General features: G+C 33.4%; 53 protein-coding genes (2 of these 53 running past the window's edge). 17 read left to right on the top strand and 36 right to left on the bottom strand.

Annotated features, from left to right (window positions below; all coding sequences use genetic code 11):
• A protein-coding gene (typA, locus tag GQ47_RS09780) for a translational GTPase TypA (RefSeq protein ID WP_035647745.1) crosses the window boundary here: on the top strand, positions 1-1,702 show its 3' portion. The gene continues 95 nt to the left of window position 1, outside the view; 1,702 of the gene's 1,797 nt are visible here — the last part of the coding sequence; its start codon lies off the left edge, out of view; its stop codon occupies positions 1,700-1,702.
• Positions 1,703-1,808: 106 nt separating this feature from the next.
• Here the strand turns inward: typA and GQ47_RS09775 are convergent, their stop codons facing one another.
• The 4 genes from GQ47_RS09775 to GQ47_RS09760 all read right to left on the bottom strand — a co-directional run bounded on the left by GQ47_RS09775 (position 1,809) and on the right by GQ47_RS09760 (position 10,592).
• The gene (locus GQ47_RS09775; RefSeq protein ID WP_035647743.1) at positions 1,809-6,305 is read right to left on the bottom strand and encodes a T9SS type B sorting domain-containing protein; all 4,497 of its coding nucleotides are present in this window, start codon (positions 6,303-6,305) and stop codon (positions 1,809-1,811) included.
• Positions 6,306-6,488: 183 nt separating this feature from the next.
• The gene (locus GQ47_RS09770) at positions 6,489-8,768 is read right to left on the bottom strand and encodes a T9SS type B sorting domain-containing protein (RefSeq protein WP_238567964.1); all 2,280 of its coding nucleotides are present in this window, start codon (positions 8,766-8,768) and stop codon (positions 6,489-6,491) included.
• Positions 8,769-8,840: 72 nt separating this feature from the next.
• A complete protein-coding gene (locus tag GQ47_RS09765; protein ID WP_035647739.1) occupies positions 8,841-9,677 on the bottom strand; it encodes an ABC transporter permease in 837 nt (278 codons plus the stop codon).
• Between the two features lie 3 nt (positions 9,678-9,680).
• Positions 9,681-10,592 (bottom strand): ABC transporter ATP-binding protein, encoded by a 912-nt coding sequence (locus tag GQ47_RS09760; protein ID WP_035647736.1) that lies wholly within the window; start codon positions 10,590-10,592, stop codon positions 9,681-9,683.
• Positions 10,593-10,686: 94 nt separating this feature from the next.
• Between GQ47_RS09760 and GQ47_RS09755 the strand changes: the two genes are divergently transcribed.
• Positions 10,687-11,739, top strand: a complete 1,053-nt coding sequence (locus tag GQ47_RS09755; protein WP_035647734.1) for a hypothetical protein — start codon at positions 10,687-10,689, stop codon at positions 11,737-11,739.
• A 100-nt stretch (positions 11,740-11,839) separates the two neighbouring features.
• On the top strand, positions 11,840-12,697 hold the full coding sequence (locus tag GQ47_RS09750) for an SdiA-regulated/phytase-like domain-containing protein (RefSeq protein ID WP_035647731.1): 858 nt from the start codon (positions 11,840-11,842) through the stop codon (positions 12,695-12,697).
• A gap of 135 nt (positions 12,698-12,832) precedes the next feature.
• On the opposite strand, the gene GQ47_RS09745 is transcribed toward GQ47_RS09750, so the two are convergent.
• A complete protein-coding gene (locus GQ47_RS09745) occupies positions 12,833-16,579 on the bottom strand; it encodes a metallophosphoesterase (protein WP_035647728.1) in 3,747 nt (1,248 codons plus the stop codon).
• Between the two features lie 27 nt (positions 16,580-16,606).
• On the opposite strand from GQ47_RS09745, the gene GQ47_RS09740 reads away from it, so the two are divergent.
• Positions 16,607-17,800 (top strand): Pycsar system effector family protein, encoded by a 1,194-nt coding sequence (locus GQ47_RS09740; protein ID WP_035648158.1) that lies wholly within the window; start codon positions 16,607-16,609, stop codon positions 17,798-17,800.
• Between the two features lie 17 nt (positions 17,801-17,817).
• On the opposite strand, the gene GQ47_RS09735 is transcribed toward GQ47_RS09740, so the two are convergent.
• Positions 17,818-20,187: a GAF domain-containing protein gene (locus tag GQ47_RS09735; RefSeq protein WP_035647725.1), complete on the bottom strand. Its 2,370-nt coding sequence runs from the start codon at positions 20,185-20,187 to the stop codon at positions 17,818-17,820.
• 230 nt (positions 20,188-20,417) lie between these two features.
• Between GQ47_RS09735 and GQ47_RS09730 the strand changes: the two genes are divergently transcribed.
• Both GQ47_RS09730 and GQ47_RS09725 read left to right on the top strand, forming a co-directional pair.
• Positions 20,418-21,170: a glucose 1-dehydrogenase gene (locus GQ47_RS09730; protein ID WP_035647722.1), complete on the top strand. Its 753-nt coding sequence runs from the start codon at positions 20,418-20,420 to the stop codon at positions 21,168-21,170.
• 72 nt (positions 21,171-21,242) lie between these two features.
• Positions 21,243-21,824 (top strand): TetR/AcrR family transcriptional regulator, encoded by a 582-nt coding sequence (locus tag GQ47_RS09725; protein WP_035648156.1) that lies wholly within the window; start codon positions 21,243-21,245, stop codon positions 21,822-21,824.
• A 76-nt stretch (positions 21,825-21,900) separates the two neighbouring features.
• Here GQ47_RS09725 and GQ47_RS09720 read toward each other — a convergent pair whose 3' ends face one another.
• The 11 genes from GQ47_RS09720 to GQ47_RS09670 form a co-directional block, all read right to left on the bottom strand.
• On the bottom strand, positions 21,901-22,299 hold the full coding sequence (locus tag GQ47_RS09720) for a hypothetical protein (protein ID WP_035647719.1): 399 nt from the start codon (positions 22,297-22,299) through the stop codon (positions 21,901-21,903).
• 18 nt (positions 22,300-22,317) lie between these two features.
• Positions 22,318-23,772: a hypothetical protein gene (locus GQ47_RS09715; RefSeq protein ID WP_152561017.1), complete on the bottom strand. Its 1,455-nt coding sequence runs from the start codon at positions 23,770-23,772 to the stop codon at positions 22,318-22,320.
• Positions 23,773-24,239: 467 nt separating this feature from the next.
• On the bottom strand, positions 24,240-25,298 hold the full coding sequence (locus GQ47_RS09710; RefSeq protein ID WP_035647713.1) for a nucleoid-associated protein: 1,059 nt from the start codon (positions 25,296-25,298) through the stop codon (positions 24,240-24,242).
• 44 nt (positions 25,299-25,342) lie between these two features.
• On the bottom strand, positions 25,343-25,702 hold the full coding sequence (locus GQ47_RS09705; RefSeq protein ID WP_035647712.1) for a four helix bundle protein: 360 nt from the start codon (positions 25,700-25,702) through the stop codon (positions 25,343-25,345).
• A 95-nt stretch (positions 25,703-25,797) separates the two neighbouring features.
• Positions 25,798-26,340 (bottom strand): IS1096 element passenger TnpR family protein, encoded by a 543-nt coding sequence (locus tag GQ47_RS09700; protein WP_035647709.1) that lies wholly within the window; start codon positions 26,338-26,340, stop codon positions 25,798-25,800.
• Positions 26,341-26,567: 227 nt separating this feature from the next.
• Positions 26,568-27,167 carry an HPP family protein gene (locus tag GQ47_RS09695; RefSeq protein WP_035647707.1) on the bottom strand — a complete coding sequence of 200 codons (600 nt, stop codon included), beginning with the start codon at positions 27,165-27,167 and terminating at the stop codon, positions 26,568-26,570.
• 77 nt (positions 27,168-27,244) lie between these two features.
• On the bottom strand, positions 27,245-28,525 hold the full coding sequence (locus GQ47_RS09690) for a chloride channel protein (RefSeq protein ID WP_035647705.1): 1,281 nt from the start codon (positions 28,523-28,525) through the stop codon (positions 27,245-27,247).
• A gap of 284 nt (positions 28,526-28,809) precedes the next feature.
• Positions 28,810-29,199 carry an SMU1112c/YaeR family gloxylase I-like metalloprotein gene (locus GQ47_RS09685; protein ID WP_035647704.1) on the bottom strand — a complete coding sequence of 130 codons (390 nt, stop codon included), beginning with the start codon at positions 29,197-29,199 and terminating at the stop codon, positions 28,810-28,812.
• On the bottom strand, positions 29,199-29,774 hold the full coding sequence (locus GQ47_RS09680; protein ID WP_035647702.1) for a sugar O-acetyltransferase: 576 nt from the start codon (positions 29,772-29,774) through the stop codon (positions 29,199-29,201). The genes GQ47_RS09685 and GQ47_RS09680 overlap by 1 nt, the downstream gene beginning before the upstream one ends.
• Positions 29,775-29,776: 2 nt before the next feature.
• On the bottom strand, positions 29,777-30,235 hold the full coding sequence (locus GQ47_RS09675) for a YciI family protein (RefSeq protein ID WP_035647699.1): 459 nt from the start codon (positions 30,233-30,235) through the stop codon (positions 29,777-29,779).
• Positions 30,236-30,401: 166 nt separating this feature from the next.
• Positions 30,402-30,860 (bottom strand): DinB family protein, encoded by a 459-nt coding sequence (locus GQ47_RS09670; protein WP_035647698.1) that lies wholly within the window; start codon positions 30,858-30,860, stop codon positions 30,402-30,404.
• A gap of 139 nt (positions 30,861-30,999) precedes the next feature.
• On the opposite strand from GQ47_RS09670, the gene GQ47_RS09665 reads away from it, so the two are divergent.
• From GQ47_RS09665 to GQ47_RS09620, 10 genes are all read left to right on the top strand, one after another.
• Positions 31,000-33,159, top strand: a complete 2,160-nt coding sequence (locus tag GQ47_RS09665) for a TonB-dependent receptor (protein ID WP_035647697.1) — start codon at positions 31,000-31,002, stop codon at positions 33,157-33,159.
• A gap of 326 nt (positions 33,160-33,485) precedes the next feature.
• Entirely contained in the window at positions 33,486-34,109 is a 624-nt protein-coding gene (locus tag GQ47_RS09660) for a hypothetical protein (RefSeq protein WP_035647696.1), read from the top strand.
• A 23-nt stretch (positions 34,110-34,132) separates the two neighbouring features.
• The gene (locus tag GQ47_RS09655) at positions 34,133-35,491 is read left to right on the top strand and encodes a 2TM domain-containing protein (protein ID WP_035647695.1); all 1,359 of its coding nucleotides are present in this window, start codon (positions 34,133-34,135) and stop codon (positions 35,489-35,491) included.
• Complete coding sequence (locus GQ47_RS09650; RefSeq protein ID WP_035647693.1) at positions 35,491-35,820, top strand: 2TM domain-containing protein; 330 nt, start codon at positions 35,491-35,493, stop codon at positions 35,818-35,820. Before GQ47_RS09655 ends, GQ47_RS09650 begins: the two co-directional genes overlap by 1 nt.
• Positions 35,821-35,822: 2 nt before the next feature.
• Positions 35,823-36,125 carry a 2TM domain-containing protein gene (locus GQ47_RS09645; protein ID WP_035648153.1) on the top strand — a complete coding sequence of 101 codons (303 nt, stop codon included), beginning with the start codon at positions 35,823-35,825 and terminating at the stop codon, positions 36,123-36,125.
• Positions 36,126-36,127: 2 nt separating this feature from the next.
• Positions 36,128-36,460, top strand: a complete 333-nt coding sequence (locus tag GQ47_RS09640; protein ID WP_035647690.1) for a 2TM domain-containing protein — start codon at positions 36,128-36,130, stop codon at positions 36,458-36,460.
• Positions 36,461-36,462: 2 nt separating this feature from the next.
• Complete coding sequence (locus tag GQ47_RS09635; protein ID WP_238567963.1) at positions 36,463-36,768, top strand: 2TM domain-containing protein; 306 nt, start codon at positions 36,463-36,465, stop codon at positions 36,766-36,768.
• Positions 36,769-36,787: 19 nt separating this feature from the next.
• Complete coding sequence (locus GQ47_RS09630; RefSeq protein ID WP_035647686.1) at positions 36,788-37,156, top strand: 2TM domain-containing protein; 369 nt, start codon at positions 36,788-36,790, stop codon at positions 37,154-37,156.
• Between the two features lie 17 nt (positions 37,157-37,173).
• Positions 37,174-37,545, top strand: a complete 372-nt coding sequence (locus tag GQ47_RS09625) for a 2TM domain-containing protein (RefSeq protein WP_035647684.1) — start codon at positions 37,174-37,176, stop codon at positions 37,543-37,545.
• 52 nt (positions 37,546-37,597) lie between these two features.
• A complete protein-coding gene (locus GQ47_RS09620; RefSeq protein ID WP_035647681.1) occupies positions 37,598-38,365 on the top strand; it encodes a LytR/AlgR family response regulator transcription factor in 768 nt (255 codons plus the stop codon).
• A 186-nt stretch (positions 38,366-38,551) separates the two neighbouring features.
• On the opposite strand, the gene GQ47_RS09615 is transcribed toward GQ47_RS09620, so the two are convergent.
• The 3 genes from GQ47_RS09615 to GQ47_RS09605 are packed head-to-tail and all read right to left on the bottom strand — an operon-like array spanning position 38,552 to position 41,413.
• On the bottom strand, positions 38,552-39,577 hold the full coding sequence (locus tag GQ47_RS09615) for a COX15/CtaA family protein (protein ID WP_035647678.1): 1,026 nt from the start codon (positions 39,575-39,577) through the stop codon (positions 38,552-38,554).
• 13 nt (positions 39,578-39,590) lie between these two features.
• Entirely contained in the window at positions 39,591-41,024 is a 1,434-nt protein-coding gene (locus tag GQ47_RS09610; RefSeq protein WP_035647675.1) for a CCA tRNA nucleotidyltransferase, read from the bottom strand.
• Positions 41,025-41,038: 14 nt separating this feature from the next.
• Positions 41,039-41,413, bottom strand: coding sequence for a GxxExxY protein (locus GQ47_RS09605; protein ID WP_035647672.1), 375 nt, complete (start codon positions 41,411-41,413; stop codon positions 41,039-41,041).
• A gap of 493 nt (positions 41,414-41,906) precedes the next feature.
• On the opposite strand from GQ47_RS09605, the gene yaaA reads away from it, so the two are divergent.
• Positions 41,907-42,665, top strand: a complete 759-nt coding sequence (gene yaaA / locus GQ47_RS09600; RefSeq protein ID WP_035647669.1) for a peroxide stress protein YaaA — start codon at positions 41,907-41,909, stop codon at positions 42,663-42,665.
• 239 nt (positions 42,666-42,904) lie between these two features.
• Here the strand turns inward: yaaA and GQ47_RS09595 are convergent, their stop codons facing one another.
• The 16 genes from GQ47_RS09595 to GQ47_RS09520 form a co-directional block, all read right to left on the bottom strand.
• On the bottom strand, positions 42,905-44,494 hold the full coding sequence (locus GQ47_RS09595; protein ID WP_035647667.1) for a DHA2 family efflux MFS transporter permease subunit: 1,590 nt from the start codon (positions 44,492-44,494) through the stop codon (positions 42,905-42,907).
• A gap of 5 nt (positions 44,495-44,499) precedes the next feature.
• Positions 44,500-45,579, bottom strand: coding sequence for an HlyD family secretion protein (locus tag GQ47_RS09590; RefSeq protein WP_035647664.1), 1,080 nt, complete (start codon positions 45,577-45,579; stop codon positions 44,500-44,502).
• A gap of 12 nt (positions 45,580-45,591) precedes the next feature.
• Positions 45,592-46,911 (bottom strand): TolC family protein, encoded by a 1,320-nt coding sequence (locus GQ47_RS09585; protein WP_035647663.1) that lies wholly within the window; start codon positions 46,909-46,911, stop codon positions 45,592-45,594.
• Positions 46,901-47,530, bottom strand: a complete 630-nt coding sequence (locus tag GQ47_RS09580; protein WP_035647661.1) for a TetR/AcrR family transcriptional regulator — start codon at positions 47,528-47,530, stop codon at positions 46,901-46,903. Before GQ47_RS09580 ends, GQ47_RS09585 begins: the two co-directional genes overlap by 11 nt.
• A 293-nt stretch (positions 47,531-47,823) precedes the next feature.
• Positions 47,824-48,585, bottom strand: coding sequence for a tryptophan synthase subunit alpha (gene trpA / locus GQ47_RS09575; RefSeq protein ID WP_035647659.1), 762 nt, complete (start codon positions 48,583-48,585; stop codon positions 47,824-47,826).
• A gap of 57 nt (positions 48,586-48,642) precedes the next feature.
• Positions 48,643-49,380, bottom strand: coding sequence for a carbon-nitrogen hydrolase family protein (locus tag GQ47_RS09570; RefSeq protein ID WP_035647655.1), 738 nt, complete (start codon positions 49,378-49,380; stop codon positions 48,643-48,645).
• A gap of 10 nt (positions 49,381-49,390) precedes the next feature.
• Positions 49,391-49,708 (bottom strand): gamma-glutamylcyclotransferase family protein, encoded by a 318-nt coding sequence (locus GQ47_RS09565; protein ID WP_035647653.1) that lies wholly within the window; start codon positions 49,706-49,708, stop codon positions 49,391-49,393.
• 149 nt (positions 49,709-49,857) lie between these two features.
• Positions 49,858-51,039 carry a tryptophan synthase subunit beta gene (trpB, locus tag GQ47_RS09560; protein WP_035647651.1) on the bottom strand — a complete coding sequence of 394 codons (1,182 nt, stop codon included), beginning with the start codon at positions 51,037-51,039 and terminating at the stop codon, positions 49,858-49,860.
• 12 nt (positions 51,040-51,051) lie between these two features.
• Positions 51,052-51,663: a phosphoribosylanthranilate isomerase gene (locus GQ47_RS09555; RefSeq protein WP_238567961.1), complete on the bottom strand. Its 612-nt coding sequence runs from the start codon at positions 51,661-51,663 to the stop codon at positions 51,052-51,054.
• 104 nt (positions 51,664-51,767) lie between these two features.
• Positions 51,768-52,547, bottom strand: a complete 780-nt coding sequence (trpC, locus tag GQ47_RS09550) for an indole-3-glycerol phosphate synthase TrpC (RefSeq protein WP_035647646.1) — start codon at positions 52,545-52,547, stop codon at positions 51,768-51,770.
• A 91-nt stretch (positions 52,548-52,638) separates the two neighbouring features.
• The gene (gene trpD, locus GQ47_RS09545; protein WP_035647645.1) at positions 52,639-53,631 is read right to left on the bottom strand and encodes an anthranilate phosphoribosyltransferase; all 993 of its coding nucleotides are present in this window, start codon (positions 53,629-53,631) and stop codon (positions 52,639-52,641) included.
• 132 nt (positions 53,632-53,763) lie between these two features.
• Entirely contained in the window at positions 53,764-54,171 is a 408-nt protein-coding gene (locus GQ47_RS09540; RefSeq protein ID WP_035647644.1) for a GNAT family N-acetyltransferase, read from the bottom strand.
• A 98-nt stretch (positions 54,172-54,269) separates the two neighbouring features.
• Complete coding sequence (locus tag GQ47_RS09535; RefSeq protein ID WP_035648151.1) at positions 54,270-54,836, bottom strand: anthranilate synthase component II; 567 nt, start codon at positions 54,834-54,836, stop codon at positions 54,270-54,272.
• A gap of 89 nt (positions 54,837-54,925) precedes the next feature.
• On the bottom strand, positions 54,926-55,369 hold the full coding sequence (locus GQ47_RS09530) for a hypothetical protein (protein WP_035647643.1): 444 nt from the start codon (positions 55,367-55,369) through the stop codon (positions 54,926-54,928).
• A 111-nt stretch (positions 55,370-55,480) separates the two neighbouring features.
• Positions 55,481-56,881, bottom strand: a complete 1,401-nt coding sequence (locus GQ47_RS09525) for an anthranilate synthase component I family protein (protein ID WP_035647642.1) — start codon at positions 56,879-56,881, stop codon at positions 55,481-55,483.
• Between the two features lie 300 nt (positions 56,882-57,181).
• Positions 57,182-57,671: the end of a hypothetical protein gene (locus GQ47_RS09520; protein WP_035648149.1), read on the bottom strand. The gene runs 794 nt beyond the window's last position; only the last 490 of its 1,284 coding nucleotides appear in the window; its start codon lies beyond the right edge, outside the window; the stop codon is at positions 57,182-57,184.

Genomic DNA, 57,671 nt, shown 5'->3' with positions numbered 1-57,671 from the left:
TGAAAACGAAAACACAGGTGATTTAATTCTAGATAATAATGATTTAGAGCGTGAGAGAGGTATTACTATTACTTCTAAAAACGTATCAGTTCAATATAAAGGAACAAAAATCAATATTATTGACACTCCAGGCCACGCGGATTTTGGAGGTGAAGTTGAACGTGTACTAAACATGGCCGATGGTGTATGTTTGCTAGTGGATGCTTTTGAAGGTCCAATGCCACAAACGCGTTTCGTATTACAAAAAGCGATTGACTTAGGTCTTAAACCTTGCGTAGTTATTAACAAAGTTGATAAAGAAAACTGTACTCCTGAAGAAGTTCACGAAAAAGTTTTTGACCTAATGTTTGAATTAGGTGCTGAAGAATGGCAGTTGGATTTTCCAACAGTTTATGGTTCTGCTAAAAACAACTGGATGTCTGATCATTGGGAAAACGTAACTGATAATGTTGAAGCATTATTGGATATGGTTGTGGAAAATGTACCAGCTCCTAAAGTTTCTGAAGGAAATCCACAAATGTTGATTACTTCTTTAGATTTTTCTGCATTTACAGGTCGTATCGCTATCGGACGTCTTGAAAGAGGTGTTTTAAAAGAAGGTATGCCAATATCTTTGGTAAAAAGAGACGGTACTGTAACAAAATCAAGAATTAAAGAATTACATACTTTTGAAGGTCTAGGACGTAAAAAAGTTACAGAAGTAATTGCTGGAGATATTTGTGCTGTTGTAGGTGTTGAAGGGTTTGAAATTGGAGATACTATCTCTGATCACGAAAATCCTGAAGGATTAGCGTCTATTGCTATCGATGAGCCTACAATGAGTATGTTATTCACAATTAATGACTCTCCTTTCTTTGGTAAAGAGGGTAAATTTGTAACTTCTCGTCATATTAGAGAGCGTTTGACAAAAGAATTAGAGAAAAACTTAGCGATGAAGTTAGGTGAAACTGATTCTGCAGATAAATTCATGGTTTTTGGCCGTGGTGTACTTCACTTATCTGTTCTTATTGAAACAATGAGAAGAGAAGGTTATGAGCTTCAAATTGGTCAGCCACAAGTTATCATTAAAGAAATTGATGGTAAAAAATGTGAGCCAATTGAAGAATTAACAATCGACTTACCAGAAAATCTTTCAGGTAGAGCAGTTGAATTCGTTACACTTCGTAAAGGTGAAATGTTGAGCATGGAGACTAAAGGTGAGCGTATGATTATTAAATTTAATATTCCATCTCGTGGAATTATTGGTTTAAGAAATCAATTACTTACAGCTACTGCTGGTGAAGCTATCATGTCACACCGTTTTATTGGATATGAGCCTTACAAAGGAGAAATCGCTGGACGTAACAAAGGTTCTTTAATTTCTATGGAAAAAGGAAAAGCAATTCCTTATTCTATCGATAAATTACAAGATCGTGGTAAGTTTTTTGTTGAACCAAATGCTGAAATCTACGAAGGTCAGGTAATTGGAGAAAACTCTCGTGGAGATGATATGTGTGTAAACGTAACGAAAGAGAAAAAACAATCTAACGTACGTTCTTCTGGAGCTGATGAAAAAGCGAGAATTATCCCTCCGATTATTTTCTCTTTAGAAGAAGCTTTAGAGTACATTCAAAAAGATGAATATGTAGAGGTTACTCCAAAATCTATTCGTTTGAGAAAAATCTATTTGACAGAAACTGATAGAAAAAGATTTAAAATCTAATTAGATTTAAATTCAATATAATAAAAATCCCAAATTCCAATTATGGAGTTTGGGATTCTTTTTTGCCTTGTTTTTCGGAATTTTAAATTTTTATAATTTGGTTAGGCTATCTTTTTAAACTAAAATGACCTTTTGCTTCTCGTCCATCTTCTAGTTTTAACGTGTACCAATAATCATCTGCAGGCATCGGATTGCCTGTGAAAGTGCCATCCCAACCATCGCCAGAAGTGGTTAGTTGTTTGATTAGTTTACCATATCGATCAAAAATAAGGATTTTGGCACCCGAATTAAAAGTGTCATCTGCTCCCTGAAGGTTCCAGTAATCATTATATCCATCATTATTTGGCGTGAAAAATTTTGGAATTCCAAGTACTGCTACAGTTTTTGAAACTTTCCCGCATCCATTTTTATCGTTTATATAAAGGTCATGTATGCCGGGACGGACATTTTCAAATAAGCTGGATTCCTGATAAGAACCGTCAGGATCGTCTAAACTGTATTCATAATTTCCAGTTCCAGAAACATTTGCTTCAACAGTATTGTAATCTGATAAATCGGAAATGGAAACAGAATCAAGATGTGCAATATCTGAAGCTGTTACGTTAATAGTTCGGGTTCTGCTGCAGCTGATTGCGTCTTTAGTGAAAACTTCTACGGTATAGTTTCCTTCTTCGTTGACATCTAAGGTTTCATTAGTTTCTCCGGGTATTATACTTCCATCTTTTGACCAAATATATGTATATGTATTGGCTGGTATATTTCCAATAATTCCTGCATCAAGTTTGACAAAAAACGTTGGCAAATTAGAACATACTAATTGATCAGCATTTCTGTTGCTATTGATGTCAATATTCGGTTTCGGATTTACTTTTAATGTAATGTAGGCACCTAATCCAAAACAGGCATTGTCCAGATTACTGTCAACACGAACCCAAATTTCTTGTTGTTTTGGTGTTGTATTTCGGTAATATGAAGGATTTGCAATCGCATTAGTTTCTGCTAAAGCATCTGCCTCATTTGCGAAATATTTTATAGAATAATTTGTGCTAGCTGAAGGAAGCATTTTCTGAATATCAGCAGTTACACTACTAAAATCAAAGCTAGAAATTCCGTCTTTGTCATCATTAACAGCGTCGAGAAAATCATCACAAATGGTAAAAGATCTTTTAAAGTTAGGATCTATTTGTGTGGTTGAAACTATTAAATTTAATTGAGAAACTGAAAAACATCCGTTTGAATTCTCAACTCTTGCCCAAATATTTTTATTGCTACTTGTAAACGCAAGTGGATTAGAAATCAATGCAGCAGAATCTTTTGTATTTGCTCCAGCCAAAGTAGTATAATAAGAGAATGTTTCATTGACAGAATTGGCTGAAATAAAACTGTTTTTCTCGGTTATATTAAAATTTGAAATTCCATCAGTATCATCATCACACTGAATTAATGTAATTGGGGAATTTAAAACTGGTAAAGTATACAGTGTAAGTTTTACAGAATTAGCAGAAGTTAATCCACAGGCATTGTTGTTTCTGTTTAAAAGTACGCGATATTGATAACCATTCATTGTTTTATTTGTTTTTTGAATGGTTAAAGAAGCAGTTTTAGTTCCTGTGTAAGTTGCGTTTTCAGTTAAAGCATTCCAAGTATTTCCGCCATCGCTAGAAAATTGCCATTGAAAAGTATCAGCATTTGATTCGATGTTGAAAATAGCTTTTTCTAATTCACAAACAGTTTGATTTTCTGGCTGTTTAGTAATTATAATTGGAGTTGCAATAATATAATTACCATTTGGAGTTGTGTAACCATCTGTTCTGCTGGTTACAACTCCGAAAGAATTTACAATTACCGGAGCATTTCCTAATTGGCCATCAAAATTTGGATCAGTAAATCCAGCTTCTATAACATCATTACAGCCATCATTGTCACTGTCAATTTCGGTGTAGTTTTTTATTCCATCATTATCCGAATCTAAAACGGTATATTTTAAAATCCCACTGTCTGGATTGGTTTCTAAAGCATTAGATAATCCATTAATCCCAAAATCCATTGTATCAATAATTCCATCTTTGTTAGTATCCGGAGCATTGCTTCCTGATTCGGTTAAATCATAAATACCATCATTATCGCTGTCTAAATCAAGATAATTCGGAATTCCGTCATTATCGGTGTCTATTGCTGCTGCAGAAGAATCGAAAATGTCATCCAATCCGTCTAAATTAGCATCTTTATTAGATAAAGCAATTGGTTTTATTTGCGATTCAATTACATCAGGAATACCGTCATTGTCTGAATCTAAATCTAATTGGTCTGGAATTCCGTCACCATCAGTGTCTTTTGAAACGCAAGTAGCGGTAAGTTTAAATGTTGCTTTATTTCCGGCAGTGTCTAATAGATTTTTATGTGTGATTTTAAATGATTGCGTTTGATAAGACTGAAATTTGAACGTTCCTGTTCCTGCTGGCAATGGAACGCTTCCATTTAAACGGAATCGAATTTCGAAAGAAGAAAATTGAGTAACGCCGCTTTCATAAATTCCATCATAATTGGTATCAATTAATAATTGATTTGTTGGATTTAAAACAGTTACTGTTTTATCAATGTCTGAATTAATGATGTATTCAGAATCTGAGTTTAATAAATCAGTTACATTGGCATTGTTGCTATATTCTAAACGAATATTTATTGGTTTTGAGAAATTCAGTTTATAGTCTACAGAAAAACCTTTTCCAGGCATGACCTCGGTAACAAAACTTCCATCTGCATTTCCTGTAAAAGGAACAAGAGCGGCCGTTGAGCTGTTTGTAACCGTGCCCGTAAAAGAATTAGAATAAGTTCCAGTTTTTACCAAACCAGAACTTGGATTTGAAATATTAATCGGTAAATCTCCGTATGATTCCGTACAATTTGTTATTCCGTCATTATCATAATCAACATCAATATTGTCATTGGCTAAGTCATTATCGATATTTATTGGACATTCGCTTACTGGAATTTTATCTGAGAAAACATCGCTTACACAGCCAGAGATACTTCCTCGTACCTGATAAAAACCAGGTTCTGACGGAGTGAAATTATTTTTAGTTTCGCCAGGAATTAAAACGTCGTTTTTGTACCATTGAAAAGTATCATAAGAAGAAAGTGTATTTATCTTTAAAGATACGTTTGGAATGCAAGAGGAATTGTTTAGTGTTATTTTACCGCTGACAATTTCGGGTTTTAAATCAAAACCTGAATAATAACCTCCATAAGTTGCGGCTCCATTGGTTCCAAAATAAGAAACATATACTTGTTTTGTTGATTTTACGGCTATATTTCCAGATAAATCAGATACACTGTAACGAACAAAATCTGCTGTTCCCTGAATTGGTATAGGAGCAGATGTGATTGGATTATTATTTAATGACACGGTAGCTCCCGTTTCGGTTACAATATTTAGAAATCCGTTAAATGTGTTATTGCCGATAGATTGGATTTGGGGGATGTTGTCTACCGTATTTGGCGTGGCACAATTTATTGGCGGAACAAAAAATAAATTTTGATTGGCAGGATTTATTGTTCCACCAATACTTTGATAAGCAAAAACGTTTGCAGAAGTTTTTACGTATAAACTTCCATTGATAAACTGACTTCCATCAATTGCAATATATTCTCCGCTATTAAGTGTTTTATAAGAAACAGAAGAGCCATTCAAAAATATTTCGGTATTGTTGGAATGTGCTACTATTAAAACACGCTCCAATTCATCAGTACCAAGGCCTTTTATGAAGATGTATTCTTTTCCTGTCTTTTCTAAAGAAACAATTTGATCAAAACCAACATCTCTTCCTACTGGAGCTAATCCTCCGTTTTGTGTTGCTCCTAGAAGTGTACTGTTACTTCCACCAAATGATCCAGAATTGACTACGACAGGCTTGTCAGAATTAACTAAAGCGCCAATTATTTTAGAACTATTTGATGTAAGTTGGCCGTCGTTATAATTTTTTAAAGCCAAAACATAGCTTTCGTTTTTATTTAAAGTAACAGTTATTGGCCCGGAAATAGTAGACCCGTCTATAAGTTGAGTTCCGTTTTGAATGTTTGAAATAGTGATCTTGGTTCCGTTTTCTGTAGCCATTATAGAGGCAAAATTCAATAATGTTTCATCAAAAAGTGGATTTAACATTGCTCCTAATCTAAAAGTGGTACCCAAAGCACTATTTCCTTTAGAAACTAACCCGCCTGCATGATTATAACCTCCATTTTGAGTGATTCCGGAATTGACTCTGGCACTTACATAAACGAGATCCTCAGCCTCAATTACATACCCTCGGTTGGAAACAATTCCTGTTTTGGATAGAGGAGTAAATAATTGTGTGTCTAGCCCGTTTCCAATGTAATATCGGTACGGATTATTACTATTAACGGTTCCGCTGACTACACTTCCTCCATTGGCAATAATTTTAAAATTTACATTAACAAGGCTTGGAGTTGAGATGTATAAATATTGATCATTGACAAATCCAGCAACAGAAATCAATGGAGGTATATAATGTGTTTTGCTAAATTGTGAGAAACAATTTACAGTACAAAAAAGAAACAATAGGAAATGTAAAGTTTTTTTCATTGGCTCGGTTAATGGCTGTATACAGAATTGAATCGCCCAAATCAAAAATAAGTTTTATTTTAATTTCTTCGAGAAATCGAGTGTTTTTTCTCCCTAATTATTTGAAATTTAGGTTTTGTTGAAGATTGTTTGTTTTCGAATTCTATTTTTTGAAGAAAAAAAGACGGAAGTAATAAAGCGTTTTTATCTTTTTAAGCTAAAATGTCCTTTAACGCTTTTTCCATCCACAAAAAGAAGTGTAAACCAATAATCATCAGCAGGTAATTGCTCGCCATTAAATAATCCGTTCCAGCCAGTGCTGTTTTGGTTCATTTCCTTTATAAATTTTCCGTAACGATCAAAAATCCGAATTGTATAACCGGGCATCTGATTAATGTCTTTAATTGCCCATAAGTCGTTATAGCCGTCATTATTTGGAGTGAAGAATCTTGGGTAATCCAAAACATAAACTAAAAAACGGTTAGAAAGGCCACAACCATTTTTATCTCGGGCGACAGCATAATAAATGCCAGGTTCTATTCCATTAAATTGTGGATCATCCTGAAAAACATTTCCATCTAATGAAAATTCATAATCCCCGGAGCCAGTATATTTTATCAAAACCGAATTGTCAACACCAGAAAAATCTTTTACTACTGCTTCTGTAATAATAGCAGGTTCTGATAAAATCACTTTGAATTTTTTTGTTTTCTGACAGCCGTTTGCATCCGTCACTGTAACACTATAATCGCCAGGTGCCGTTATTGTTTTTGAATTTGAAGTTTCACTTCCGGGACTCCATAAATAACTATTGAAACCTGGAGCAACAGTCAATACAATATCACTGCCTTTACAGATGTATTTTGATTCCTCTTCGAAGTTTGGAGGATCAAAGGTGTTGACAACTAGCGTAACTGGTGAAATATTGTAACAATCAGCTCCATTTATAATTCGTGCATAAATGGTTTGCGTGAAAGCAATCGTATTTTTAAAAATATTAGGTAAAACATTTGTTTCAGACAAAGCATCGTTTGAACTTGAAAAATAATGCACTTCTAAACCTGCTGGAAGACCAGTCGTTAATTGAGGCGTTACTTGTGCTTGAAGATCAAATTGGTAAAGACCATCTTGTTTGTCGTCACCGTCACAAGTTTTGACTGGATTTTGAGCTGAAATTGCATTATTTGAAGTTTGAAGTTTTACTTCGACAGTTTTGAAACAACCAAATTTGTTTTCAATTCTTCCAAAAACAATTTGATTTGTACTCTTATTTGTGTACTTTTCTGGAATAGCAATCGGATTTGATTTAGACTCTGCATTAGCCAAAGTTTCATAATAGCCGCTGTTTACAATATCTGATGCATTATTTTTAATCAGATTATCAACTTTCTTTAAATCAAATACACTTATACCGTCATTATTGTCATCGCATTGAACCAATGTTGTATTTGTTGAAAGAATTTCAGGAGCAACTTCAATTTTAACTTCTCCCGTCAATGTACATGTGGAAGGTGTTAATGTAACATCTGCTTTATAAATTCCTGATGTTGTTGCGTGTAAAACTGGACTTTTTTCAGCTGCTAAAAGTACTCCGTCTTTATACCATTTAAAATCGTATGAAGCGGATAATTTTGTATCTAATATTGCTTCTTCTCCAAAACATAAAGGATTACCAGATAATGCTGTTTGATCAGCGCCAAAATCAATTTTTGATGAAAAACTGCCAGCCTGTAAAAAAACTGCCGAATCATAATATTGGTTTTTATCATCGGCAATAACAAGTTTTATATGGTATTTTTTTCCGGCAACTACATTAGTTCGGGCATTCATTACAATAGTTTGTCCTGCATAATTTATAGGACTTGTCGTATTGTTGTTTAAACCGTTAAAATAATTTTGATTAACAGCAGGACATCCGGGATAAGGGTCTCCGTTTGATGCAAATCCGGGTTCAATTTTAGGGCGGACATTTGTTGAAGAAACCGGAATTGTGCTATTCGGCAATACAGCTAAATTTTTATATGGATCAGAAGTTCCGGCTTCCCTAATTAAAAATGCAAACCCATCGGAATATTCACATGGAAAAAAAGACTGATATTCATTGGATGCAAAAATGTAATTAAAACTTAGAACATCAGTTAAAGGAACGAAATCAAACTCTAAAACAGTTGCATTTATTGAATTGATTCCTAGAATGTTGTTCAAATCAGCATCGCCTGTCCAGTTAACATTTCCTCCGCCATTATTGCTAACGTAAGGTCCTACCGCTTGTCTACTTGGTGAAGTTGTTAAAATAATACCTTCAGCAAAAGGAAAACTGCTTGATCCAGCATTGAAATAAGCAAAACTCTGCTGTCCCGCTGTGAAAGTGTCTCCTTTTCCTGAAGAATTTGATGTTGTAGCACAAGAGCTGTTGACTAATACATTTTCAATAAGTTGTTGAGGCGTTCTCTGATCATCTATGCTAATATATTGAGCGTTCATCTTAAGAGATAAACAACACAAAATAAAAACAGATAAAAAAACTTTTAGATGAGTCATAGCTCAACAAATATACTATAAATCTCGCTTTTTTAATAATTTGTATGAGAAGTAAATGAACAAAAATGTCCAGACTAAAACGATCAGAATTGCGGAATAACTTACGCTATAATCAATATCTGTTTCAATTCCCATTTGTGTGCCAATAGTTTTAACTACAGATAATCTTGGGGCAGGATTAACAATTAAATTAGACATGGATTCTAAAGGTAGAAATTGTGTAATTTTCTCATCGGTATCGCTGTCTGGGAAAATTTTAAATGCCAATGTACCTCGTATTATTCCTTCGATTATATTCCAAACTAAAAGAAATCCTAAAGCAAAAGCCGAGCGTTTTACTAAAATTCCCAAGAACAAACAGAATGAAAAGAATCCTGTAAGTTTTACAAAAAATGCTAAAAGATAATCTAAATCAGAAAAAATGATTCCAAATTCATTGTAAGAGGAAAAACTTAATCCGAGAATCAAGCTCATTACAAAAACAAAAACGGTAGAAACAAAAGCAAAAAGAACAACGGTCAGGAATTTCGACAATATAAATTCCTTTTTACTTAAACCATCAATTAGATTTTGTTTTAAAGTTCCATAACTATATTCGTTCGCCATCATTGACACGATTACAATGGCAAGGAAAAACTTTAGCCAAGCGGCAACATAGGTATTAAAATGCCAGATGAAAGGAAAATTGAAAATTCCCATTTCGGCTAAATGAAATTTAAACGGACCGATATCAAATTTTATTGATGCAATCAAGGCTATAAAAGAGAGTAAAATAAAATAAGCCAAAGTCAGGATTTTGCTGGCTTTGTTTTTCCAGATTTTTTGAAGTTCTATAGAGATAAGTCTGTTCATGGTTTAGTTTTTTTGGATGATGGCGTTTTTGGTTAATTCTAAAAATTGTGCTTCCAGGCTGTTTTTGCGTTTTACCAAATGATTTAAAACGATATTTTTTGAGAATAAAAACTGATTTAAATCGGAAGCGGATAAATCTGATTTTAGGTAAACCAAAACTTTTCCGTCTTCGTCCTTAATTTGTCCAACAGCCGGATGATCATTCAAAATTGATTTTAGAACCAGATTGTCATTCGAAGAAATTTCAAAAAAGCCTTCATTTGCCGACATTGCATCAACAGAACCTGAATATAAAATTTCGCCTTTTCTTAAAACAACAACATGTGAGCATACTTTTTCGACCTCGTCTAATAAATGCGAAGCCAATAAAATGGTTGTTCCCTGCGATGCAATTTCTTTGATAATATCACGAATCTGATGAATTCCCTGCGGATCTAAACCATTTGTTGGTTCATCTAAAATTAGGATTTCAGGATCATTCAACAATGCCGAAGCAATTGCTAAACGCTGTTTCATTCCTAATGAAAATGTGCTGAATTTGCTGTCTTTTCTTTCGGTCAAACCCACAAGATTCAGTTTTTCTTCAATTTTAGCGTAATTGATGCTTTTAATTTTGCAGACTAATTTCAGGTTTTCCTCAGCTGTCATATAAGGGTAAAAGTTCGGGCGCTCTATAATGGCTCCTACTTTTTTTAAGGCTTCATGCGTTTGCATTTTTCCGTCAAACCATTTATAACTGCCTGCTGTTTCGTTTACAACATTGAGTACAATTCCTAAAGTGGTTGATTTTCCGCTTCCGTTAGGGCCAAGAATTCCGTAAACGTGACCTTTTTGAATGCTGAAAGAAACATTTTTGAGTGCCTGAATGCGCCCATATTGTTTGCTGAGATTTTCGATGGTAAGGATGGTTTCCAAATTTTTTCGGTTTTAGTTTTTAGTATGACGAATCAACTTTAATATTGTTACGCTAAATTTTATTTAATGTAAATTTGTATTAAAGATATTCAAAATGAGCGAGCCTTTGATGGTTTTAAAAAAACCGACATACCCTTTAACACAAACGCTTTTAAGTTATTTGGACAGATACGAACGTATTTCGAAAGTTTCTGTTTTTTATGATGACTTGTTGCGATTTTCTGGCTCAATCAATGTTTATGATAAGAATGAAACGGATACATTGTGGATTCGCGTGTATTACAACGAATTTGAAAGAAATGAAATTGATCTGAATCTGAAGAAAATTTATTCGCTTTTACATTCGGATGGAAATATTGAAATTATTCAGTTTTTAAATATTGACGCTATTGATTACTGTACTTTCGGAAACTCAAAGCCTTTCAGAATTAAGGTTCGAAATATTCTGAATGACAATTACGTTCATTTTTATATCAAAAAAGCCGATGCTTCCAGAATTTATGGTTTGGAACTGGAAGATATTCTTTCGCCTGATAAAATCAATTTTTTGGTTTATAATGATACTTTGATTGAAGAGCATATTATCGGAATTCCTGGTGATGTTTTTATGGATACTTTGCTGGATAAATGTACCGAAATGGAAAAAGCGCAAATAGCAAAGGAGTTTGTAAAGTTTAATGAGCGTTGTATGATTCGTTTGTTAGGCGATATGCGGGCTTATAATTATGTCATTGTGCCAATTCACGATTTTGATCAGGTGGTTTACAAAATTCGCCCGATTGATTTTGATCAGCAATGTTACGAAGGCAATTTCAAAGTGTATCGTCCGCAGTTTTTCAAGGAAAATTATCCAATGATTCAGCTGATTAAAGAAAAATTAGAAGAACGTTCAATAATTCAATACAAAGATGAAGAACGCGCAATTTTGGCAAAACGTATCCATTCTGCCGAAACCAGAATTAAAAAATTATTGAATATAATGTGTCACGATACGATTTCAACGCAAGAACATTTGAATCAGCTTAAAATGGAATTGTACCGATACACTAATGATATGAAATTCAAAAACGCCAAATCAATGGGACATATCATGCAAGCTGCGTTTGAGTTTATTACGCGCAATTTTAAAAATACTAATTTAGTTTAAAAGTTTTTGCCACAGATTACACGAATTTCACCAGTTAAAGAATTGAAAAAAAAAACATTTAATCTGCGAAATCTGTGGCAAAAAATAAAAATGCAATCTTATGAAAAAATCCTTTTTAGTAGCCGTTTCCATTATTTTATTAGCTTGTCAGCAACAGACAAACAGTGATTTGAAAACGCTTTATTCGCTTCCAAAGAAATTAAAAGAAGTTTCAGGAATAACCTATTTTCCAGAAACAAATATGATTTACACTTTAGAAGATAGTGGAAATAAAAATGCTATTTATGCAATCGATTCTAAAGGGAAATTAGCCAAAACCATTACGATTTCAAATGCCACAAATGTTGATTGGGAAGATATTACAAAAGATAAATCTGGAAATATCTACATTGGAGATTTTGGAAATAATGATAACAAACGAAAAGATTTGTGTATTTATAAAATCGCAAAAAATCAGCTGAATAAAGATCTGGCTTCCGCCGAATATAAAATTTCTTTTTCGTATCCGGAACAAACGGAATTTCCGCCAAAGAAAAAAGAAATGTTTTATGATGTTGAAGGCTTTTTTGAAAAAGGAGGCTATTTTTATCTTTTTACAAAAAACCGAAGCAAAGGTTTTGACGGAACTGCTTTTATTTACAAAATAAAAAATGCAAAAGGAACTCAAAAAGCAGTTAAAATTGGCGAATTCAAAACCTGCAGCAATTACAATCATTGTGTACTCACCAGTGCAACAATTAGCCCCGACGGAAAAAAAGTAGCCTTATTAAGCCATGATAAAATTGTTTTATTTAAAGATTTCAAAGGCGATTTATTCCACAAAGGAAAACAGACAGAAGTGAGCCTAAATCACTTTTCACAAAAAGAAGCTGCAGTTTTTAGAGACAACAATACGCTTCTAATCGCCGATGAAAAAGCCGATAAAATAGGAGGAAACATGTATGAATTTAAGCTCTAAGGTTCTGAGGTTCTAAGATACTAAGCTACTAAAGCTTTAAGCTTTTATTTGAAAAAAAACAGCCAGGAATTCATGAATTCCTGGCTGTTTTTTAATGCGCTCTAAAGAAAAAACCTAGAACCTTAGCAACTTTTTTTAAAAGCTGTACGCCGCTCCAAAAATAATTCTTCCCGGTTCATCAGGAGATTGAAAATATGATATTCTAGCAGTTACAAGATTAATAGCATTCAACCATAATCCTCCGCCGTAATCCTGATGCCATTTTCTTGAATTTTCACCGTCAAGCCAGATTCTTCCGTAGTCAAAACCGCCTAGAATTCCGTATGTTAATGGAGCAACAGTTTTGTGGATTTTTCCAAGAGTGAAACGCAAGTCACTACTTTGAGAGAAGTAAGAACTTCCTAAAAAGCGTTCGTTTCTGTATCCACGTAAATCAGTGTCGCCTCCTAAAGCTGCACCATGATAAAAGTCGAAATTGTTGTTTAAAATTGCTTTTCCTTTAAGGAATGTTGCTAAAACTAATTTTCCGTTATGATCAATTCTATGGGTAAAGCCTAAGATACTTTCAAGAGTTGGAAAATTCTGCTTGGTGTCGCTTAAGTTTGTAGTCCACATTCCTGAAAGCATAAAATACATTCCCAAAGTAGGTTTTGCCACAAAATCAGAATTTTTGAAAACATATTTTACTCTCAAGGCACCATAAGTTTGACTGTCAAATACATTCGGATTTACAATTCCCGGAATATCAATAAATCGGTCTTCAGTTTCCTCGACAGTCATTTTTTGAAGAATTGGCTGTATGCTGAATTCACTTCCAAAACGCCCCACGTGCCTTGCAGCACCTGCAACATTAAATTTTCGAATTCGCACTCTATTATAATCCATTCCAAATTCCTCGTCATTATTTACAGTTTCGTTTCCGTAACCAAAATAATTCATCGCAAAGTTTGGCGTTGTATATTGTGCATCAACATCAATAACCCATTTCCCTAGCAATCCTGGAAAATGCGCTGCATAGTTAAATTCTAAACCTCCGGTAGCGAAGTAATAAAAGGCGTTAACAGTATGTTTTTGCGTATAAGGATTCTGTTTAAAATTATTTACAGTATAATTTAAGTTAATACCCACTTTTACGCCATCATCTGGATTATATCCAATATTTGGCAAACCGGAAATGACATTATATTTTGGTTTTTCATAATTGTATAAGTTCACATCATAATCGTCTGTAAGCTGTGTTTGAGCTTTAGTCCCGAGGCCTCGGGAAAAGTTGTATGTGTTTTCTTTTGATTTAAAATCATAAACAATAACCTTTCTGCCGTTTTCGATATTGTAAGTGTCATTGTTTTGTCCACCAATCAAACGAATTTTAATATTCGATTTATGATTTCCTTTTACTTCAAAAATATCATTGTCGTCCAAACCATAAACCCATAAGTTTACTGTTTTATCATCAGTTACTGTTTTGGTGTAAACCAAATCGTCACCTTCTTTCTTAATTCTGAAGACCTGAATTTCGATGCTTTTTTTAGCATTGTGATTGATTACAAATTTGTCTTTTTTATCAGTTCCTGCAATCATTACCGTACGGCTCAAAACATCAAAATATTCCGAAGCATATTTTTGAAGATCTTTCTTTCTACTTTTTAATTTCTGCTTAATTTCATCAACGGTCTCGTCCTGAACTTCCTTTGGCATGTTATTAAATGCAGCATCAATATCAGCATCTGATAAATTTTCCTGAATATATTTTGCTTGTTCGATCCAGTCTTTTTCTTCAGCCGTTCTTAAAAAAGCCAAATCCATTGGATAAGGTTCTCTTCCAAGCCATTTTACATTGATTCTGTCGCCTTTAAAAGTTCGCATATGACGAAGTGGTGGCATATTCATAATAAGCGAAAGTAAAGCGCCGTCGTATTTCACAAAAGCCTGGTCGCGGTCACGCGGAATTGGCTTGTAAATAACTTTGTCACCTACTTTATATTCGCCCCAGCGCCATTGATCACTATGTCGGTCCCAGTCACCAATCAATATATCAAACAAACGGGCTTTTATATATTCTTTTTGATCGACGGAGTATTTTTCATCTTTGTGAAGATTCATCATCATATCATCTGTACTGATAATATTGGATGGATTTCCAAAATTCTTCGCATCCAAATGATTATCTGCCGGACGTTCTTCAACCATATACAGCTGATCTCCAAAACTGGCATTAAACTCTTTCAGTCCTTTTTGTTTCGGAATATAATATAAAATCGGATTCGTGTGAGCAAGTCCAATTTGATCCGACATACTTCCTGTTACATAGGGAGCATAAGGATGTGACGTCGTATAGAAATCATATAAAAAGTTTTCGGTATAGGTTTTTTCAAAATCGTTTACAATATATTGATCTTTAAAGGCAACGGATTGTAAAAATACTGTTGCGCTTTTTTTCATGGCTCGCATTACATATTCACGTCCTTTAGGATCTGACATTCTTAACGAAATAGATTGATGTCCGCCCCCTTCGCGAATCGGTTTCAAACCGCCCATCAATGTATCTACAGTAGCAACTCTGGCTTCTATAGGTGTGCTGTAATATTTTCTATAATGTTGTCCGAATAAAAATCTGTGAAACATACTTTTATCCGTCATATCTTTTGAGTAGATGGAAGTCGTAATTTTTGGAGGGAAAGTATTCGGAATATCGGCTGCCCAGTTAATCTCTTTCGCTTTTATGATTTCGTGTTCAAAAAGCAGTTTTTCTTTGTTGTTTTCATTTCCAAAATAAGAAACTTTAGCGTCGCCACTTTTAAATAAAGTCAACGTTGCGTACCCATTTCCGCCATATGAAAAATCATTTTCACTAATAGCACGTGCAGCTTCCGATTTTGATCCAGCACCACTGATAATCTGTTGAATATTTTCTTTACTGATGTATTGCAGATTATGATCGTGTCCAGAAACAACAATAACATTTTTCTGTTTTTGCAAAAGTGTTTTTATTCTTTTTGCGTAAATTGTATATTGCTTATTTTGAAGATCCTGCGGACTTGCGCCAGATGTTTTTCGCAATAAATTAATGAAAGAACCAATAATAGGAAGTGGAATTTTTTTCTCTAGCGGAAATAATTGTTTTTCCATTGAAAACTGTCCGCCGTGCGTTCCGTTGCTCAATAACGGATGATGGATCGCCAGAATTACAGTTTTCTCTTGATTTTTATTTAAAATGTTTTCGAGTTCATCAAAAAAAGCTTCTCTGGTTTTAATGTCGCAATTGTCGTTTATCGTTGGATGATTGTTCCAATCTTCTAAAAACCATTCGCTGTCAATTGTAACTAACGTTGCAGTACTGTCAATTTTCACATCTTCAATAGGACAGGTTTTTCTTGGCAGAAATGCTTTTTTGTCATTTAGATATTTAGTTACAAAATCAGCTTGACGTTCCAGGCCTTTGATACCGCTGTACCAGTCGTGGTTTCCGGGAATAAAAATGGTTTTTCCTTTAAAACCTTCAGTTAATTTTAGTTGATTGGTCAATTTTGTTTCGGCTAAAGCTTTGTCGTCAGCATTTTTATCTGCAGGAAAACCTTTCGGATAAATATTGTCTCCCAAAAATAATAGTGTCGATTTTTTACCCGATTTTTTTAGCTTTTGATGCAAAAGCTCTAGTGTTTGCTGGGCTTGTTCTTCATCAGCATTTCCGGCATCTCCAACTAAATAAAAGGTATGAGCAATTTTTATAGTATCAGTTGCGTTTTCTGTTTCGTTGGCGCTTACATTTTTTCCGTATTGTGCCTTGCGCGTTGCACAAGAATATAGGAGGGCTATAGCGATTATTGCCAAAGAAAAGTTTTTAATCTTGGCAATAAAATGATTATCCAAAAACAATTTCATAATTTAGTGGTATTAAAAATATTCTTTATGAATCTAATAGAACAATGCGAAGACTTCGTCAGTAATTTACTCAAAGATAAACTTTCTAATTTATATTCTTACCATAATTTTAACCATACTTTAACTGTAGTTACTGCGGTAAAAGAGTTGTGCAAAAAAGAAGATGTTAATGATGATGATAAAAAAGCACTTTTAGCGGCTGCATGGTTTCATGATACGGGATATATTGAAGGTTATGAGCATCACGAAAAAGAAAGCGTAAAAATTGCCGAAGCTTTTTTAAAAGAAAAAGGACAATCTGAGGAATTTATAGCGAAAGTTTCCAGTTTAATTTTGGCAACGACCAAAGAATATGTGCCTGCAACGCATTTGGAAAAAATTATTAAAGATGCTGATTATGCCCATTTAATGGGAACAGAATATGTGACAACTTGCGAATTGCTTCGTTTGGAACTAAAAAATACGGGTATTGCAAGTTTTTCAAATTCGGAATGGACAAAAGAGAATTTGAATTTCCTATTGAATAAACACCGTTTCTATACAGATTATGCATTAAGAAAATGGCAACCTTTAAAAGAAAAAAACCTGATTTTAATTCAGAAAAAAATTAACAAACAGGAATTGAAAGCGGCATCGGCAATTGATGAAGAAAATAAAAAGAGAGAAAAAGCTGAAAAAACCGAAAAACCAGAACGTGGAATTGATACTTTGTTTCGCGTTACACTTGGAAATCATACACGTTTAAGTGGTATAGCCGACAGTAAAGCAAATATTTTGTTATCTGTAAATGCTATTATTATTTCGATTGCACTTTCGTCCATTATTCCAAAATTAGATAGCCCGAAAAACGCGCATTTGGTAATTCCGACATTTATAATGTTGATGTCGAGCGTAATCACAATTATTTTCGCCATTCTTTCTACAAGACCAAAAGTAACTTCAGGTTTTTTTACGCGAGACGATGTCGAAGCTAAAAAAGTGAATTTGATGTTTTTTGGAAATTTCTACAAAATGCCTTTTGAAGAATACAATTGGGCAATGAATGAAATGATGAAAGATCGCGACTATTTATATTCAACAATGATCAAGGATTTGTATTATCTGGGATTGGTTTTGCAGAGAAAATATAATTTACTGCGAATTGCCTACAACCTTTTCATGATTGGAATAATTATTACTGTAATCGCTTTTGTAATTGCTTTTAAAGAAGTTAGCGTATAAAAAAAAGCTCAACTAATTTAGTTGAGCTCATCTAATAAATCTTGATAAGTGATTTTTTTTGCTGTTGGATTTACAGTATTATTGATCACTTTTACACGAATGGCTCTCAAGCCTGAAACACCTTGCAAATCTTCTACTTCAAACTGCTCGATCGCAGGTTCAAGTATTTTTTTGTGTTGTAAATACTTGATATATTTCAAATATTCAGTTTCTTCATTGTTTTGAGAATAGACAATCGTAATTTTTTCTTTCTCGGTAATTCGTTCTTTAGTTCCTTTAATGTTTGATTTGTCAATTCGTTTTTTAACGACTTCATATCTTGCATTATAAGTTCCATCAACATCAAAGCGTTTTTCATCCATTCTGAAACGAATAGAAAGTGGCGCACTGAAAACTAAAATTAAAGATGTAACATCTAATTCATACGGAAGCGATTCTTTAAGCTGATGATGCTCCAATTCCATTTCGCATAATGTTTGTAATTGCCATAATCTCAGATTGTGCAAATACATGATATCGAAAGGTTTTGTTGGCGAAATTGAAGCTCCGATGTATAAATTATGCTCAACACCATCCGTTTTAAAACGTTCGTAGTAATGCGGATAAATTTGTTGTGCGTCTAATTGTTTTTTATCTAAAACCGAAGCTAATTTTTTGTTGATGATCGACATTGCGTTATCAAACTTTTTTCTTTCCTGATAAAACAAACCTGTTTTTTCGTCAAGACTTTCAAAATACAAAGCTTCTAATTTTTCGTTTTTGGCACTACCTTTTGTATTTTTTAATATCGGATGAATTTCTTCTTCAATATAACGTTGAATATGTTGTTCAGTATCTGCTTTTAAAGGGAATTCCAATTCGCTTCGAAGCGATTCCAATTCAAATTTTCTTTGTTCCAAAAGTACCAGATTTGTATTTGGCTTTTGGTTGTCAAAAATTTCCAAAAGAGCCGTAAGTTGATTTTTTAAGTCAATTTTTACGGTTTCATTTCGATGCTCAGATGAACCTTTAATATCGATTTGTCCGTATAACGGATATACATTTTTAAAAACAATTTCTTTAAAAATATAATCTTTTGTGTGATTGATATTTTGAAAATAATTCTGTGATTCTTTTCGGAATTTCCAATAAACGCTCGGGTGAATCGTAGTGTATTCACGCTGGATAATCGCCTCAATCTGATGCTGCATATCGGTATTGTAGCGATCAATTGTATCGGTTAAATACGGAAGAATCAATTCCAGTTTTGTCGCATTGACACTATTTAAATCTCTTGGATGCTCAGAAACTAATTCTACAACACCCAATAATTGTTCGTCTTTCATGACTGGCGCAAAAACACAGCTTTTGATGCCTTGTTTTAGTAAATGCTCGCCAAGTCTTTTATTTGGAGATTCTTCAATGAATTTTTCAACATTCGAAATCACAAAAGGTTCTTTATTGTGCAAAAGATTTTCAAATGAACAGCCAAAAAAAGCATTTTTGCAATCGACTTCTTCATCTGTGTTCAAAAGAAAACTTTGCATCTGATTATCAAACTTTACAGGCTTAATGAATTTTTCTTCTTCAGGATTATAAATAATGAAACCTACTTTTAGACTTGGAATTTTAAAAATAGATTTAAAAATAGCAAGTATGATTTCATTTGAAGAAGCCGCTTCAGAATCAGGTTTTAATAAATTACTTTTCAGATTTGAAATAGCACTTTCGGTTGTTGCATCAAATAAAGAAACCATTCCAAAACCTTTTAAAATCCAGCTCCGTTTTGGGAATTTAGATTTCCATAATTCAATATCATTGTAATTATCAATTAATTGGTCAATATCGTCCTGCGTTAATTCTACGGCTCTTTCTGTTGGAGTGATTTCCATAAAATCGGCATTGTAGAGAATTCTATAATGTTTTTCAATCCCTTGTTCATCCGGAATATCATAAAAGAAAGGCTTATTGAAATCAATGTTCTGATTGTAATAATAGGCCAATATTAAGCAACAGTTATTGATATAGAATTGATGATCATCAAAATCACGAATTTCCATATCGAATTCGTCTCCTGCATTGCGCAGAATTTTCTTGAAACGCTCTGTATAATTAAATGATAAATTTTGGAAAGGAATTGTAATCGCTTTTATTTCGTTATGCGTCAATGCAGTCGGAAATAAATCGGCAACTATATTTTTGATTAAACCTTCGTTGTTTTTAATGATATTATAATCATGAATTCCAGTTCTGAATTCCGGAAAAGGCTCAACTTCTTTTAAAATCGCTTTGGCGTAGTTAGATCGATAATCAACATCTGATAAAGCAATCTCCTCAAAGGACTCAATTAATTTATGGAATGAGATTATGGTTTCGAAAGGGCTTTCATGTGGTAAAAGACGTTCCATGTGTTTTTGTTTTTAGGAATTACAAAATTAAGCAAATATTAAGAATCGCCGACATTTTACAATTTCTTTCGCTTATGGCTTGATAGTTATTTCCTTTATAAATAAAGGGTTAAAAACGTAGGATTGAAACTTTAACTAAATATTAACAATAATAATAACGGAACGATCGTTCCGTTATTATATCTTTGTGCCATAATAATTGAATAATCAATAACTTAAAAACAAATAAAATGAAAAATTTAGAAAACAAAGTAGCAATCGTGACAGGTGGAAACAGTGGAATTGGATATGCAGCAGCAACTGATTTAGTAGCAAAAGGTGCAAAAGTAATTGTAACAGGAAGAAACAAAGAAGCTTTAGCAAAAGCGGAAACAGAATTGAACGTTACCGGAATCGTTGCAGATCAGTCTGATTTAAAATCAATTGATAATTTAGTTGAAGAAGTAAAAGCAAAATTCGGAAAAGTAGATATTCTGTTTTTAAATGCCGGAATTGCAGCTTTTGCTCCAGTTGATTCTGCTTCAGAAGATCATTATGACAGTATTATGAATGTGAATGTAAAAGGAGTTTATTTTACAGTTCAAAAAGTGTTGCCAATTTTAAATTATGGTGGTTCTATTATTTTCAATACTTCAGTAAATGCACAATTAGGAATGCCAGGTTCAAGTGTTTATGGAGCAAGTAAAGCAGCAGTTTTATCATTAAACAAAATTTTTGCAGCAGAATTAGCACCAAGAAAAATCAGAGTGAATGCAGTTTCTCCTGGTCCAATCGAAACTCCTTTATACGGTAAAGTTGGTTTAGAAAAAGAAGAAGTTGAAGGTTTAGGCGCAGCTTTAGGGCAAAAGATTTTATTGAAACGTTTTGGACAAGCTACAGAAGTTGCAAAAACAATCAGTTTCCTTGCTTCTGATGATGCTTCATTTATTACAGGAACTGAAATTGTTGTTGACGGTGGACTTACTGTAAATACAGTGTTATAATTTTTTTGACTAATTCAGGAACGATTGTTCCGTATTTTTAGTATCTTTGGAAAAGAATTTAATTTTGAAGCGATGGCTAGAACGAAAGAATTTAATGAAGATCAGGCTTTAGATAAAGCAATTGAGATTTTTTGGCACAAAGGTTACAACGGAACTTCTGCACAGGATTTGGTAACGCATTTAAGTTTAAGTCGTTCTAGTTTGTATGATACTTTTGGCGATAAGCAAAAGCTTTTTGTGAAATCATTGCAACGATATCAACAGCAAAATGAAGAGAGTCTTAAATTGCTTTTTGAAAATGCTGAAAACATTAAAACCGCTTTAACTGAAATTTTTAAACAAGCTGTTGTAGAAAGTCTTCAGGATCGAATAACAAAAGGTTGTTTTATGGTAAACTCAGCGGTTGAATTGGCGATGCATGATCCTGAAATTGGAAAAATCGTTCATGATAATCAAAAATCGGTTGAAGAAGTTTTTTATCAGGCCATAAAAAAAGGGCAGGAGTCAGGACAGATTTCTGATAAACAGGAAGCTCGATCTTTAGCTCGTTTTATTTTTAACAATTATTCCGGAATTCGGGTTTTGGCAAGGGCAGGCGAGAGAGACAAACAAGTTTATGATGATATTTTAAAATCGATTTTCGCCTTGTTTTAGAAAATCTATTGCAATAAAAGAGGGCAACTAGATAAAAGGTGCCCTCTTTATTTGTATCACATATAATGCTTATTGACTAATCTGCAATAGCAAGTACTGGCTCTATTCTAATAAACTCTTTTTTGCCACTTTTCTCCTTAACCAAATAAGTAATTTTGCTACTAAAATACTTTAAAAGTTGATTATTGTTTAATTTTGGCACGTTCGATTTATTGTAGAAGTTAGGCTGTCTTATTGTTTCCTTGAGACAAAGAATTCTTTTAGGTTTTAAGCCGTTTACAACTTCAGCTCGTTTAAAATAAAACATTTCTGTATTATCAGTGTCTTTCAAGGAAAAGATTAAATCAGATTCAGATTCAGATTCTTTGATGTAAGATCTATCAAACTTAAAAAAGAGGGTATCCTTTTCCTTTTCTTGTGCTTGTATATTAATTCCAAACAAAAAAGTCATCAATAGACATAAATATATTTTCATAATTTTTAGTTTTAAAATTTATTGTGCGCAAGGAACTGATTTTGTAAACTGAGTTACACGCTTTCCAAGATTTGTTATAGAGGCTTTTTGTGCATCGGTTAATTCTTGCCACGCTTTTACATTCTTTTCTTGTAAACCACCCCACGCCAAAGCTTCATAAACTTCATCACTTGGAGGAACACCGTAATAATTAATATAATTTTGATAATCTTCTGGAAAGATATTTTTATGAAATTCTTTTAAAGCGTCACGCATACTTTCAACATATAAAGCCCCCATCGCACTGTGAAAGTTTTTCTCATATTTTTCAAATACTTGTTTAAAATCTTTCACATCAATACTGTTAATATCTATAACAGTGTTTAATTTCCTTACCATATCTGCGTGTATATATTCGTGCAGTATTATACGTGCCCCTTCCAAACTTGCGAATGCGTCTATTCTACTTGTACTAATTTTAATATCTATTAGTTTGCCAGTTCCTGAATAAAACGTTAATCCATTTAGTTCCGCATTTGTGATTGGATTATAAACTTTATCTTGGGAACTAATTTGAATATCAAATTCAGAATTCCCTGCAAATTTAGATAATAATTTTTGCACAAAAGAATTTCCATTTTGATTAAGTAAAGCATTTAAACACTTTGCTTTCCCAGTAAGCGCATCAATAATTTTTTGAGGCGTTGGTGCCGTTATGCCACCGCCACTACTTGCACCACCACCATTTGGGGAAGTATACCCTCCTGTAGTTCCTCCACCTATTACTGGGCCACGTGGTCCATAATATTCAACTGGGCTTCCTTTGCCTGGGACAGTTATAACAACATCCCTTAACCCGCCACCGTTTACTGTTCCTGCACTGTCACCTGCTGATTTTCCGCCGCATCCCCCATCGCCAAAATCAGCATAAATGCAAGGCGCTTCTATTGGTGCTCTGTTTGTGCTGTTTCTCTGCGAGATGTCTATAACTTCAACAACTCCAGTTTCTACAACCTTATTGTTCTCAAACTTCGCTGCTCTGACAAAACCAGTTTTCAAATCCCAAACGCTCACAAATCCAGTAAAACTACCACCATCAAATGATTGGTTCTTCCTTGCAACATATTTGTTTGTATAAATCTCATAAAGTAGCGCCTTATAGTCTTCTTTGCCCGTTTTGTAAATATACAATCTTTGTTCCCAAAAATCACGTGGGTCACTTTTCACCTCGTTGACTGGAACAATTATTGTTTTTGTCCCGTCGTCCGACCTTGTGTCTTTTGCCTTGTCCCACTGGTAATCCAAGTTTTGAAGATGAGAATAATTCTCCCCGTTTGATTCATACTCTGCAAACCATTTTTTAGCATCAACGATGTTAGCACTTTGAGCAACATCATTATTATCTGCACGCTCATCTTGGGTACATTTCACAAACAAGATGGCGACAAACAAGATTAATAATGAAAATGATAGTTTTGTAATTTTTTTACTCATTTTTTTTTAATTTTTTTTTGTTTACTTAATAAAATTCTTATATTTTCATAAAGCTAAGGTAAATGATATTATTTTTATTTTAATGCAAAAAGACTAAAAAACATAAATGTCAGATTTTTTTTGTCTGTAAAATTCACACAAAACTATTTTAAAACTTTTACGGAAATTCGTAATATAATTAAACCAATAAGATTCAACTTTGAAATACTTTAAAATATGGATATGAAGAAATCTTTAGTTGAAGAGTAAATCGAGCAAAAAAAACAAACAGATTACTAGAAGAAAGCAAAAATGAATCTTGGTTAGAACTTATTATTATAAGGTTTTTATTGTGTTTGGTTATTTGCTGTGCGATAGGTTACCCCAACAAATTAATTTAAAATAGAATGCAATAAAAAAACGGCAGTTACAATTTGTAGCTGCCGTTTTTCTGTTTTAGTAAGTAAGTAATAGAAAATGAAAACTTCTTAGCTTTTTTCTTCTTTATTGAAGTAAACTAAGTAGTAATACATTTGTTTTTCTTCATCCCAGCCTTTTTCAACAAATTTTTCTGCACTTTCAGGATTGATGAAATCCATTTTAATCTGAATGTGAGTATCTAAATTAATCACATTTTTAATCGATTTTCTAGCGTCAGAAACTGCTGCGTTGGCAATTGGGAATGAGGTTACATCTTCGATGCTGTATTTTTCTCCTTTATCAACTTTATAGTTTTTAAATTCTGGAATCAAATCAGGATTGTCTAATACTTCATTCAAGAAATTCTGCTCTTCAAACTGATCATTTTTAGCGAAATAATTCACAGATCGGTTCATAAACATTACTTCCTCTTTCTTGTCTTCTGCTGGCAAAACAACGTCTTTTGCGAAGTTTTGACAGAATTTTAAATATTTTTTAGTGATGAAATTTTCATCTTCAAAAGCATCAACTGATAAAAAGTGCTCTAACCAGTAACGCGCGTCGTAACGGTTGCTGTCTACAGTTAGGATTTTGTAGCCTTCTTCTTTTTTGTAGTTAAAAATCAAACATCCTTTATCTAATTTACTCAAGTTGATTCCTTGTTGTAAAATCATTTCAAGGTTGCTTCCGTTTTCCTCAAACTGTAAAAAGTCGGCTTGTAATTCGCTTTTGAAAATTCCGATTGCATCAACAACATTATTATCGATACTTAGGTTTGTCAAATAAGTCACATAAACCTCTCCGTTTTTAATATGCGGATGATTTGACTGCTCAAATAAATGCTTTGTGATGTTTTTAGAAACCTCATGAACATTTGACGGATTAGCAAAAATCTCAGTTGCATATTTAAACATGTCGTTGTAGTCCAAGTCCACTTCGTGTGCAAACTGATAGTAGTTTTCTTCTTTCTCTCTAAAAGGCTTAAAAAAGAATTCTTTTATCAAAGGAACAATCTCATCATTTAAATTAAATGGTTGCTCTGATAAAAAAATAGCTTCATTACGGCTTTTGTTTCCTACGCGGTGTATCGAAAGCGTGTCGATGTGGGTATTGAAAAGATTTATCATGTGTGTATAGGTGCTGAGGTTCTAAGTTGCTAAAGTACTAAGGTTTAGTTTCTATCTTTTATTTTTTTTATAAAAGAAACTAACATTCTTTCGACCTCTCGACTATCCTCATATAATTTGTTAAAATCGTCTTCTTTTAAATAAGATATATTTTTTGCAATCTCTAATTGCGTCTGCATTTCGAATAGTGATCCAACAGAAATGTTTAAAAAGCGTAAAAAATCTTTATCGCTTTCTCTACCAAATCCTTCTGCAATATTACTGGGAATAGAAATTGAACTGCGTCTAATTTGTGAAGTTAATCCAAAGATTTCTTCTTTAGGAAAATTGTTTGTTGAAAAATAAATTTTGGTTGTTAAGGCCATTGATTTCTGCCAAATAAGAAGACTTCTAAAATTACTCATATTTAATATTTTCAATTCGAAGAATTAAAAATAAGAAAAAACTTTCAAAACAAAAACCTTAGAACCTTAGCATCTCAGAACCTTAGTATCTTAGATTAATTCCAATTCTCCTCAAATCCATAATCTTCGAAGCTGTCATCGCCTTCGAACATATCAAGATCGTCTTCGTCTAAATCGTCTTCAAATTCTCCGTAGATATCGTTGTGCATATCATCGGCTTCAAAGCTTTTTTCAAGAGCTTCGTCTGGCATTTCTCCGTGAGAGAATAAAGTTTCAGGATAAGTTGCGCCAACCGTTTCATCTTCAACTGCAGCCAATTCTACTAAGAAAGTCCACATACTGATGAAATCGTAAACGTAGATAATTTTTGTGTTTTCTTTATCTAAAATACTAGACAATGGATAATCGTTCATGGTTCTCATTTCGCCAGGAACATCTCCTGTATCAAAAAGAGGAATTTCATCTTCTTGATTCCAAGTATCATCACAAGTATAAAATGAAGCCACTTCTGATCCGTCAAAACCAAAAGCGTTGAAGATTGCATTATGTAAATCCTCAAGTGTATCTTCCTCAAGGATAGCAATGTCTCTGAAAATATCTTCTTCGGCGTCTAGAATAACTCTAAATTTATAAACCATAATCTTTGTTTTTATTGAGAGGTCAAAGGTAAAATATAAAAAACGAAATACGAATTCTGAATTACGATTTGTTGAAAAGATTTTATTAAGCTAGATTTCAGTTAGTTTGCCATTTCGACGAAGGAGAAATCGCACTAGAAATTCCGCAAAGCAAATTATCCAATCTGTGTGGATTCCCGCTTGTGATTTCTCCTTCGTCGAAATGACAAACTAGCTGTGAAAATAACTTATTTTCTAGCCAGCCTTTTTCGAATTTTATGATAATGTTTGTGATAAGTACTGTGACTTGGATAACTTCTGCTGGAAGTCATATTATTAAAAACCAAAGCCGTTATAAACAAAATTAATACACCGACTAAAACCGGAGAAATGACATACATATAACCAAGGTCTTTTACTTTTTCAGTTCCAATAACAGCAATTAAGGCTGTTGCTCCTCCTGGCGGATGAAGTGTTTTGGTAATTTGCATTAAAATAATGGCAATCGAAACGGCAAGTGGAGCGGCGATATACATAATATCGGGAACCAATTTATGAACAGTGACACCTACGATTGCAGAAATTACATGTCCGCCAATCAAATTTCGGGGTTGGGAAAACGGACTCTGAATAATTCCGTAAACGAGAACGCTCGAAGCTCCAAAAGAACCGATCAAATAAACGGCATCACTTCCTGAAAAATGCATTGATTGAACGTATGCTAAAATTCCAATTCCAAAAAATGACCCTAAAAAGGACCAGAAATGTTCTTTATAATCAATTAATGTTTCTTTGTAAAGAATGTAACGTGTTTTGCGGTAGCTTCTTTTTATTTTTTCAGTTGGCATAATGTGGTATTATTTTGCTCGTTATGCTTTTAAATATATTTTGCTAGATGTTTTAATCTCTAGATTTAGTTTGGAAATTATTTAACTAAACTTGGGGAATAACTATATACAGTATAAGGATATATCATTTTTGCGGTATATTTTGAAATCAAACAAACTGCAAGAATTGGGAAAAACAATGTATAGTCATTTGTTAATCCGCAAACTAAGAAAATTGCAGTAAAAGGCGCATGAATGCTCGCACTCAAAACTGCTGCCATTCCAATAATCATAAAGTTAACCGGAATTACATTTACATGGAAAAAGCTGTTTAAGATGGATGCTAATAACAATCCTAAAAATGCGCCTATAAATAAACTTGGTGCAAAAACGCCGCCATCTCCACCAGAAGCCAATGTAATTGAAGTAACAATTGGTTTTAGAATCAATATTCCGATAAATGTAAAGGCTAAAGTTATCGTTAACGGAATGTGAGATGAAGTTCCAAAAATTCCTTTTATTGCATGATAACCTTCACCATATAATTGAGGAAAAATAAATAGCGAAACGCTCAAAACAACTGAACCAATTAAAATTTTATAGTAATGTGTATCAATTTTTCCAAATTGTGATTTAAAGAATAATACGCAACGTGTTAGATAAACAGAATTTATTCCGGCTAAAATTCCCAAAAGAATAAAATATGGAATCGCTTTTAAGTTCCATGTTTCGATTGAAACGGCAAATAATGGTTCTTCTTTTAAAATAGTTAGTAAACCAAAAGCAATTGAAACTGCAATTACATTTGAAATTATAAAAGCTCGTGTCACTTTTCTGGAAATTACTTCGAATGCAAATAAAACTCCTGCAATTGGACTGCTGAAAAGTGCTGTAACACCCGCTGCAACTCCGGCACAGATTAATTCGGTTTTGTATTGACGAAAAACATTTTCTTTTTCGTGAGCAACTGAGCCAATCGTCGCTGTAGCAACAACAGTCGAAACTTCGATTCCGGTTGAGCCTCCAAAAATAACCGTTAATAATCCGTTGATAAAGTGTGATGGGATTTTATAGGAAGGAAGGTTTTTAGATTTTGAATTTGTACTTTCAAAAACCTCTTTAATCCCTTTATTTTCTTTTTTCTTGAAAAGATATTGTCTTAAAAAGTAAATTACTGATAAACCAAAAACAGGGAATAAGATGTAAAATATCGGATGAACAGTTACTTCGTGAAAGAAAATTTCTTCGTAATACTCTGTTATTTTTTTTAACGAAATTCCGAGAAAAGCAGAAAGAAAGCCAATTAAAATAGAAACAATAACTAATTTTCGGAGTTTGATTAATTGATGATTTTTTTTGATTTGCGCCGTTTTGTTCATCAGAAGTGATTTTGTAGTCGCCAGATTTTATTTGCGATTTCACAAAATTAGACAATCAAATCTGTTTTTTAATAATAATTGGTCTTTAATATATGTTAAAATTAATAAAATAAGAAAATTCTTTCGATGTGTAGTTTTGTCACAAAAGGAGAAATCACACTAGGAATTCCACATGCTATATCGCCAATCTTTGTCGAGTTTCTAGTGTGATTTCTCGTTCCTCGAAATGACAAATGAGAAAACCTTAGTATCTTAGAGTCTTAGAACCTCAGAACCTTTAAAACCTATCTTTCATAAAACTCAATCGGCAACAAATCAGGATCTGCAATAAAAGTAAAACGCTTTTCAGTTGTTTCGTCGATTCTAATAGGTTCCGATTCTATTTTCTTTGAATTTAAAAAAGCAATAGTTTCTTCTAAATTAATAACCTCGAAAGCCAAATGACGTAAACCAACAGCTTCAGGTCTTGAAGGTCTTTGTGGCGGATTTGGGAAGGAGAATAATTCAACAACATAAGAACCATTTAAAGCCAAATCTAGTTTATAAGACTGGCGTTCTTCACGATAAATTTCTCGAATAATAGTTAAACCCAAAATCTGAGTGTAGAAATATTTTGATTTTTCATAATCGGAGCATAAAATGGCAATATGATGAACTTTGTTAAGAGTAAGCATTATTTAGTAGATTCAGGTTCTTGATTTAATTTTCGAATAACTTTTGCCGGATTTCCAACGGCGAGTGAATTGTCTGGAATATCTTTTGTAGCAACAGATCCAGCGCCAATAACACAACCTTTTCCGATTGTTACGCCAGGACAAATAACCGAATTTCCGCCAATCCAGCAATCGTCTCCAATAGTAACAGGATAAGCATTTTCAAGCGTTTTTCTTAATTCAGCGTCAAGCGGATGTGAAGCAGTATAAATTTGAACATTTGGTGCAATAAATACATTTGAGCCAATATTTACTGGCGCGCAGTCCAAAACAACACAATTCACGTTGAAATAAACATTCTCTCCACAGAAAATATTATAACCATAATCGCAATGAAAAGGAGGTTCTATATATAGACCAGCTCCCGCATTCGGAATCAGTTCTTTTAAAATTTCTTTTGCTTTTTTAGTAACTCTGTATTCTTTTACGTTTAGGCTGTGCAAAAGGTTTTTTGCAGCTCTTCGGCCTTTAAGTAATTCTGGATCAAAGGCATTGTAATATTCGCCAGAGATCATTTTTTCTTTTTCTGTTTTCATATTTACATTTTCGTCTTGGCGATTTTCTCGTGTATTTTCACAGTTTCCTGCAAAGCTGCGGTGCAATACCAAGGCGTTAATTCGGCTTCGAGTAAGTTTGCTTTTATTGCGGGATCAGTGGCAACAAGCGCTTTAGCTTCTTCAATTGTTTCTACGTTAAAAACGTAAATACCGCGATAATTTCGGTCGTTTTTCATGAAAGGTCCGGCAACAACTAGTTTTCCTTCTTTGGCAAGTTTGCCAATGTTTGCCATATGACCTTCAAATAATTTTTTAGTTTCCTCTTTTGAAGCTGTTGTATTGGTTCCTGATTTTAATAAGCAGAAAACATATTTTTTCATTCCGTATTCGTCGGCATGAAGAGATTTTGCAAGATTTTCATCGTATTTGACTTCGGTTTCTTGAGAAAATCCGATTGCATTCATCAATAAAAAAACGAGTAATAATATTGATTTTTTCATATAATATTTATTTAAAAATGGCTCTCAATTTTGTCATTCCGAGGAACGAGGAATCTTCGTAAGAAACTCCGTGTGCAAAATCGCCAATCTTTGTAGAGTTACTCGTGAAGATTCCTCGTTCCTCGGAATGACAAGATTGCCAAAAAAAGTAAAATTTTGTTGTCTGTTATAGTAATTTCTTCAAAATAACAATTTGCCCTAAATGATACACATCGTGCTGAATAATTCCGTGAATATCTTCATAAAAGTTATGATTATTATTTTGATCTATTTTATCAAAATCGGCATCATTAAAATTACTCAAACAATCATTCCATAATTCCTGAGATTTTGCCAGACTTTGTAGTGATTGTTCCCAAGCTGGCTCAGATGAATCTAAAATTGGCACAAAATAATTATGATCGGGAGTTGTAATTATTTCTCCTTGAACACGTTTTAATATGTTTCTTCTCCATTGTATTAGGTGATTGACAATTTCCCAAATTGTGTTTAAATTAGGATTGATTTTTTTATAAGCCTGAGCTGCAGTTACATCTTTTAAAGTATCTGCTAAGGTAACTTCAAGCCATGGATTTCCATTATAAATGGATTGATATAAATTCGAAACTCTTTTACTTTCTGACATAGTTAATAGTTTTAGAAACACTACAGCTAAGATACAAATAAGTATTTTACAACTCATCCCCGAAATTCTACAATTGGGTTATTTAATATTTTTTAACAAGAAATGTTAAAATACATTTGCTTCATCAAAAACCAAGATCATGAAAACTAGAATTACTTTTATTTTATTATTAATAAGCATTTTTACTTTTGCCCAAAGTACTATTTCAGGAAAAGTAGTAGACCAAAAAGGAAAACCAGTTGCTGGCGCAAATATTTATATTGACGGAACTTATGACGGAGCTACAAGTTCTGAGACGGGAGACTTTTCTTTTCAAACCAGTGAAACGGGAAATAAGTTTATCGTAGTAAGTTTTTTACTTTTTGAAACTTTCAAACAAGAAATTGATGTTGCAAATTACAAAGACCAAACAATCAAATTAAGAGAAAATGTTAACACGCTAGATGCGGTTGTTATCACTGCCGGAACATTAGAATCTGGTGATAAAGCTAGAGTTTCGGTTTTGAAACCTTTAGATATTGTAACTACAGCTGGTTCTGCCGGAAATATTATCGCGGCTTTACAGACTTTGCCGGGAACGCAGAATGTAGGCGAGGACGGACGTTTGTTTGTGCGTGGTGGAGAAGCCAGCGAAACTCAGACTTTTGTTGACGGAATTCGCGTTGCGCAACCCTACGGAGCAACAACAAATAATTTGCCTACAAGAAGTAGATTTTCTCCTTTCTTGTTTAGTGGAATTGCTTTTTCTACCGGAGGTTACTCTGCAGAATATGGTGAAGCTTTATCAAGTGTTTTGCTTTTGAATACGAATGATGAAGAAGACCATGAAAAAACAGATATTTCATTTATGACTGTTGGTTTGGGCTTAGGAAATACGCAAAAATTCAAGAAAAGTTCTTTGAGCGTAAACATGATGTATGTGAACTTAGCACCTTATCAGGCGGTAATTCCTCAAAATGTAGATTGGAATAATCCGTATCAATCACTTGGTGGAGAAACCGTTTACAGATACAATTTCACAAACGGAATCTTTAAATTATATGCTTCTTTCGATTCAGAAAAATTCGATTTAAATCAGAAGAATATCAATTTTGAAAATCCAATCAGAACAGATATGAACAACAATAATTTCTATTTGAATTCTTCTTATAAAGGAACTTTTGGAACGGGCTGGCAGTTGACTTCTGGAATTAGTTACGGCTACAGCAAAAATAAAATGACATACAATATCACCGATGTTGACAACAACGAAAATGCTGCTCAGCTGAAATTAAAATTGCAGAAAAAAGTTTCAAACTATTTTAAATTGTCTTTTGGTACCGATTATTTCATCACAAAATTCAACGAAAATGTAGATGATAATGTTTCTATTGATGTGTCAAACGGTTACGATTCGAACATTTTTGCAGCATATACCGAAGCAGATATTCTATTTTCTAAAAAACTGGCAATGAAAGTTGGATTGAGATATTCAAATAATAGTTTGTTAAACGAAAATAATATTGCGCCAAGAGCTTCATTGGCTTACAAAGTTTCAAAAAGCAGCCAATTCTCTTTTGCTTACGGAGATTTTTCGCAAACGCCTGTTGTTGATTATATTAAATATTCAAAATATCATCAATTTGAAAGTGAAAAAGCAAGACATTATATCCTGAATTATCAATTCACAAAACCAGGACAGACTTTTAGAGCAGAGGCTTATTATAAAGAGTATGACAATTTAGTGCAATATGATACGAGAGATATTCAATACAATTCAGTATTCAATAACAACGGTTCAGGATATGCAAAAGGTATCGATTTGTTTTGGAGAGATAGCAATTTGTATAAAAACTTAGAATACTGGATTTCTTATTCTTATATCGATTCAGAAAGACAATATAAAAACTTTCCAACTATGGCGACGCCAAGTTTTGTAGCCAATCACAGTTTGTCTGTAGTAACTAAATATTTTATTACCGACTGGAAATCGCAAATTGGTTTTACAAACAGTTTCAGTTCAGGTCGTCCGTACAATGATCCAAACCAAACACAATTTATGAACGGAAAAACTAAATCATACAATAGTTTGAGTTTCAACTGGGCGTATTTGTTGACAACACAAAAAATCCTTTATTTCTCTGTTTCAAACATTTTAGGAACGCAAAATATATTTGGATATGATTATGCAAAACTGCCAGATCCAAACGGAGTATATCAAAGACAAGCTGTTGTACCTACAGCTGATAGATTCTTCTTCGTAGGTTTCTTCTGGACTATTAGCCAGAATAAAAATGAGAATCAGTTGAAAAACTTGTAGTTCGCGTTAAAGCTACTAAGTTGCTAAGATTCTGAGTTACTAAGGTTTTGTCTCGCTGAAAAACTTAGAATCTTAGCCACTCAGAATCTTAGTAGCTTAAAAAAAACAATTCAGTAACCAAATTCGACAACTCGGTATCATTTAATTTTAAAAGAGTAAAAACAGACATACTTTTGAAGTATAAATTAAAAGGAACAAAGAAACAAAGTGACAAAGGTTCAAAGTTTATTTAATAAGAAAATCAAGCCTTTGTCACTTTGCAACTCTGAACCTTAAAAAAAAGAGTTTTAATCATCAACAAAAAATAACCTTAAAAAAAAGAAATCATGACCAAAATTATCACAGTTATTACATTATTTATTTGCAGTTTATTATCTGCACAAACACAATTTGAACAAGGAATGGGAAAAGCTTTCGGGCTTTGGAAAGAAGGAAAAAATGCAGAAGCTTCGGCAATGTTTGAAAGAATCGCAGCAGCGGAGAAAAACAGTTATCTGCCAAATTATTATGTAGCTTTAATCAACACGACATCGGCTTTTAGCGAAAAAGATAAAACAAAAATCGATTTGTTATTAACTAAAGCTCAAGATGCATTAGATGTTGAATTTATAAAAGATCAAAATAATGCCGAACTTTATGCTATGCAGGCTTTAATTTATACGGCTTGGGTAGTTGCAGATCCAATGACAAACGGAATGAAATATTCGGCTAAAGTGATGGAAGCTTACGCAAAAGGAAAAGCGATCGACCCAAATAATCCGAGAATTGTTTTTGGTGAAGCTGATTATCAAATTGGAGGAGCAAAATGGTCAGGTGTAGATACAAAACCATTATGTGCACAAGTTGACAGAGCTATTGAACTTTTTGCTACATTTAAACCTGCAACACCTTTTTCACCAAAATGGGGATTAGAAAGAGCTTTGGAAACTCAAAAAAATTGTAAAAAATAAAAACTAATTTAAGCTGATTTAGAATGAAAGACTATAGAAGTAGCTTTGCAGATGTAAGAAATGGAACAATCACATGTTTCAAGATTTCTATGGTCTTTGCCATATTATTTTCAGCATTTTTAGGAGACGATTTCAGTGTTAAAAACGTTGCAGTAACTTTTTTTGTAAGCTGTCTTTATTCTTTCGGACTCGGTTTTGGAAACGGATTTATTAGTGTTTATCTGGATAAAAAATGGGATTGGCTGGAACAAACAAATTTGAGAGTTTATTACGGAATCCTGACTACTGTGTTGTATACGGTTCCGGTAGTTTTAGGAATAAATTATTTCATTTTTGTTATCCTGCAACACGTGACTTTAGATGTATTTTTTAGTGCAAGAATGCTTTGGGTGCATCTTTTTTATATCGTTGTTTCTTTAGGAGTTTCGACTTTCTTGCAGGCCAGAAGTTTTATGGTAAAATGGAAACAGGCATCAAAATTTGAAATCACGCAACAAAAGATTATCGCCGGAACAGCAAATGCTAAATTCGAAAGCTTAAAAAATCAAATTGATCCACATTTCCTTTTTAACAGTTTGAATGTATTAAGTTCTTTGATTGAAGAAAATCCAGATAATGCACAACGATTTACCACTTCTTTGTCTAAAATCTATCGCTATGTTTTGGAGCAAAAAGATAAAGAATTGGTTTCAGTTGAAGACGAATTGTCATTTGCGAAAACGTACATGAACTTGCTGAAAATGCGTTTCGAAAATAGTTTGTTTTATGAATTGCCTTCAACAGCCATTAATCCTGATGCAAAAGTGGTTCCGTTATCGTTGCAGCTTTTATTAGAAAATACGGTAAAACACAATGTTGTAAGCGAACAAAAACCTTTGCATATCAGAATTTTTATTGACGGAGATTATCTGGCGATTCAAAATGATTTTCAAAAGAAAGAAGTTTTGCAGGACAGACAAGGAGTTGGATTAACAAACATCGTAAACCGATACGGAATTGTAACCAACAGAAAAGTTTTAGTAGAACAAAATGAAAAAACATTCACAGTTAAGATTCCGATTTTAACTAAACAAATAACAGTTATGGAAACAAGTGCAGACTATAGCGATGAAAACAAAGCTTATTTCAGAGCTAAAAAAAGAGTAGAGGAATTAAAAGGTTTTTACGGAAATGTTATTTCGTATTGTTGTGTGATTCCGTTTTTAATTTTTATAAATTTGAGATATTCTCCTGGATTTCAATGGTTTTGGTTTTCGGCTTTGGGCTGGGGATTTGGAGTTGTAATGCATGCTTTTAAAGTTTTTGGTTACAGCTCAGATTGGGAAGAACGTAAAATTAGAGAGATTTTAGAAAAAGAAAACAACAAACAAACCTGGAAATAATGGAAACAAATTTCAATAATAATCAGGAGGAATATGATTTACAGCAGTTTGCTAAAAGAAAAATAGAGAAGCTTAAATCATTTTATTCACACGCATTTGTCTTTTTTATTGGATGGGTAATTTATGTATTGAAAGAATATTTTGGAGTTCCATTTAATTTTTTGCCCATAAAATATATTAACGGATTTGTAATGGCCATCTGGACAACAGCATTTTTAATTAACGCAATAGATTTATTTGCTTCGTTTAAAATTTTTGGAACCGAATGGGAAGAGCGTAAAGTAAAAAGTATCTTGGAAAAAGAAAGCGAAAAACAAAAATGGGAATAATCATGGAACCAGATTATACTGAAGCAAAACGTTATCAGAAAGCTCAAAAAAGAGTAAAAGAGATTAGAGGATTTTACGAGCATTTAACCGTTTTTATTCTGGTAACTGTAATCCTGATTGTTATAAACCTGATGACTTCGCCAGAATATTTATGGTTTATATGGTGTGTGTTCGGCTGGGGAATAGGAGTAGTGATTCACGGTCTAAAAACATTTGAAATTTCACCTGCTTTTAGTAAAGAATGGGAGGAGCGAAAAATAAAAGAAATTTTAGAAAAAGAAAAAAATAAACAAACTTGGAAATAATTATGGAAACAAATTGTAATAATGACCGAGGGAAATTTGAGTTTCAACAAATTTTCAGCAAAAAATCTGTTCAATTCAGATCTTTATATATACACGCATTTGTTTATGCAATTGGATTGACGATCTATCTTTTAAAAGAATTTTACGGAGTTTCACTGAATTTCTTTCCTGTACGATATTTAAATAGTGTTGTAATGGTAATTTGGACAAGTGTATTTTTAGTATCTGTAATCGATTTGTTTGCTTCATATAAGATTTTTGATGAAGAATGGGAAGAGCGAAAATTGAAAAGCCTTTTAGATAATAAAAAAGTAAAAAAACAAAAATGGGAATAATCATGGAAGTAAATTTTAATGACGAGGATAAATATTACCTGGCTAAAAAGAAAGTCGAGAATATTAAAGGTTTTTATGGAAACTTAACGGCCTATATTTCAGTAAACATAGTTTTGATTGTTATAAATTTAATGACTTCACCAAATCATCTTTGGTTTTATTGGCCATTAATGTGGTGGGGCGTTGGAGTTCTTTTTCACGGATTAAAAGTTTTTGAAGTATTTCCGGTTCTTGGAAAAGACTGGGAAGAAAAAAAGATAAAAGAACTGATGGAAAAGGAAAAAGAGAACAAAAAGAAATGGCAATAATCATTAAAGGATAAAAAAAATGGGACGTTTAAGAAGACGCATGTACGAAGAATACAGAAACGAATTTTCGAGCGATGAACGCTTTAATATTGCATACAGAAAAGTGAGAAGAATAAAAGGTTTTTATTCGCACTTAAAAGTATATCTAATTGTGAACGCAATTATTATCATTTCGAGTTTGAACAGAGAGTTTGTTGGAAGCCATTTTAATGATAGTGGCTTATTTGAATGGCATACCTATTCTACAGCTTTTTACTGGGGAATTGCATTAGTAATGCATGCTGTATCAGTTTTTGGACGAGACATATTCTTTAGTGATGATTGGGAGGAAAGAAAGATTCAGGAATATATGAATCAGGAATCTACGAAAGCAAATAAATGGCAATAATTTAAAAGACATATAAAATGAGACGTTTTGGAAGAAACATTTTTGAAGATTATGGCGAAGAGGAATATAGTAAAGATGAAAACTTTAATATTGCTTATCGAAAAGTAAAAAGAATAAAAGGCTTTTACTCGCATTTGCGAATTTACATTATTGTAAATGCCATAATTATAGTAACAAATTTAAACCGTGATGTCTTTGGAAAAGATATAATTTACAACGGTTTATCAGACTGGCATACTTATTCTACTGCTTTCTATTGGGGAATAGCATTGTTAATCCATGCTTTTTCTGTTTTTGGACCAGATGTCTTTTTTGGCAGTGAATGGGAAAAGAAAAAAATTCAGAAGTATATGGATAAAGAAGCTCAAAATACCAATAAATGGGAGTAATTTTACCAAAACTATAACCAAAACCAAATTGTTAATTTTTTCAATTTAATAAATGACCACATTAATTATAGAAGACGAAAAACCGGCTGCGAGATTATTACAAAGAAAATTAGAAAAATTAAATATTGCTGTAGAAACCATGCTGCATTCTGTTGAAGAATCTGTTGATTGGTTTGCCAATAATCAGCATCCTGATTTAATATTTTTGGATATTCAGCTTTCCGATGGTTTATCGTTTGAAATTTTTGAAAAAATAGATATAAAAAGCGCTATAATTTTTACAACGGCTTATGATGAATATGCATTAAAAGCCTTTAAATTGAATAGCATCGATTATCTTTTAAAACCAATTGATGAAGATGATCTGGAAGTTGCAGTGACGAAATTCAAAACCCGACTTCCTAAACCGGAATCAGAAAGCAGTAATTTGCAGCTTGATTTTGAACAAATACGAAAAATGCTCTCAAATCCTTTTGAGAAAACGTTCAAAAAACGTTTTACAGTTAAAATCGGACAGCATTTAAAAGTAATTACTACAGATGAAATCGAATGTTTTTTCAGTGAAAACAAAGGAACTTACATTCATACTTTCGACAATCGAAATTATTTGATCGATTCAACTCTGGAAATTTTGGAACAGGAATTAGATATGAAGGATTTCTTTCGCGTAAGCAGAAAATTCATTGTTCCGCTTCAGGCAATAAAAGAAATTCAGGTATATACTAATTCCCGACTTAAAGTTATTTTGCCATCTTATAAAGAAGATGAGGTAATTGTAAGCCGGGAAAAAGTACAGGATTTTAAAGCTTGGTTGGGGTAAAATTTATTTAATCTTTTTCAAAACCATCCAAATAAAGAGCCAGCGGCTCGATCCGTTTTGTAGGGCTGTCCCGATAGCTATCGGGATCAATCCGGTTGGACAAAGATTGGAAACATTATTAGATTATATATAAAGCATAAAAAAATCCTTCATTTTGAAGGATTTTTTTATGTCTTAAATTTTAAATTATTTACTTAATCGATGCAAAGTATACGTCATTGCACTCAAAAGGAAAAACGCCATAATTTGGTGAATTAATCCTAAAGCCAACGGAACGCTGTATAATAAAGTGAAAACACCAAGTAAAAACTGAATGAAAACAAAAGCTACAAGAGTTTTAATTCCGTTTGCCTGAGTAGATGTAAGCGTGTATTTTTTGCTTTTGAAGAAAAGGAAAAGAATAATTCCCACAACTACATAAGCAAAAGTTCTGTGTACAAACTGAACGCCGCTTTTTCCTTCAATTAAATTCTTAATCAAAGAAGATTGCTCAATAAAAACCGATTCATGAATAAATTCGCCATCACTCATTAAAGGCCAGTGATTGTGAATTAATCCGGCATTTAGCCCCGCTACAAACCCGCCATAAATAATTTGGATTAATAAAGCAGCTAAAGCATAACGTGCAATATTTCGAAGCGGTAAAATTTTGTTGATATTTCTTTCAGGGTAAATTAAATCCAGCGCTACCCAAAGCGTGTATGCAAAAGTGATAAAGGCAAAAGTAAGGTGTAATGAAAGTCTGAAATGACTCACATCCGGGTTGTCAATTAATCCGCTTCGAACCATGAACCATCCTAAGAATCCTTGAAAAGCGCCCATTCCTAAAAGCACAACGCATTTTTTGATTGTATCTGTATCTAATTTCTTTTTAGCTAAAAAGTAAACAAAAGGCACAAAGAAAACCAAACCAATAATACGACCAATGAAACGGTGAAACCATTCCCAGAAATAAATAAATTTATAATCGGCTAATTGAAAATCGTTGTGAATATTAATTTTTTGATATTCTGGAAATTTCTTGTACTCATCAAAAGCGGCTTGCCATTTGGCTTCTGTTAATGGCGGGAAAGTGTCGGTTACCAAATGCCAGTCGGTCATTGATAAACCTGAATTGGTTAAACGCGTGATTCCGCCCACGACAACCATTAAAAATAATAAAACACAACCTGATAGTAACCAAATGATTACTGATTTATTCTCTTTTTTCATTTTTATAAAATACTTATTTCTCTATTTTTTTTAAGCCTAACTTTTCAGCTCTCTTAATTACAAAATCATAAGCTGCTTGATATTCATTCGGAATATCACCTTCTAAAATAGCCTCTTTTACAGCTTCTTTCAAAATTCCGATTTCGCGTGAAGGTTTCAAATCAAACATTTCCATAATTTCTTCGCCGGAAATTGGTGGCTGAAAATTACGAACATGATCGCGTTCTTCAACTTCAACAATTTTCTTGCGGACAAGCTCGAAGTTTTTATGGTATTTTTTGAATTTCGCCGGATTTTTGGTCGTGATATCGGCTTCGCATAAAATCATTAAATTTTCTACATCTTCGCCAGCGTCAAAAACCAAACGACGAACCGCACTGTCAGTCACAATATCTTGTGCCAAAACAATTGGGCGCGAACTCATAATGACCATTTTTTGCACAAATTTCATTTTGTGGTTCAAAGGCATATGTAAACGTTCAAAGATTTTCTTGGCCATTTTTCCACCAAGAAACTCATGTCCATGAAAAGTCCAACCTTGTTTTTTATTGAAACGTTTTGTTGGCGCTTTACCAATATCATGCAATAAAGCCGACCAGCGCAACCAGACATCATCAGTATTTGGACAAATGTTGTCGACAACTTCTAAAGTGTGGTAAAAATTGTTTTTATGTGTATGACCTTCAATTTCTTCCACCTGATTCAACGCTGTTAATTCAGGTAAAATTAAATCTAAAAGTCCGGTTTTGTATAAAAGTAAAAATCCTATTGAAGGTTTATCTGTAGAAAGAATTTTATTCAATTCGTCTACAATTCTTTCGCCAGTTATAATTTTGATGCGTTCTGCATTTTTTGTGATTGCATTTAAGGAATTCTCCTCAATTTCAAAATTCAATTGATTTGCAAAACGAATCGCACGAAGCATTCGCAAAGGATCGTCAGAATAGGTAATATCCGGATCCAAAGGCGTTTTGATTGTTTTGGTTTCTAAATCGGCTAAACCATCAAATGGATCTAAAAGATCTCCGAAATTATTTTCGTTTAAAGATAAAGCCAACGCATTTATAGTAAAATCACGGCGGTTTTGATCATCCTGAAGTGTTCCGTTTTCTACAATTGGATTTCGGCTGTCGCGGTTATAAGATTCTTTTCGGGCGCCTACGAATTCAATATCAGTATCTTCAAAACGAAGCATTGCAGTTCCGTAAGTTTTAAAAACCTGAACTTTTGGTTTGTTTGGAAGTAAATCAGAAACTTTTAAAGCTAATTCGATTCCGCTTCCAACTGCAACAACGTCAATGTCTTTTTTAGAACCTCGGTTTAAAAGCAAATCACGAACAAATCCTCCTATCACATAAGAGTCAACATTTAATTCCTGAGAAGCTTTCGAAATGATATCGAAGATTTTGTTTTGTAAAGCAGATTTATAATTTGTTTGTATAGCCACGAATTCACTAATTTTTATAAAATAATACGTTTATGTTCAAGTGAGGTAGAATTAAAGTTTGCAAGAATAGCTAATTTATTTTTGGAAACTTTTAGATAATTAAGACATTGTGAAATATATTTTGGATGTAAATAATCGCTTGATTTTATTTCAAGTATAATTTGATCAAACAAAACAAAATCAGCATAAAATTTGTGATCTAATATTATGTCTTTATAATTTACCAAATATTCTTTTTCTCTTTCAAATGGAATATTTGCTTTCTTTAATTCGTATTCTAAAGCATCTTTATATACAATTTCAGAAAAGCCTCCACCTAAATTTCTATGAACATCAAATAAAATTCCCATTATCTGATAACTTTCCTGTTGATACAATATTTTTGTCATGATCTAAATTTTTCCGCCACGAATTCACGAATTTTTCTAATTAATTTTTTAAAAAGCTAATTCGTTAATTCGTGGCTATTATTTAGAATACAACTTTCAATTTTTGTATTGAAAATGTTTTTGGAATTTTATGGTTGCAAATTTACAACATAGAAAATGCCTTTTATAATCTATGGCCTAATTTTTTGAGTAAATTCACAATTTTTCAATTGAAATTTATGAAAATAAAAAATGCTAAAGGTGAATTGCACGAATCAATAGAAATTGAGCGCATAGATTGAAACATAATTTTCCGCCACGAATTCACGAATTGATTTAAAAAAAAACAGGATAGTGAATAACACAAATTCATTCGAAATTATTCTCAAAGATTTTAAAAAATAAATTCGTGAATTCGTGGCGGAAAAAAATATACACCCATAAAACAAATCAATTGATATAATCCATTTTTAGAAATTCAATTTGTATTTTTGAAACATAGAAAAACGTACACATGAAAATTGTTATATCGCCAGCGAAATCACTGAATTTCGAAAAAGAATTACCAACATCTCAATATACTGAGCCTTCTTTTTTAAAAGAAGCGAGAATAGTTCACAAAGTGGTTAAACAAAAAAAGCCAGCTGAATTATCAGAATTAATGTCAATTTCAGACAAACTAGCCGATTTAAACTGGAAAAGAAATCAGGATTGGAAAACGCCTTTCACGCCTGAAAATGCGCGCCCGGCGGTTTATACTTTTGACGGTGATGTTTATACAGGTTTAGATGCTTATACAATTCCGTTAGAAAAATTAGATGTTTTGCAGGATAAATTAAGAATCTTGTCAGGGCTTTACGGACTTTTAAAACCGCTTGATTTGATGCAGGCATACCGTTTAGAAATGGGAACTAAAATGCCAGTTGCCGAATCTAAAAACCTTCACGACTTCTGGAAACCAACGGTTACTAAAGCGTTGAATAAAGAATTGAAAAAAGGCGAATTATTCGTGAATTTAGCAAGTAACGAATATTTTTCTGCTGTTGATGTAAAAGCGTTGAAAGTTCCTGTAATTACCCCAGATTTTAAAGATTATAAAGACGGAAAACTAAAAATGATCAGTTTTTTTGCGAAAAAGGCGAGAGGTATGATGGTTCGTTATATCATCGATACAAATGCTGAAACAATTGATGACTTAAAAGGTTTTAATTACGAAGGATATCAGTTTGATGCAAATCTTTCAAAAGGAAATCATTTGGTTTTTACAAGGTAATTTGAAGATACTAAGGTTCTAAGTGGCTATCCCGATAGCTATCGGGACTAAGGTTTTTAACCGCAAAGGCGCAATGATTTACGCAAGGTTCGCAAAGTTTTTACATAAAGCTTTGCGAACCTGCGTTTTTTTAATCTTTTAGAATAAATTCTTTGCGTGCTTTGCGGTTAAACTAAAAAATAAACGCCGAATTCTAAATGATGAATTCGGCGTTTCTGCGTATTATAAAATTATTATTATTAATGCATTGCGTCGGCTGCACTAATTTTGTTCTTTCCTTTTTTAATAAAAAGGATGATTGGGATACAGCATAAGAACATAATTCCTAAATACATGAAAATATCCATGTAAGACATTACGGTACTTTGCTTCATGATAGAATAATCTATTGCCTGATAAGCTTTTTTAAGAGCCACATCGGCGCTATAGCCTTTCGCCATAAAAGCATGCTGCATTCCTGAAATGCGTTGTTGAACATCGAATTTTGCAGGATCCAAATTATTAATCAGATTTACTCTGTGTTCCTGACTAAAACGTGTTATAAAAGTGGTAATAATTGCAATACCAAAAGAACCTCCTAATTGTCTCATCATTCCGGTAAAAGCTGCTCCTTCACCAATATGTTTTCCTTTTAAAGTTGAAAGTGAAAGTGTGGTAATAGGAACAAAAAGCAATCCTAAACCAATTCCTCTTAAAATCAACGGCCAGTACATATGTTCTACACCTGTATCGGGCGTCATTCGTGTCTGCATCATAAAAGTGAAGAAGAAGAAAATTAAAAATCCTACTCCAACCATATAACCTTGCGGAACACCTTTCTGAATCATATTACCTACAAATGGCATCATGATCGCAGTCGTAATCGATCCTGGGATTAATAATAAACCTGCATCAGTTGCGGTCCATCCTAAAATTGACTGTGTGTAAATTGGGATAATCAAAGTTGATCCATATAAACCGAAACCTAGGATGAAACACAAAACGGTCCCAATTCTTAAATTTCCATCTTTTAAAACACTTAAATTTACAATTGGATGTTTGTAGGTAAGCTCTCTCCAAATAAACAATACCAATCCAAGAACGGTTACAACACTTAATGTTACAATTAGTCCATCATTAAACCAATCGTCTTGCTGTCCGTGTTCTAATACGAATTGCAATGAACCAATAAAAGCACTCAATAATATAATTCCCCACCAGTCAACCTGGTTTGCTTTTAGTTTTTCACCATATTTCGGACTTCTTACAAAAGTAAGCGCTAAAATTGTGGCAATAATTCCTAATGGAATGTTGATGTAAAAAATATAAGGCCAAGAATAATTATCTACTAAATATCCCCCTAATGGCGGACCTAAAGTTGGACCTACAATTACACCCATTCCATAAATTGCCTGCGCCATACCACGTTTTGCAACCGGATAACTTTCGGTAATAATTGTTTGTGCAGTTACAAGTAACGCACCTCCACCCATTCCCTGAAAGAATCTAAAGGCTACAAGTTCCCATATATTACTGGCGTTTCCGCATAAAAAGGAACAAACCGTAAATAATATGATAGAAGCCACAAAATAATTACGTCTACCAAATTGCTGTGATAGCCAGCTCGTCATCGGAATTACAATAACATTCGCAATTGCGTATGCTGTAATTACCCACGCGACATCAGTCAGGGTAGCACCAAGGCTTCCTCGCATATCTGTCAGCGCTACGTTTACAATCGTTGTATCTACAATTTCCAACAGTGCACAAAGTACTGCCGTAATCGTAATGATCACACGTCTGTAGCCGTATTCTACTAAATCGTCTTCTGCTTGTACTGCTGTTGCCATTTATTTTATTTCAAATGTACGTCTACATCAACATTCATTCCTGGGCGTAATAATTTTACTTTTTCAGGGTCGTTTGAAGGATCTAAACTAATTTTTACTGGTAATCTCTGGATTGTTTTTACGAAGTTTCCTGTTGCATTGTCAGGAGGCAATAAAGAGAAACGAGATCCTGTAGCAGGAGAAAAAGAAGTTACAATTCCTTTAAACTCATAATTAGGATAAGCATCAACTTTTAAGCTTACTTTTTGACCCACAACCATTTTGTTTAATTGCGTTTCTTTAAAGTTAGCTACAACCCAAGCTTCGTTATTATTGATGATATAAAATAAAGATTGTCCTGGCTGAACCAATTGTCCTGGCTGAATATCAACTTTAGAAACCTGACCATCAATTGCTGCAGTTACAACAGTATAAGTAAGATTCAATTTAGCGACATCAAGCATTGTTTGTGCTTTTTTGATATTTGCAGCTGCAACTTCTGTTTGTTTGTCAGAAACTTTAGATTTTGACTGAATAACAGATTTTTGGTAAGAAGTTGCTTTTTGTTGTTGTTCTAAAACGCGTACTTGATTTTCAGCTTCTTCTTTTGCAGTTAAAGCCTGCTCATATTGCTGTTTTGTAATTGTATGTGTTTTGTATAAATTGTTATAACGGTTATAATCGTTTGTAAGTTGTCTCAATCTGATTTTTGCACTTTCGATAGAACCGCTTGCAGATTTCATTTGAGCATCAGAAACATTGATGCTTGCGTAAGCACTTCCAATATCAGCTTTAGCAGCCTCAAATTGACCTTCAGCGCCTAATAATGCAGCATTTGCCTCATCAATTTTTAATTGATAATCTCTCTTGTCGATAGTAAATAAGGTATCTCCTTTTTTTACATAATCATTATCTTTCACATAAACTTTGCTAATATATCCTGATACTCTAGGAATAATCGGATTCATTTTTTTCTCGATTTGAGCATCATCCGTTTCTTCGTGTGCCTGAGCGTGTAAGTATTTTGATATTCCGTAACTACCGCCTCCTAAAATCAGAACTGCAAGTATGATGATGAATTTTGTATTTGTCTTTTTCTTTTCCATGAGAGCTATCGATTATATTTTAGAAAGATTGAATGATTGTGATAATTGTCCTGATACTGAAAGTAATTCGTAATATTTTTGAATAATAGTTGCTTTAGATAAAGCAGTTTGAATTTTGGCATTTAAATGTTCTACATCAGCTTCAACCAAATCATTAGTGTCTGAAAGTCCGTTGTCAAACTTATCTTTTACCAATCTGTAGTTTTCCGCTGCCTGCTGAAGCGCTTCTTCATAAACTACACTTTGGTTGATTGCCAAATCATAATCTTCAATAGATTTTTGAACTTCAACTTTAATGCGATCCGTCATAATAGCTTCAGTATTTTTTACTTCCAAAGCTCTGCTTTCTGCCTCTTTTACATGAACGTTATTTTTCAAAATTCCAGATAAGTCATACGATAAACCAATCCCGAAGTTCATAGCATATTTTACCGTAATAATGTCTTTAAGGTCAAATGCTGTATAACCTCCAAGCAATGAAAGTGAAGGATAATATCCCGCTTTTGCTATTTTAACGTTAGCTTCTGAAGCTTTTCCTTGTAATCTTATTGCCTCTAAATCTTTTCTGCTTTCTAATGCAAGAGCATCAGATGTTATTGAGTTGGTTGTTTTCAGATTAAAGAAATCCTGCTCATTTACCTCAATTTTTACAGAAGGATCTAATTTTAATAAAGTAGTAAGATAAAAGTTGATATTATTGATGTTGTTATTTGCTTCATCAATAGATAATTGCGTTTTTGAAACCAATAACTGAGCTTTCAATAAATCGTTTCTAGGAATAATTCCGTTTTTCTCTAATTCTATAAAATCAGTAACACGTTGTTTGGCACTTTTTTGATTCTCATTTAAAACATCTAAAGTTTTTTGAGCTTTGTATAATGCAGTATAATAAGTGATTACTTTTAAAGCAACGTCTTCTTTTGTTTTTGCAGCATTTGCACTTTCAGCTTCATATAAGTTGTCGTATGCATCAATGCTGTTTTGAATTTTAAAACCTGCAAAAATTGGAAGACTTAAATTTGCCATTCCCAGCATAGCTCTGTCAGGAGATGCTAAAGAAGCACTTTCGCCCTGATTTGGCATATCAATCGAAGCTTTTGTAAGTCGCTGATATTGACCAGAAACCTTAATGTCCGGATATTGATTGTTTTTTACGGTTTTTAGTTCGTATTTTTTTGTGTTTACCTTAGTGTTGGCAAGCGTAACTTCGTTACTTTTTTCCCAAGCCATTTTAACGGCTTCGTCCAAGGTTAAACTTGTTTTTTCTTGTGCTTCAATTGAAGATATTCCGATGAAGAAAACTCCAAAGAGCATTAATTGACTAATTTTCATAAACAAGTAGCGCTTTTATAGTTTGTTGAATGTGCTTTGTAAGATTGTTTTTAATGTAATTGTTAAACATTTCCTCGGTTTTTAAATCCAATAATTCTTCGAAGAAAGAACGATTCATATGAAAGTGGAAAAAGGTTCCAATAATCGTTGGCGTAATGAGCGGAATATTTACATCTTTTCTAAAAACGCCCTGATCTTGTCCCTGTTTAATAATACTTTCAACAGATTTTAAATTTCCTTTTTTAAGTTCCGTAAAAGCATTCAGGCTTTTTTCTCTTTTTTTATTGTTTAATTCAAAATGTAAAACCCTGTAAATGCCTTTGTTAAGGCAAATTCTGTTAATGTAAATTTCGATTAATTTATTGACTTTGTCAAGCGGTTCAATGTTTTCCTGCAATAAATTTTCGAGTTGTAATTTTAAATCGGTGGTTTTATGAAGAATTAAAGCTTCCAGAAGCCGTTCTTTTGACCCAAAATAATAGGACACCATGGCAATGTTGATTTTTGCCTCTTTTGAGATGTCCCGAATGGACGTCCCCTCAAATCCCTTCTCAGAAAAAAGACTTTCTGCTACTTCAAGAATCTGAATTTTTTTATCGTTTAATTCGATGTTTGACATGGTATTGTTTCTAATCGAGTACAAAATTAAACAGTTGTTTAAATTAAACACTTGTTTAATTTTATTTTAACACAATATTAACATAAAACGGTTTCGATAATTTTGAGCAAAAAAAAAAGCTGAAATACTAATGTGTTTCAGCTTTTTTCGCAATCTTGTCATTCCGAGGAACGAGGAATCTCCACAAGTAACTCCGCAATCTAAAGTCTCAATCTTTGTAGAGCTACTTGTGGAGATTCCTCGTTCCTCGGAATGACAAACTAGATTTTTATTGAATCTTTTAGAAGATGTAATTACCTTATTTCCCCAACAAATTGCGCAATTTTCCCGCTTCCGCTTTCACTCAAATGCTTGATAAAAGCACTTCCAATAATAGCGCCTTTAGCATATTTAGTAGCCTGATTGAAAGTTTCTTTATTCGAAATTCCAAAACCTACAATTTGTGGATTTTTCAAATTCATGCTTCCAATTCTTTCGAAATACGTTTCCTGAGTGTTTCCAAAACCACTTTGAGAACCTGTTACACTTGCAGAACTTACCATATAAATAAATCCGTTTGAAACGCTGTCAATAAAACGAATTCTTTCATCTGAAGTTTGAGGCGTAATCAAAAACACGTTTATTAAACCGTATTTTTCGAAAATCGCTTTATATTCATCAGCATAAACATCAACCGGAAGATCTGGAATAATTAAACCGTCAATCCCAATTTCAGCACATTTTTGGCAGAAAGCTTCAACGCCATATTGTAACATCGGATTAAAATATCCCATAATAATCAACGGAATTTTTACGCTTTCGCGGATGTTTTTCAGCTGGTCAAATAGAATTTGAGTTGTCATTCCGTTATGAAGTGCCTGAGTAGAACTTGCTTGAATTGTTGGCCCGTCTGCCAAAGGATCACTAAACGGAAGTCCGATTTCAATTAAATCCACTCCGTTTTTTTCTAAATCCTGTATAATTTGAACGGTATCATTCAAACTTGGATATCCTGCAGAAAAATAAATTGATAATATCTTTTTATCTTCTTGTAATTTTTGAGTTATTCTGTTCATCGTTTTATTGTTTATCCTAACAAGTTTTCAAAACTTGCTGGGTATTTGTTTTTTATTTTAACTAATGATAATCTTGCTTGTCCAAGTATCATTTTTGTTTTCAACCAATAATAATCCGGAATCTGAATCATTCATCTGGTCAATTAATTCTCCTTTATTGTTCCAAAATGCGCTTTGTCCTGCCGATGGCGATCCCCAGGATTCTCCGCTGAAATTCGACATCAAAACATTCATTTTATGTTTTTTAGCATAATTTTGCAAGTCTCGATACGCATTTGGAATTCCGTTTGGCGAAAAGAAAATGCTGGCAATATAAATATCTGTTTCTCTGTTTTTAGCATTTTCCGGATGTTTCGGATTATCAATATCTGCGCAAATCGCAAATGATATTTTCTGATTTTCAATCGTAATCATTGGATTATAATTGAAAGACGATTGGAAAAATTCATCTTCGCCTTCATGTAAAAACTGCTTCGTATAAATTGAAACCGAATTATCCGGAGAAATTACAAATTCCCCAATAAACATTTCATTTTCAACTTGAATAGGCGCTCCGGCAATAATGATAATATTATTTTTGACAGCCAATTCTTTTAAATGGTCAATTCTGTAATCATCTTTTGTAAAAGCCAGCGGTGCAGAATTTTCTCTTTCGTAACCCGTAATTGACAATTCCGGAAAAGCAATCAAATTGGCGCCATTTTGAGCAGCCAATTCAATAAGCTGATAATGATTCAATAAATTGGCAGATATATCTCCGCGTTTTGGTTTGGTTTGTGCCGCAGCTAAAATCATTTCTCTAATATTAATTTTCCATGTAAATCCAAGCCACAGTTCCAGATTTTAGCGTTACCTGAACTCTTTTGTAGGCGTTAGATTCAAATAAATCAACTTTGGCTAAATCTGCTAGAGTAACATTGAAAACGATACCGTGTATAATTTCAGAAGGATTTTCGCTTGCTACTGCCACAACATAATCAGCCATTCCAAATTCTTCTTCAATTTGAAGGCTTTTTAATTTGTAACCCAGTAATTGATCTGCAGTGCCCGATAATACTTTATTGAAAACCTGCATTTGAATCTGTTTTGAACGTAAGGTTCCGTATGAGAATAACTGTTCCATAATTATTATTTTTCTCGTTATTTTTATGCGTTAGGGATGGGAGCGGTATCTCCCGATTTAGAAAAACAAGGCTTTTTAGCCGTAGTTTTTGTTAATCGGGAATATAGCGGACAGCCCGACCGTAGGGAACGCCCAAATTACGATTTTTATTACAATTTAAAATAGTCAATATAATTATCTAAATCTTTATCGCCGCGCCCTGAAAGGCTGATTACCACAACATCTGTTGGTTTGAATTTCTTTTGATCCAAAACTGCAAAAGCGTGTGCACTTTCAATAGCAGGAATAATTCCTTCTAACTTTGTAAGTTGCAAACCAGCATTCATCGCATCATCATCGGTAACAGAGAAAAATTCGCCTCTTCCTGTTTGTGCCAAATGCGCGTGCAAAGGCCCAACTCCCGGATAATCTAATCCTGCAGAAATAGAATATGGTTCTGTAATTTGTCCGTCTGGAGTTTGCATTAAAAGCGTTTTACAACCGTGAATAACACCTACTTTTCCTAGTTTGCTTGTTGCTGCACTATGTCCGCTGTCAACGCCTTTTCCGGCAGCTTCAACGGCAATAATTCCAACTTCCGGCTCGTGCAAAAAGTGATAATATGTTCCAGCAGCATTACTTCCTCCACCAATGCAGGCTACAACATAATCCGGATTTTCACGTCCTTCTTTTTCTTTTAACTGCCATTTGATTTCTTCAGAAATAATACTCTGAAAACGCGTTACCATATCTGGATATGGATGCGGTCCAATTGCTGATCCTATAATATAATGTGTATCAACCGGATTGTTGATCCAGTCACGAATAGCTTCGTTTGTTGCATCTTTTAAAGTACGAGAACCCGAAAGTGCCGGACGAACTTCTGCGCCCAACATTTTCATACGAGCCACGTTTGGTGCCTGACGCGCAATGTCGATTTCGCCCATATAAACGATACACTCAATTCCCATTAAAGCACAAACCGTTGCCGTTGCAACACCATGCTGACCAGCGCCGGTTTCGGCAATGATTCTTTTTTTTCCAAGACGTTTCGCTAGTAAAATCTGCCCTATTGTATTGTTTACTTTGTGCGCTCCGGTATGGTTTAAGTCTTCTCTTTTTAGATAAACTTTGGTATTGTATTTCGCAGATAAACGTTTTGCAAAATACAGCGGACTAGGGCGTCCAACATAATCTTTTAATAATTGGTTGAACTCCGCCTTAAAATCAGGCTCATCCATTATGCTTAAATACTTTTGACGTAATTCTTCTACATTTGGATACAGCATTTCAGGAATATAAGCTCCTCCAAATTCTCCGTAATATCCTTTTTCGTTGACGTTAAAACTCATTTTATTTAAATTTTAAAAGTTGGCAACATCAAATTTTCGTTTGAAATTGCTTAATAGATTTTTATTTTTTAGCCCGGGTTCGATTTCAAATTTGCTATTTACATCGACAGCATAAATAGGTAATTTAGTTTTCGAAATTTCCTCAATGGCTTTTAATTCGTTCATTCCGATTCCGCCGCTTAAAAAAAACGGTTTTTTCGAATTGTATTTTTTTAATATGCTCCAGTCGAAAGTTGTTCCGTTTCCGCCCGGAAGTTTTCCTTTTGTGTCAAACAGAAAATAGTCGCAGACATTTTCAAAAGGTTTAATGATTTCAAAATCAAAATTTTCGTCAGCCGAAAATACTTTAATAATTTCGATTTTCTTTGGAAGTTTTTCTTTTAATTCTGAACAAAATTCAACAGATTCTTCTCCGTGTAACTGAACGGCTTGTAAATTGAATTTTTCGACTTTTTCAAGAATTTCTTCCTGACTTTGATTAACAAAAACGCCCACTTTTTTGATTGTTTTTATCAATTCGGGAACATTCCCGTTGCAATATCTAGCGGATTTTTCCCAGAAAATAAATCCCATATAATCGGGTAGGAGCGCGCCTACTTCGAGGATATTTTCTGGATATTTCATGCCGCATATTTTGAGTTTCATTTTTTTGATGCTTTAAGCTTTAAGCTTTAGGCTTTAGGCTAAATTAGTAATATTAAGAAGGCTTATTGCTTACAGCTTAAAGCCTATAGCTGTTTAATGAATTCTGTTGCTGCTTCACCAGCGTTATCGGTTTTCATGAAGTTTTCTCCAATTAAGAAGCCTTTGTATCCGTAAGGTTTCAATTCCTGAATGGCTTCGATGGATGAAATCCCGCTTTCTGAAACTTTTACAAAATCATTTGGGATTTGCGATGCCAGTTCTTTACTGAAATCCAGACTTACTTCAAACGTTTTTAAATTTCTGTTGTTAACGCCAATCATGTCTAAAGTCGGCATAATTGATTTTTCTAATTCTTCCTGATTGTGAACTTCCAAAAGAACTTCTAAACCTAAACTTTTTGCAAATTCCGATAATGATCTGATTTCGTCGTGTGTTAAAACAGCAGCAATTAATAAAATCAAATCGGCTCCATGGGCTTTTGCTTCTAAAATCTGATATTCGTCTACAATAAATTCTTTTCGCAAAAGCGGAATATTTACTGAAGCTCTTGCTAAAAGTAAATCGTCCAAAGATCCACCAAAATATTTTCCATCTGTTAAAACAGAAATTCCGCAAGCACCGGCATTTTCATATCCTTTTACAACTTCTTCAACTGTAAAATTATTGTTGATAATTGATTTTGAAGGAGATCGGCGTTTGTGTTCTGCAATAATTCCGGAATTGCTTTCTCTTAATTTCTGACTAAGAGAAATCGTCTGTTTTCCAAAAAATACAGAAGCTTCCAATTGAGAAACCGGAATAATTGATTTCTTCAGAATTACTTCTCGTTTTTTGTCTAATATTATTTTATCTAAGATATTCATGTTGTTTTGTTTCACGTTTCACGTTTCACGTTTCAGGTTTCAAGTTGAGAACGTTCAAAATAACTTGAAACCTGAAACTTGAAACAAAATTTTATTTACTTAATTCCTGTAATTTTTTTAAAGCTTGAAGCCCTTTTCCAGAGAATAGACTTTCTTTTGCCAATTCAAATCCTTCTTGTGGAGAGCATTTATTAACTGTTGCGATTGCCATTGCGGCATTGGCACAAACAACATTATTCTGCGCTTCATTTCCTTTTCCGGAAATGATATTCATGAAAATTTCAGCCGATTCTTCGATCGTTGTACCTCCTTCAATTTCAGTTTGAGATAAAAGACGAACGCCAAAATCTTCAGGTTTTATCATTCCTTCCATATGGCTGGTGATGATTTTTGTTGGCCCGGTTAGAGAAATTTCGTCATAACCGTCAAGCGAATGCAGGATTGTGAAATTCACATCAGTATTTTGATATAAATAAGCATACATTCTCGCTAATTCTAAATTGAAAACTCCAACTAATTGATTTTGTGGAAATGATGGATTTACCATTGGCCCTAACATATTGAAGAATGTTTTTACAGCCAGTTCTTTTCTGATTGGTCCAACATTTTTCATTGCAGGGTGAAATAGGGGAGCGTGTAAAACGCAAATTCCAGCCTGATCAATACATTTTTCTAAGAAATCAGGTTCGTTGCTGAATTTAATTCCCATTTTTTCCATTACGTTGCTTGATCCTGAAATCGATGAAACGCCGTAATTTCCATGTTTTGCCACTTTTATTCCGGCTCCGGCAGAAACGAATGATGCTAAAGTCGAAATATTGAAAGTGTCTTTTCCGTCGCCACCCGTTCCGCATAAATCGATCGTGTTATAAGCTGATAAGTCGACACGAATACACAATTCTAACAATGCTTCGCGAAAGCCAGAAAGTTCTTCAATTGTAATGCTTCGCATCATAAATACAGTCAAAAATGCCGAAATCTGGCTTGGATTGTATTGACCGCTCGAAATATTAATCAAAACGTTTTTTGCTTCTTCTTTTGAAAGCACTTCGTGGTTGATTAATTTATTTAATATAGTTTTCATTTTTTAAAGTTGCTAAGGTTCTAAGTTGCTAAGGTTCTAAGTTGCTGAGATGCTAAGTTTTTTTGCTTTGGGTTTAAAGTTTCACGTTTCGGTAACTTGAAACCTGAAACAAACAAAACTTGAAACTAAATTTTAATGTTCATTTCCTTGATAAATCCACATTGGTTCTGTTTTTCCTGCTCGTTCAAAACCATTTTTTTTGTAAAAGTCAACTGATCTTCCGTCGGCAGTCAGCATTTGCATGTGAAAGTGTTTGTATTTCTCCTGCATTTTATCCAAAATCATTTTTCCAATTCCTTTTCCCTGATAATCCGGAAGTACCAATAAATGTGGATAATAAACGGTTAAAAATCCATCAGAAATTGCATTCCCTAGTCCGATTAACTTTTTTCCTTCCCAAGCCGTTACAAGAGTTTCCGAATTTAATAATCCGTTGTAAAGTTCATTCGGTTTACTGGCTGAACTCCATTCATTTGCTTTATATAAAACTAAAATGTCGTCGATGCTGATTTCTCTGGTTTCTGAAATTGTTATTTCCATTTTTTAAGGTTCTAAGTTGCTAAAATTATGAGATGCTAAGGTTTTGTTTCAGGTTTCACGTTACAACAACTTGAAACGTGAAACCTGAAACAAAAAAACTAGCTCTTAATCCAATTTTCTAAAATCCTTTTTCCGTTTGGAGTCAAAACACTTTCAGGATGAAACTGAACGCCTCTTACATCAAAAGTTTTGTGTCTTAATGACATAATTTGCCCGTTTTCATCTACAGAAGTTGCTTCTAAAGTATCAGGCAAATTGGCGTCAACAACCCATGAATGGTATCTTCCAACTTCAAATTCGTTTCCTAAACCTTCAAATAAAATTTCGTCTGAAACAACCGTTTTTACATTCGTTGCAACTCCGTGATACACTTTGTCAAGGTTAGAAAGCGTTCCGCCAAAAACTTCTCCAATGGCTTGTTGTCCTAAACAAACTCCAAGAATACTTTTTGTTGGACTGTATTTTTCGATTACTGCTTTTAGTAAACCAGCTTCATCTGGAATTCCAGGTCCTGGCGAAAGCAATATTTTTTCAAAAGAAGCGATTTCATCAATTTCGAATTCGTCATTTCGGTAAACGGTTACTTCGCAATTTAAATCTTCTAAATAGTGCACTAAATTGTAAGTGAAACTATCGTAATTGTCTATAACTAATATTTTTTTCATTGTGTTGTTTTTGTTTAAGGTTTCAAGTTTCAAGTTTCACGTTCCAACAACTTGAAACTTGAAACAATGAAAACTTGAAACTAAATTTTCTATTTTTCTCGAACGTACTTTTCTGTTATGATACGGTCAATTCCTAATTTTTCTACTTTTTCTACTCCTTTTTGAGTTAAGGTGTCGTTTTTAACTTTTACCACAAACTCAAATTTTCCATTTTCCCATTGACGATTGTTGAAATACTCCAAGTTTTCCGTGTAAACACTATCCTTTAAAGTATATTTTCCACCTCCGCCAAAAAACACCGCATTTGTTGAATCTTTACCATTTTCTAAATCATGATTGAAAAAAGCGAAATGCGTTTCATTTATAATTTTAATCATTTTTGTTTTTGGATTGAAAGTCGAAAAAGTTGAATCTTTCTCTGTTGTTTCAGCTGATATTAAACGCCAGGTTCCTTCAATTGGATTGTGTTTTTTTTCAGAATTACAAGATGTCATGCAAATGATTAAAATTAAAATTGATGCTGCTTTTTTCATAGTTTGTGGTTTTTAGTTTTTTGTTTCAGGTTTCAGGTTTCAGGTTTCAGGTTTCAAGTTTCACGTTCCAACAACTTGAAACCTGAAACCTGAAACCTGAAACAAAGAAAACTATATTTGTTCTGCCATTTCAAGTGCTGTATTCAATGCTCTTAATTTGTTATAAACTTCCTGCATTTCGCTTTCTTCATCAGAACTTGCTACGATTCCGGCGCCGGCCTGACAATGCAATTGGTGATTTTTAGAAAGGAAAGTTCGGATCATAATTGCGTGATTAAAATTTCCGTCAAAATCCATTACACCGATTGCTCCTCCGTAGAAATTACGATTTGTTTTTTCGTAATCTTCTATCAACTGCATCGCTCTGTGTTTTGGTGCACCGCTCAAAGTTCCAGCTGGAAAAGTATCGGCAACTACCTGCATTGTGGTTGCTTTATCGTGTAAATATCCTGTCACTTTTGAAACTAAGTGGATTACGTGAGAGAAAAACTGAACTTCTCTGTATTTTTCAACATTCACATCGTGTCCGTTTCGGCTTAAATCATTTCGTGCTAAATCAACCAACATTACGTGTTCGCTATTTTCTTTTTTATCTTCAGAAAGTTCTTTGGCCAAAAGCGCATCACGTTCGTCGTTTCCAGTTCTTTTGAAAGTTCCAGCGATGGGGTGAATTTCGGCTTTTCTGTTTTTTACAATAATTTGTGCTTCAGGCGAAGAACCGAATATTTTGAAATCTCCATAATCAAAAAAGAATAAATATGGAGATGGATTAATACTTCTTAAAGCTCTGTAAACATTGAACTCGTCACCTTTGAATCCTTGCGTAAAACGACGTGAAAGAACCAATTGAAAAACGTCTCCTCTAAAACAATGTTTTTTTGCCAAAGCCACATTGTGCTTGAATTCTTCATCGGTTAGGTTAGAGAAACCTTCGCCTTCTTTTGTGAATTTGTATAAAGCAATATTTCTGGATTGTAACAATTGTTCGATTTCAGAAATGTTATTTCTTCCGTCAACGCTGTGACAGAAAATATAGGCTTCATTTTTGAAGTGATTTATGGCAATGATATTTTGATAAACTGCATAAAATACATCCGGAATTGAAGTTGCGTCATCTTTTTTTGCAATCGAAACTTTTTCAAAATAACGAACAGCATCATAAGAAATGTATCCGAATAATCCGTTGTTAATGAATTTAAAATCGTTTTTCTCCGATTTAAACTGATTTGAAAAATCCTGAATTACTTCTGGAATATTTGTCTTGGAATCAATTTTAATTTGTTCCGAAGTTCCATCAGGAAAAGTTTTTGAAATTACTTCGTTTTCGATTTTAATCGTTGCAATCGGGTTGCAGCAGATGTACGAGAAACTGTTGTCATTTCCATGATAATCACTGCTTTCCAATAATAAACTATTTGGAAATTTATCTCTTATTTTAAAATAGATGCTTACCGGCGTAATCGTGTCTGCCAGAATTTGCTTGTAATGTGTATTAAGTATAAAAGGTTTCAAAGTATGTTGTTTTTTAGTTTTTAATATTTTTTATGCTAAAGTTGTGACCAAAAAAAAAGGCTTGTCGTGATGACAAGCCTTTTAGATTTATAGTTTTGAAAATACCATAGGAAGCTTCGTTCACGACGTTTGACGTAAATTCTTCCACCACCAAGTATTGTTCATTAATGTTTTCATTTTCTTATTTTGATTTCACAAAGATATAAAGGTAATTTGAATTAAAAGACATAAAATTTCAAAAAAATCTTTTCTAATTTTGGAATTTTGTTAAATTTTAAAATTCATTATTGCTTTAAACCCTTAGTTTCCAATAGCCAGCGTGTTATTTACGTTTGCTCTAAAATCTGGACTTCCTCCTTTAATGCTTGGTGTTGTGAATAGTTCTATGTTTTTAATTTGGGTGTATTGTATACCTGAATTTTGGCTATTATAAAAATTTTCAATTGCAGAATTGCTTGATGAAGATTCACTGGTAATACCGCCGTTGCAATTGTTTACGATTAAGTTTTTAAAAGTTAGTTTTGATAAATTGGCATCGCCATTTCCAATATTTCCTTCCAATAAAGCAAATGGAGTAAAACCAGAAATAATACTATTTGATAAATTAAAGAAAGTATCCTCTCTAACATAAACAGATTCACGAACTAATCCTTGATTGTTTTCTTCCAAATTAATTAATGTGATATTTGAAGCATTTATTTTTGTCATTTTTTTACTCATATCTGTATTCCCAATTTTGTCAAACGAATCAACTTCAAAACATCTTGACCCTGAAATATCTGATGAAAAT

This window comes from Flavobacterium sp. ASV13 (genome assembly GCF_000745775.1).
In the GTDB taxonomy this organism is placed as follows: domain Bacteria; phylum Bacteroidota; class Bacteroidia; order Flavobacteriales; family Flavobacteriaceae; genus Flavobacterium.
Note: the sequence above shows the minus strand (reverse complement) of the source record. Positions and strands in the feature narration are given on the sequence as shown.

Coding starts and splice junctions, on each gene's coding strand:
- GQ47_RS09625 (WP_035647684.1), top strand. CDS start 37,174: ATGAGACGTTTTGGAAGAAACATTTTTGAAGATTATGGCGAAGAGGAA.
- GQ47_RS09770 (WP_238567964.1), bottom strand. CDS start 8,768: ATGAACGCTCAATATATTAGCATAGATGATCAGAGAACGCCTCAACAA.
- GQ47_RS09725 (WP_035648156.1), top strand. CDS start 21,243: ATGGCTAGAACGAAAGAATTTAATGAAGATCAGGCTTTAGATAAAGCA.
- GQ47_RS09650 (WP_035647693.1), top strand. CDS start 35,491: ATGGAAACAAATTTCAATAATAATCAGGAGGAATATGATTTACAGCAG.
- GQ47_RS09710 (WP_035647713.1), bottom strand. CDS start 25,298: ATGATAAATCTTTTCAATACCCACATCGACACGCTTTCGATACACCGC.
- GQ47_RS09570 (WP_035647655.1), bottom strand. CDS start 49,380: ATGATTTTAGCTGCGGCACAAACCAAACCAAAACGCGGAGATATATCT.
- trpB (WP_035647651.1), bottom strand. CDS start 51,039: ATGAGTTTTAACGTCAACGAAAAAGGATATTACGGAGAATTTGGAGGA.
- GQ47_RS09750 (WP_035647731.1), top strand. CDS start 11,840: ATGAAAAAATCCTTTTTAGTAGCCGTTTCCATTATTTTATTAGCTTGT.
- GQ47_RS09620 (WP_035647681.1), top strand. CDS start 37,598: ATGACCACATTAATTATAGAAGACGAAAAACCGGCTGCGAGATTATTA.
- GQ47_RS09555 (WP_238567961.1), bottom strand. CDS start 51,663: ATGAAATATCCAGAAAATATCCTCGAAGTAGGCGCGCTCCTACCCGAT.
- GQ47_RS09540 (WP_035647644.1), bottom strand. CDS start 54,171: ATGGAAATAACAATTTCAGAAACCAGAGAAATCAGCATCGACGACATT.
- yaaA (WP_035647669.1), top strand. CDS start 41,907: ATGAAAATTGTTATATCGCCAGCGAAATCACTGAATTTCGAAAAAGAA.
- GQ47_RS09690 (WP_035647705.1), bottom strand. CDS start 28,525: ATGAACAAAACGGCGCAAATCAAAAAAAATCATCAATTAATCAAACTC.
- GQ47_RS09635 (WP_238567963.1), top strand. CDS start 36,463: ATGGAAGTAAATTTTAATGACGAGGATAAATATTACCTGGCTAAAAAG.
- GQ47_RS09735 (WP_035647725.1), bottom strand. CDS start 20,187: ATGGAACGTCTTTTACCACATGAAAGCCCTTTCGAAACCATAATCTCA.
- GQ47_RS09640 (WP_035647690.1), top strand. CDS start 36,128: ATGGAAACAAATTGTAATAATGACCGAGGGAAATTTGAGTTTCAACAA.
- GQ47_RS09730 (WP_035647722.1), top strand. CDS start 20,418: ATGAAAAATTTAGAAAACAAAGTAGCAATCGTGACAGGTGGAAACAGT.
- GQ47_RS09720 (WP_035647719.1), bottom strand. CDS start 22,299: ATGAAAATATATTTATGTCTATTGATGACTTTTTTGTTTGGAATTAAT.
- GQ47_RS09605 (WP_035647672.1), bottom strand. CDS start 41,413: ATGACAAAAATATTGTATCAACAGGAAAGTTATCAGATAATGGGAATT.
- GQ47_RS09535 (WP_035648151.1), bottom strand. CDS start 54,836: ATGAAAAAAATATTAGTTATAGACAATTACGATAGTTTCACTTACAAT.
- GQ47_RS09680 (WP_035647702.1), bottom strand. CDS start 29,774: ATGAAAACAGAAAAAGAAAAAATGATCTCTGGCGAATATTACAATGCC.
- GQ47_RS09530 (WP_035647643.1), bottom strand. CDS start 55,369: ATGAAAAAAGCAGCATCAATTTTAATTTTAATCATTTGCATGACATCT.
- GQ47_RS09775 (WP_035647743.1), bottom strand. CDS start 6,305: ATGAAAAAAACTTTACATTTCCTATTGTTTCTTTTTTGTACTGTAAAT.
- trpC (WP_035647646.1), bottom strand. CDS start 52,547: ATGAATATCTTAGATAAAATAATATTAGACAAAAAACGAGAAGTAATT.
- GQ47_RS09585 (WP_035647663.1), bottom strand. CDS start 46,911: ATGAAAATTAGTCAATTAATGCTCTTTGGAGTTTTCTTCATCGGAATA.
- GQ47_RS09670 (WP_035647698.1), bottom strand. CDS start 30,860: ATGTCAGAAAGTAAAAGAGTTTCGAATTTATATCAATCCATTTATAAT.
- GQ47_RS09675 (WP_035647699.1), bottom strand. CDS start 30,235: ATGAAAAAATCAATATTATTACTCGTTTTTTTATTGATGAATGCAATC.
- GQ47_RS09590 (WP_035647664.1), bottom strand. CDS start 45,579: ATGGAAAAGAAAAAGACAAATACAAAATTCATCATCATACTTGCAGTT.
- trpD (WP_035647645.1), bottom strand. CDS start 53,631: ATGAAAACTATATTAAATAAATTAATCAACCACGAAGTGCTTTCAAAA.
- GQ47_RS09685 (WP_035647704.1), bottom strand. CDS start 29,199: ATGCTTACTCTTAACAAAGTTCATCATATTGCCATTTTATGCTCCGAT.
- GQ47_RS09755 (WP_035647734.1), top strand. CDS start 10,687: ATGAGCGAGCCTTTGATGGTTTTAAAAAAACCGACATACCCTTTAACA.
- GQ47_RS09580 (WP_035647661.1), bottom strand. CDS start 47,530: ATGTCAAACATCGAATTAAACGATAAAAAAATTCAGATTCTTGAAGTA.
- GQ47_RS09695 (WP_035647707.1), bottom strand. CDS start 27,167: ATGCCAACTGAAAAAATAAAAAGAAGCTACCGCAAAACACGTTACATT.
- GQ47_RS09645 (WP_035648153.1), top strand. CDS start 35,823: ATGGAACCAGATTATACTGAAGCAAAACGTTATCAGAAAGCTCAAAAA.
- GQ47_RS09595 (WP_035647667.1), bottom strand. CDS start 44,494: ATGGCAACAGCAGTACAAGCAGAAGACGATTTAGTAGAATACGGCTAC.
- GQ47_RS09705 (WP_035647712.1), bottom strand. CDS start 25,702: ATGAGTAATTTTAGAAGTCTTCTTATTTGGCAGAAATCAATGGCCTTA.
- GQ47_RS09615 (WP_035647678.1), bottom strand. CDS start 39,577: ATGAAAAAAGAGAATAAATCAGTAATCATTTGGTTACTATCAGGTTGT.
- GQ47_RS09700 (WP_035647709.1), bottom strand. CDS start 26,340: ATGGTTTATAAATTTAGAGTTATTCTAGACGCCGAAGAAGATATTTTC.
- GQ47_RS09660 (WP_035647696.1), top strand. CDS start 33,486: ATGACCAAAATTATCACAGTTATTACATTATTTATTTGCAGTTTATTA.
- GQ47_RS09765 (WP_035647739.1), bottom strand. CDS start 9,677: ATGAACAGACTTATCTCTATAGAACTTCAAAAAATCTGGAAAAACAAA.
- trpA (WP_035647659.1), bottom strand. CDS start 48,585: ATGAACAGAATAACTCAAAAATTACAAGAAGATAAAAAGATATTATCA.
- GQ47_RS09630 (WP_035647686.1), top strand. CDS start 36,788: ATGGGACGTTTAAGAAGACGCATGTACGAAGAATACAGAAACGAATTT.
- GQ47_RS09665 (WP_035647697.1), top strand. CDS start 31,000: ATGAAAACTAGAATTACTTTTATTTTATTATTAATAAGCATTTTTACT.
- GQ47_RS09740 (WP_035648158.1), top strand. CDS start 16,607: ATGAATCTAATAGAACAATGCGAAGACTTCGTCAGTAATTTACTCAAA.
- GQ47_RS09715 (WP_152561017.1), bottom strand. CDS start 23,772: ATGAGTAAAAAAATTACAAAACTATCATTTTCATTATTAATCTTGTTT.
- GQ47_RS09745 (WP_035647728.1), bottom strand. CDS start 16,579: ATGAAATTGTTTTTGGATAATCATTTTATTGCCAAGATTAAAAACTTT.
- GQ47_RS09655 (WP_035647695.1), top strand. CDS start 34,133: ATGAAAGACTATAGAAGTAGCTTTGCAGATGTAAGAAATGGAACAATC.
- GQ47_RS09565 (WP_035647653.1), bottom strand. CDS start 49,708: ATGGAACAGTTATTCTCATACGGAACCTTACGTTCAAAACAGATTCAA.